This window comes from Actinobacillus vicugnae (assembly GCF_901687125.1).
GTDB classification, from domain to species: domain Bacteria; phylum Pseudomonadota; class Gammaproteobacteria; order Enterobacterales; family Pasteurellaceae; genus Actinobacillus; species Actinobacillus vicugnae.
Window position 1 is genome coordinate 115344 of record NZ_CABFJY010000046.1, and the last position, 57671, is coordinate 173014.

Consider the following 57671-nt stretch of genomic DNA (forward strand, 5'->3'; position numbering starts at 1 on the left):
CCAAGCCGATACCACCGTAACGGCTCCCCGCATAAAGAAATGCTAATAAAAGCAAAAATTCTGCATAAAGCATATAATCTCCAAAAATAATAAATAATCACCGTTTGCCAGTTTACTTGAGCTCGGATGATGATTCCTTGCACTTGATCAAAACTGCATAACACTTTAGTAGTAGTCATACGAAATTTTGCACAAATATAACTACCTTTGACACACTTCAGTGGCTCTGCTGTTTCAGCTACTACAATAACCGATATTTTGTCGAATAAAAACACCCTAAAACATATGAATCTGTTGATAATTTATTCATTTTACAAAATAAATATTACCTATTTTATTTATGGTATTTTCGTCTTACAATAATAAAGAGTATCATACTCATTAATTATCTTTATTTATAACTTTAATACAATAAAATATAAAAGGATGACATATGAAATCTAACATTAAATATATTGCTATTGCAGTATTCACAAGCTTGCTTTCTCTTTCTAGCCAAGCTTCTGGTGAGAAAGAACCTTATACTCAAGCAGGGTTTACCGTACGCCAAGCAGAACAGCAAGCTCCAATCCACTGGGTATCAATCGAGCAAATTAAAAACAGTTTAAAAGATACTCCACCTATGAATGTAAGCTTTGATATTGATGATACTGTTGCTGCAACGAGTGGATGCTTTTATTATGGTCAGCAGAAATACTCTCCCAATGATCATAGCTATCTAAAAAATCAGGATTTCTGGGATGAAATTAATGCAGGGTGTGATAAATATTCAATTCCTAAGCTCTCTGCAAAAGCATTAATTGAAATGCACCAAGCTCGAGGCGATCAAGTTTTCCTCATCACAGGCCGTACAGCGGGTAAAGATGATCAAGTTACGCCAATTCTCGCAAAAGCACTCGGTATTAAAAATATGCAACCTGTTAATTTTACAGGGGGACAAAAATCAGAATATAAACAAGGTAAAACCGCTGCTATAATTAAATACAAAGTACAATTGCACTATGGCGACAGCGATGATGATATTCTTGCAGCCAAAGAAGCAGGTATTCGAGGCATTCGTGTATTACGTGCAGCTAACTCAACTTATATTCCTCATCCACAAGCTGGAGGCTATGGCGAAGAAGTTTTAATTAACTCAAGCTACTAGTAATACGCTACAATAAAAGCTGTTGATATTGTTCAACAGCTTTTTTGTTGGAGCCTCTTATGATCGAAGTTTATCTACTTGTTATTCCATTTTGTTTCTTTATCAGCCTTTGTTCTTCATTTGCTCGCAAAGGTTTTTTAAGAGCAGTTCTACATAGTTTATTACTGGCACTAAGCTGGCCTATTTCACTTCCGTTGCTTGCGCTAAAACGCTTGTTTAAGCGCTCTCACTAATATTTTTGAATTTATAAGCGGTCAGATTTTTGCTTATTTTTGCAAAAAAATCAGCAAAACAGACCGCTTTCCTCTTCTCTTCTTTGTATTATCTATTTCTTTTTCTAAAAAAACACTTGCATACAACTGAATAAAAATGCAAAATAAAAGCATAAATAATCAATTATGTTAATTTGGCATTGGATTAACAACTTGATGGCAAACGTTTGCTTTGTTAGAATTATGTGCCTACTTCTACAAGAAAGGTTAATGGCGACTCTCAAGTACCAACCCCATAAATTTTTAGGAGTAAAAATGTTTAACCCTACCCTTGTTATATCTGCATTTGGTATAACTCATTCGATAGCAAATGCTTTTGCTATTACAGCGCAATTCATTTTAAAGCATTCACGCCTTACCATTTCCAATTTCAATCACTCACGATCCCGAATAAGTTATTTCACTTATACAAGCGGTCAAATTTTTAAAACTTTTTACTTATAGCAGACACAGGAGCAATATCATGGCATTTAATCTTAAAAATAGACATTTACTCAGCCTTGTAAACCATACCGAACGTGAAATTAAATTTTTACTAGATTTAGCTCAAGATCTCAAACGTGCGAAATATGCAGGAACAGAACAACAACAATTAAAAGGCAAAAATATTGCATTAATTTTTGAAAAAACCTCCACCCGTACCCGCTGTGCATTTGAAGTGGCGGCTTACGATCAGGGTGCTCATGTCACTTATATCGATCCAACTTCTTCACAAATTGGTCATAAAGAATCAATGAAAGATACCGCACGTGTGCTGGGTAGAATGTACGATGCGATTCAATATCGTGGCTTTAAACAATCTGTAGTGCAAGAACTTGCTGACTACGCAGGCGTGCCAGTATTCAATGGTTTAACCGATGAATTCCACCCAACCCAAATGTTGGCGGATGTGCTGACTATGATCGAAAATTGCGAAAAACCACTTAGCCAAATTAGCTATGTATATATCGGTGATGCACGTAACAATATGGGTAATTCGCTCTTATTAATTGGTGCAAAATTAGGTATGGACGTGCGCATTTGTGCGCCAAAAGCGTTATTACCAGAAGATAGTTTAGTTGAGATGTGCCAAAAATTTGCTGAGCAAAGTGGGGCAAGAATTACTGTTACAGAAGACATCGACAAAGCAGTAAACGGTGTGGATTTTGTGCATACCGATGTTTGGGTTTCAATGGGCGAACCGCTTGAAACTTGGGGCGAGCGTATCGAGATGTTAATGCCGTATCAAGTAACGCCAGCATTAATGAAACGCACAGGCAATCCTAAAGTGAAATTTATGCACTGCTTACCCGCATTCCATAACAGCGAAACTAAAATTGGTAAACAAATTGCTGAAAAATACCCTGCACTCGCAAACGGTATTGAAGTAACTGAAGACGTATTTGAATCGCCAGCAAACGTAGCATTTGAACAAGCTGAAAACCGTATGCACACCATTAAAGCAGTAATGGTAGCGAGTTTGGCATAGTTTCGAGATTATAGTATTACACAAAGGTAATCCATAGGGCGAATACGGTTCGCCCTTACATTAAAACAGGAATATAAAATGAAAATCGTTGTAGCGCTTGGCGGAAACGCTTTATTAAAACGTGGCGAGCCGATGACCGCCCAAAATCAATCGGCAAATATCAAAATTGCGGCTGAACAATTAGCTAAAATCAAACCGAATAATGAATTAGTGATCTCACATGGTAACGGTCCACAAGTAGGCTTACTTGCCTTACAACACGCAGCATATCACACCCAAAATGCACAAATCGAACCCTATCCACTTGATGTATTAGTATCACAAACCGTCGGTATGATCGGCTATATGTTGCAACAAGAACTGACTAATTTAGTGCCAGATCACCCAACCATTACTGTGCTTACTCAAGTAATCGTTGATCCAAAAGATCCCGCCTTCCAAAAACCAAGCAAACCCATTGGTCAAGTTTATACAAAAGAAGAAGCAGAAGCATTAGCTGCTGAAAAAGGCTGGACAGTGATGCCAGATGGTCAATACTATCGCCGTGCCGTACCAAGCCCATTACCAAAAGGCGTAACAGGGATGGATTCAGTAAAAGCATTATTGGCAAACAATAATATCGTGATCTGTGGTGGTGGTGGCGGTATTCCAAGCTACTATAATGAACAAGGCGATTTACAAGGGGTTGAAGCGGTAGTAGATAAAGATTTATGTACCGCAGTGATTTCACAACAGCTTGATGCCGATTTATTTATTATCGCAACCGATGTCAAAGCCGCTTGCTTAAACTTCAATAAACCAGGCCAACTTCAAATCGCCAAAGCAAATCCTACTGAATTAGAAAAATTAGCAGATGAATTTGCTGCTGGTTCAATGGGACCAAAAGTTAAGGCAGTGATTAACTTTGTAAAAGCAACAGGTAAAGATGCGGTTATTGGCTCACTTTCTGAGATTGAAGAAATCGTAAAGGGCAACGCAGGAACCCGAGTGACCAACAGCATTTCAGGCATTGAGTTCTACAAATAATAAACGGTCAGATTTCATAATACCTAGCACGAGCCGTGCTAGGTTAGCAACTCCGTTGGAGCTGGAAATAAGGTAAGCTACTCAACAGCCTAGTCACCACGCACAGCTCGTGTGTGGTAGGAAAGAGGCAAGCGGTCAGATTTCCTGAAGATTTTGCAATTCTCCCTTCTCTCTCGCAAAGGGCGAGAGTATACAGAAAATCGTGCGTGAGCAATAAAATTTTATCAAAATACGACCGCTTACTGTTTTGCCCAAACGCTATTGCGCAGTTTTTCTGCAAAAAAGTCCATTAACACCTGCACTCGTTTTGGACGAAGTGGATTAGGTGGAGCAAGCAGATAAAGTGAAATAGGCTCAATTTTCCATTCCGCAAGTACAGACTGCAATTGCCCTCGACGAATCTCATCCGACACCATAAATTCAGGAATCACGCTAATTCCTTTGCCTGCCAATAACAAAGGCAAAAATACATCTGCTGTATTCGCTTGCATTTTAGGCTGAATCACTTGAGTAAATTCCCCTTGTGTTGCGTGGCGAAAAGTCCAACTTCGTGCATTTTTAACATTGGTATAAATTAATGCTGTCTGAGAAACAATATCTTTTGGGTGCTGTGGCGTGCCATATTCCGCGAGATAACTAGGTGTCGCAACCAACAACAACGCAACATTACATAAACGCTTAGCCAATAAAGAAGAATCTTCCAGCCGTGAAATACGTAATGCAAAGTCGAAGCGATCATCAATTAAATCCACCGTTTCATCCGCCAGATGCATATCAAGTTCAATATTCGGATATTGCTGACAAAACTCAGGCAGAAGTGGGGCAATTTCACGCAGTCCAAACGATAGTGGCACAGTAAATCGCACTTTTCCTTGAAATTGATCCACTTCATCACGCAATTGCGCTTCCAACGCCTCACCATCTGCTAATAATTGCTGGGCAAAAGCCTGCACTGTTTGCCCGCTTTCCGTTAGCACTAATTTACGAGAAGTACGCTGAAATAATGTCGTTTTCATACGTTCTTCAAGCCGAGAAATTGCTTTAGAAACCGTTGCTTGTGAAAGATTTAATACCTGCGCCGTCGCAGAAAAAGAACCTGTTTCCACCACCTTGGCGAAAATTGCCCAAGCTTCAAAATCAGGAAGTTTAGCCATGATTTGCTCCTATTGCATCATTTTTGGAATATATGTTATTCAATACATTCTATTTTATCAATTAAGAAAGCCCTCTATACTGCACTACATCAGCCAAACGGCTTATTAACCGCATTTTAGATAAGGAAAAAGTATGATAGAACATCGTCCATTTAATCAATTAGGTCACGCAGACTACGGCTGGTTACACGCAAATTATCATTTTTCATTTGCTAACTATTTTGACCGTCACCGTATGCATTGGGGAAATTTACGGGTATGGAATGATGATGTTATCGCCCCGCAAACAGGCTTTGATACACATCCACATAAAGAAATGGAAATTATCACTTATGTACGTAAAGGCGCTATTACCCACCGTGACAGCATGGGCAACCATGGTCGTACCGAAGCTGGCGATGTACAAGTGATGTCAGCAGGTTCAGGCGTATATCACTCAGAACACAATCTAGAAAATGAAGATACCACACTTTTCCAAATTTGGATTTTACCCACCATGGAAAGCGCAAAAGGTGCGCCTTCGTGGGGAACCCGCCAATTCCCGAAAGCCGATAGAAGCGGTCAATTTGTGGTGTTAGCAAGCGGTGTTGAAGGTGATGATGCATTACCAATCCGCACCAATGCCCGTGTGCTAGGCGCAACCATTAAAGCAGGCGAAACCGTGGAATACCACTTTGAGGACACAAACCGTTTTGGTTATTTAGTGCCCGCACAAGGTAAAGTAGCAATCAACGGCGTGCGTCTCGAAACTCGAGACGGTGCAGCAATCCACAATGAAACTGTGATCAAAGTTACCGCATTTTCTGATGCTGAAGTGGTATTGGTGGATACGGAGTAAATCAATACAAGCGGTTAAATTTCAACAAAATTTGACCGCTTATCACATAAAACAAAAATCCCCTAAACCATAAGATTTAGGGGATTTTATGTTATTTGTTGCTAAGATTATTTAGCTTGTGCTTTTTTTACCCATACTGCTGAGATAGAGAAAGCAACGATAAATGAAATTGCCATACCAACGGAGTACATTGCTAAGCTTTCTGGCTTGATTGAAGGCACACCTAAGAAACCTGCTGCACCTAATGCAATTGCTTTTACATTGAAGAATGCGATAAATGCACTCGCTAAACCTGAACCAATCATTGCCGCGATAAACGCTTGACGGTAACGTAAGTTCACACCAAACATTGCTGGCTCTGTGATACCTAATAATGCAGAGATACCAGATGGTACAGCCAAACCACGCACTTTAGCATCTTTCATTGCAAAGGCTACACCTAAACATGCAGCACCTTGCGCAATATTAGACATTGCTGCGATTGGGAAGATAAATGTACCGCCAGTATTCGCAACTTCTGCTAATAATTGTGTTTCTACCGCAATAAAGGTTTGGTGCATACCTGTGATTACAATTGGCGCATAGAAAGTACCAAATACCCCCCCGCCGATGAAACCTAATGTGTCATATAACCAAGTTAAACCTGTTGAAATGGCAGAACCTGCTTCACGACCAAATGGACCAATTACCGTAAATGCTAAGAAACCCGCGATAAATAAAGACATCATCGGCGTGACAAGGTTATCTAAATAAGAAGGCACGAATTTACGGAAGCCTTTCTCAAGCGTTGCTAATACCCAAGCAGAAACAATAGTCGGAATAACAGTACCTTGATAACCAACTTTTTCAATTTCTAAACCAAGTACGTTCCAGTAGGTGATTTTGCCTTCCATTAAGGTTTTTGCATAGTTCCAACCGTCTGCAAGTGCAGGGTGAACTAAAAGCATACCAAGTGCCGCACCTAAGAATGGGTTACCGCCAAATTTACGGGTTGCTGAGAAACCAAGTAATACAGGTAAGAATACAAACGGCGCGTTCGCAATTGTGTTAATAAAATCAACTAAATCTGAATATTCAGGGTATTTACTTACAACAGAATGACCTTCCCAAAAGAAGCCCACAGAAGTCAGCATTGAGTGAATACCCATTAATAAACCGCCCGCTACGATTGCAGGGATAATTGGTACGAAAATATCTGCTAAGCCTTTTACTAAACGTTGTAAAAGCGGTTGATTTGCAGCACCTGCAGCAGCGACTTCTGAAGTACTCATATCGCCGATACCCATTTGTTTTTGCATTTCAGCATGGACTTTATTTACAGTGCCAGAACCAAAAATAATTTGATATTGACCGCTGGTTGAGAACTGACCTTTAACGCCTTCAATGTTCTCAATTGCTTCTTTATCTACTTTAGATTCGTCCGCAAGGGTTAAACGTAAACGTGTTGCACAGTGTGCAAGCGTTGTAATGTTGCTTTTTCCACCGAGTTTCTCGATCGTTTGCTCCGCAATTTTCGGGAAGTTCATAGTTTGCCACCTAGTTTTATATAAAAATTAAACGATTGCATTTTAACTAAAACGGTTTAGCTAAAAAAGCAAATTTTGCTAAAACGTTTTAGTTTTGTCGATTGGATCACATTTTTAGCAAGTTTAGCAAAAAATTACGCTTAATTTTTGCACAAAATATATTTACTAAACACTATTAATTAATTTATCAGAGACTATTCTTCCCTGCTCAACCACTAATACTCGATCAAAAAACGCCTGACTTTCTGCTAATTGATGAGTCACCATTAATAAGGTTAGCCCAGCCTGTTCACAAATCGTGGCAACAAGCTGCTGTAGCTCTTCTCGGCGTTTTGGGTCAAGGGCAGAAAATGGCTCATCTAAAAGCAAAATTGGCTGTTTTCGTAACAAAGTTCTTGCCAATGCTACTCGTTGTTTTTGTCCACCAGAAAGTTGCTCTGCTCGACGCTTTAGTAAATCTGCAATCCCCATTTGCGTTGCGATATGCTGCACCTGCGTACGTTGTTCGCTATTTAAAATTAAACTCGGTACTAATGCCAAACCGATATTTTGTTCCACCGTTAAATGTGGAAAAACATTATTATCTTGAAACAACATAGAAACGGGGCGCTCTGCTACTTGAGTGGCGCTATGATTGCAAGCATTTAGCCAAATTTGACCGCTTGTTGGCATTTCAAACCCTGCGATTAGGTTCAGTAACGTACTTTTCCCCGCCCCACTTTCGCCCACAACCGCCACTTTTTGTCCTTTGGGAACGGCTAAATTAAAATTCATCGGCATTTGTTCATAGTTAAAATGCACATCTAAGCGAATCATTTTCTTTTCTCTTTATGTTCGATAAATAAAAACGGTAATAGGGTAAATAACATAAGCACCAGAGCAGTAACCGCTGCATCTTCCGTACGATAGCTCCCCAACTGTTGATAAAGTAGATAAGGCAGTGAGCTAAAATCAGGACTACCGAAAAAGGCGATGACTGCAAAGCTACCTAAACTGGACGACATCGCCAGCGCAAATGCACTGATAAGCGGTCGAATTAAATACGCTTTTTCAACAATCCACCAACGCTTAAAACCTGTTAAGCCAAGGCTTCGGGCTAATTTATCTTGCGCCGTTAGGGAATGCCACATTGCTGCAAAAATTAACCGATAAATATAAGGCAATAAAATCACACCGTTACACACGCCAACCAGCCACAGCAATTGGGTATGGCTTAATTCAACATCAATCAATAACATAAATAACCCAACGGCTAATAAAAACACGGGTAAAATCAGCGGGTAAGTCACTACGCTATTCAACAAAACATATTGCCATTTTTTATCTAAAAAAGCTAAACGGCGAGTTTCTAATGCAATTAAGTAAGCCAGTAATAACACTACACTAGAAGCGATTAGGCTCAATAAAAAAGAGTACCAAGCCGCTTCCCATAAAGTTTCATTCAACAAGCGTTCACTAACATTAGAAACAGAAATACCAGCCCAGATCACGCTCACAAGCGGTAAAATAATCACAAAAATTTGCAAAAAAAGTACCGCTTGTAAGCCAAATTTACGCCAGCCAATAGGCTTTGGCTTCCATAAATTGATAAGTGATTGAGGTTGTTTCGATACGTTAAACGCTCGTTTTGCGGTGAACTCCATCAGTAATTGCAAACCTAGCCCAATAACGAGTTGCACCATAATTAACTGAGTAGCTTTCGCAAAATCGAACTCGAAAGTGACCGCTTGATAAATAGCAACCTCTAATGTACTGTATTTTGGGCTTCCACCTAACATCAGCACAATCGGGAAACTGGTAAAACAGAGCAGAAATACATTGGTAAACGCATAAGGTAGAATATTTTTGAGTGCTGGTAATTCAATGATACGGAAATAGTTCCAACCATGCAAATAAAGCTGAGATGCTAAACGGTGTTGAAAATTTGGTATAAACTTTAAACCTTCTAAGCTATATTTCATCACTAACGGGATATTTAACATTAAATGTGCGAGTAGAATTCCTTGCAAACCGTAAAGTTGCACCTCCCACTTCCCCCCCAAAAATTGGATAATTTGTGCCATAAAACCCGTTTTTCCCCAAAAACCGATAATCGCAAAAATAATCACAAGAGAAGGTAACGCCCAGACAAAGGAAATGATTTTATACAGCGTGGCTTTACCAATAAAATCTAAATAAAAAAAAGCACGCGCTAATAGTACTCCAAATAATGTTGAAAACGCAGCTGATAAACCTGCTTGTAATAAGCTATATTTTAAAATAGGTAGGGTTTCAGCCAGTTGCCAAACTGTTTCCTCTTGTTGATATCCGACCAATGCAAAGAAGCTAAAAATATAAACGGAGACAATGGTAATATATATTAACCAAGCGGGGACTTTTGATACCGAATGAAACATCATTTCCTCATTAATAAAATTAATTGCGTCATTTTAACATTTTTTTAAACTATTTTTACGCAAACGTTTGGTTATATTTTGTCTTACTAAAATTGATATGAGGCAAACTTGACTCATTTTGATTAATAAATACGCTAATATTCCAATTTTATCGTAAGTTTTTCTGGTTTTGAGCGTGTTTTTAGATCTGATTTGTAGTAAAGTTAGCACAAATAGTAATAGGTTTGATTACCAGAACTGATTTTTTTCACTTTTAAAATTCAAGAGGAATTTTCTATGTACTCAAAAGACGTTGTTATTACTGCACCTAACGGTTTACATACTCGCCCAGCAGCTGAGTTTGTAAAAGCAGCTAAAGGTTTCGCTTCGGATATTACTGTAACTTCTGGCGGTAAAAGCTCAAGTGCAAAAAGTTTATTTAAACTTCAAACTTTAGGCTTAACCCAAGGTACAACAATCACTATTTCTGCGGAAGGTGAAGACGAGCAAAAAGCAGTTGATTTCTTAGTAGATTTAATCCCTACTTTAGAATAATTATTTTTCGCTCCCTATTACAAACAACCCTATCCTACTTAGCTGATTAAAGACGCTGAGTAATAGGGTTGTATTATGCTATATAAGCATCACAGAATCACTTTTAAAACAAGGACAGACTATGATTACAGGTATCGCAGCTTCTCCAGGCGTAGTGTTTGGCAAAGCACTCGTATTAAAAGAAGAGCCAATCGTACTCAATACTCAAAAAATCACCGCTGATCAAATTGAAGCAGAAAAAGCAAAATTCTTTGCTGGTCGTGAAAAAGCTGCTGCGCAATTAACTGCGATTAAAGAGAAAGCTAGACGCACTCTTGGTGAAGAAAAAGAAGCCATCTTTGAAGGTCACTTAATGATCTTAGAAGATGAAGAGCTTGAAGAGGAAATTTTAGGCTATATTGCTGATAACCTCGTAACTGCGGATGTTGCTACAAGTAAAGTGATTGATATGCAAGCTTCTATGCTTGCAGAAATTGACGACGAATACTTAAAAGAGCGTGCAGGTGATATTCGTGATATTGGTAACCGTTTATTACGCAATATTTTAGGTATGCATATCGTTGATTTAGGTGATATTCAAGAAGAAGTAATTTTAGTTGCTTATGATTTAACACCTTCTGAAACTGCACAACTAAACTTAGATAAAGTATTAGGCTTTATCACTGATATTGGCGGTCGCACATCACATACTTCAATTATGGCTCGTTCATTAGAGCTTCCTGCAATCGTTGGTACTAACGATATTACTGCTCGTGTAAAAACTGGCGATACGCTAATTTTAGATGCAGTAAATAACCAAATTCATATTAACCCTTCAGATGCTGAAATTGCTGAGTTTAAAGTAATCCAAGAGCGTGTTGCGACAGAGAAAGCTGAACTTGCAAAATTAAAAGAATTACCAGCAGAAACTTTAGACGGTCACCGTATCGAAGTAGCAGGCAACATCGGTACAATCCGTGATGTTGATGGTGTATTACGCAACGGTGGTGAGTCTGTCGGTTTATATCGTACCGAATTCTTATTTATGGATCGTAGCGAATTACCAGGTGAAGAAGAGCAATTCCAAGCGTATAAAGAAATTGTTGAAGCTATGGGTGGTAAACAAGTTGTTTTACGTACTATGGATATCGGTGGTGATAAAGAATTACCATACCTCAATCTTCCAAAAGAGATGAATCCATTCTTAGGTTGGCGTGCAGTGCGTATCGGTTTAACGCGTCGTGAGATCTTAGATACTCAATTACGTGCGGTATTACGTGCTTCTGCATTTGGTAAATTAGCGGTAATGTTCCCAATGATTATTTCGGTGGAAGAAATCCGTGAATTAAAAGCTATCGTTGCAGAATTAAAAGAGCAACTTCGTGCTGAAGGTAAAGCATTCGATGAAAACCTCCAATTAGGTATCATGGTTGAAACCCCATCAGCAGCAGTGAATGCACGTCACCTTGCGAAAGAAGCTGATTTCTTTAGTATCGGTACTAATGATTTAACGCAATATACTTTGGCGGTAGACCGTGGTAATGAAATCATCGCACATTTATATAACCCATTAAGTCCATCTGTATTGAATTTAATTAAACAAGTAATTGATGCTTCACACGCAGAAGGTAAATGGACTGGTATGTGTGGTGAGTTAGCAGGCGATGTGCGTGCAACAGCATTATTATTAGGTATGGGCTTAGATGAGTTTAGTATGAGTGCGATTTCTGTGCCTCACGTGAAAAAACTCGCGCGTTCAATCAACTATGCAGACGCTAAAGCACTTGCAGACGAAGCATTAGCACAACCGACAGCAGCTGACATTGAAAAACTAGTTAATGATTTTTACGCTAAACTGAACTAATTTTCAATAAATAGCATACAAAAACAGAATTCTCGTATAGAATGTACGGGAATTTTGCTTATTATTTAAATAACGGAGATTTCTATGGGCTTTTTCGACAAATTATTCGGCTCAAAACAAGCAGCGGCAAAAGAGGTTAACGTATATGCGCCTCTTTCAGGTGAAATCGTAAACATTGAAGATGTACCAGATGTCGTTTTCTCTGAAAAAATCGTTGGTGACGGTGTTGCAATTCGTCCAAATGGCGACACAATCGTAGCGCCAGTAAATGGCACTATCGGTAAAATTTTCGAAACAAACCACGCATTCTCAATTGAATCTGATGAAGGTGTTGAATTATTCGTTCACTTCGGTATTGATACAGTTGAATTAAAAGGTGAAGGTTTTACTCGTGTTGCTGAAGAAGGTCAAACAGTAAAAGCTGGTGATCCAATTATTAAATTTGATTTAGAATTACTTGAAAGCAAAGCAAAATCAGTACTAACCCCAGTTGTGATTTCTAATATGGATGAAATCAGCAACTTAGATAAAAAAGTGGGGCAAGTTGTTGCTGGCGAAAGCGTTGTATTAACATTAACTAAATAATTGATTTAGTTGAAGAAATAGGTGCCACGATAGTAAAATATCGTGGCATTTTTATTTGGTCTAATTTTATTTAGTTATAGCGAAAAAATAATCAAACAGGTAAAATGGACACAAGTTTTTGCGTAAAGAGAAATCTCTTTACGCTTTTATTTTCTATTTATTGATAACTTATTATTTTTTGAGAAATTATGGCGAAATTACATATTACAACTTGGGGTTGCCAGATGAATGAATACGATTCATCAAAAATGGCGGATCTACTAAACTCAACCCACGGCTTAGAACTAACGGATAAGCCAGAAGAAGCAGATGTATTATTACTTAACACTTGCTCAATTCGTGAAAAAGCACAAGAAAAAGTATTCTCACAACTTGGTCGCTGGAAAAACTGGAAGAAAGACAAACCAGAACTAATTATCGGTGTAGGTGGCTGTGTTGCTTCGCAAGAAGGCGAACACATTCGTGAACGCGCACCATTTGTAGATATCGTTTTTGGCCCGCAAACATTGCACCGCTTACCAGAGATGATCAACAAAATTCGTGGTGGCGATCGTGCGATTGTAGATATTTCTTTCCCTGAAATTGAAAAATTCGACCGCTTACCAGAGCCTCGTGCGGAAGGCCCGACAGCATTCGTATCAATTATGGAAGGCTGTAATAAATATTGCTCGTTCTGCGTAGTACCTTACACTCGTGGTGAAGAAGTTTCTCGCCCTGTCGATGATGTTTTATTTGAAATCGCGCAATTAGCAGAACAAGGCGTACGTGAAGTAAACTTGCTTGGTCAAAACGTAAATGCCTACCGCGGCGATACATTTGACGGTGGTATTTGTACTTTTGCTGAGCTACTTCGCTTAGTTGCAGCAATTGATGGTATCGACCGAGTACGCTACACCACCAGCCACCCAATTGAATTTACGGATGATATTATTGAAGTATATCGTGATACACCTGAATTAGTAAGTTTCTTACACTTACCAATTCAAAGCGGTGCAGATCGCGTTTTAACCATGATGAAACGTAATCATACCGCGTTAGAATATAAAGCTATTATCCGCAAACTGCGTGAAGTACGCCCAAATATTCAAATTAGTTCTGACTTTATCGTCGGCTTCCCAGGTGAAACAGCAGAAGATTTTGAGCAAACGATGAAAGTGATTGAGCAAGTAAACTTCGATATGAGCTTCAGCTTTATCTACTCTGCTCGCCCAGGTACGCCTGCGGCGGATTTACCTGATGATATTTCTGAAGAAGAGAAAAAAGAACGTTTAGCCCGTTTACAACAACGTATCAATCATCAGGCAATGCAATTCAGTCGGGCTATGCTTGGCACAGAACAACGCGTTTTGGTTGAAGGTCCATCGAAAAAAGACATTATGGAATTAACAGGACGTACTGAAAACAACCGTATTGTGAATTTCCAAGGCACACCAGACATGATTGGTAAATTTGTAGATATTAAGATCACCGATGTTTACACCAACTCATTACGTGGTGACGTTGTTCGTACTGAAGACGAAATGGGCTTACGTGTTGTAGAATCTGCAGCTAGCGTGATTGCACGTACCCGTAAAGAGGACGAACTTGGCGTGGGTAAATACGTGGTAAATCTGTAAAATTTAAGTCTAATTAGACCGCTTGCAAAGCTTGTAAGCGGTCTAATTTCTATCAATTAATGTACATAACCCGCATCAACATCCGCATCTGGATTTACTTTATCGTATATTTGTTCTTTCATTTTACCCATGTAGATTTCTGGGTTTGCTTGCCCTTCTACAATCAATTTCCCCTTTGCGCCTTTATCCGTTCGGAAAATACTATGGTCGATAAAAGTATATTCGCCAGGTACTTTCATTTCCATTTCTACCACTGTCACGCCACCTGCAGGAATCAATGTGGTTTGAACATGATGATTTTTTAAGGAACCACCCTCAACATATATGGTATCAAACGGTTTACCGATTAAATGAAATGATGAAACTTTATTTGGCCCAGCATTGCCGATAAACAAGCGGACTTTTTCCCCCACTTTCGCTTTTAAAGCCTGCTCTCCTAACATTGAACCTACTTTGCCATTAAAGACCACATAATCAGGTAATTCATAGCTTGCCTTGTTCATATCAAAAATTTTAATATCAGGATTGTTACCTTCTTTTACATAAAATTCATTTTGCATCAGATAGAACTCCTTATCGACTTTAGCGAGTCCTTCTTTTGGCTCAACTAGCATTAAACCAAACATTCCCTTGCCTAAATGCACCGAAACAGGATCTGCGCCACAATGATATAAATACAGCCCAGGAGACATTGCACGGAATGCAAACGTCGTTTGTTTACCAATTTCAGTTAAGCTTGCTTTAGCACCGCCATCAGGTGCAGCTGCCGAGTGAAAATCGACTGCATGTGCCATTTTGCCATTAGCAGGGTTTGAAACTTGTACTTCCACCATATCGCCTTCACGCACGCGAATAAAAGGCGCAGGTGTTGAACCATTAAACGTCCAATATTTAAACTGCACCCCTTTTTCAATTTCCATTACTTTTTCCAGCGTTTCTAACTTAACTACCACTCTAGCAGGTGTGTTGCGTTCTAGTGGTTTAGGCACATTTGGTGCGACGGTTAATTCTGCGTCAATCGTTGGTAAATTTGCCATTGGAACCAGCTCAGAGTCCGAACTTTGTGGTTGCTCTGCCATCGTTGGCACACTAAAAATGCAGGCGAAACAAAGCGCAATAAGTGTCTTTTTCATCGGTAATTCCCTCGTGTATGAAACCTTCATTTGAATTATAATGACTAAAGTTTGCAAGCGGTAGGATTTGAAATAATTTTTGCAAAACTAAACCGTTTTAGCTAAGATAAATTAACTATTTTTTATTAGATTAAGAGGCGTGTATGAGCAAGATTTGGGTAACAGGTGATGCTGTAGTTGATTTAATTCCAGATGGTGATAATCACTATTTAAAATGTGCAGGTGGAGCACCAGCAAACGTGGCTGTGGGCGTTTCACGTTTAGGGGTTGAAGCAGGTTTTATTGGACGTGTAGGTTTAGATCCGCTCGGTAAATTTATGCAGCAAACCCTCAATGCAGAAAATGTTTCAACCGAACATATGATTCTCGATCCAAAACAACGCACTTCAACGGTGATTGTTGGGCTAGATAACGGTGAGCGTAGCTTTACCTTTATGGTGAATCCAAGCGCTGACCAATTCCTTGAAGTGGGTGATTTACCAACCTTCCAAAAAGGTGATTTTTTACATTGCTGTTCTATTGCTTTAATTAATGATCCTTCTCGCTCAACTACCATTGAAGCAATTCGTCGTGTGAAAGAAGTGGGCGGTTTTTTCTCATTCGATCCAAACTTACGCGAATCACTCTGGACAAGTCTTGATGAAATGAAACAAGTGGTAAATAGTGTAGTCGCAATGGCGGATGTACTGAAATTCTCTGAAGAAGAATTAACGCTATTAACCAACACTACAACCCTTGAACAAGCGACTCAAGCGATTACCGCACAATATCCTGAAAAGCTGATTATCATCACCCTTGGTAAAGACGGTGCAATTTATCACTTAAACGGCAATAGCAAAGTGGTGGCAGGCAAAGCGTTAAAACCTGTTGATACTACAGGTGCTGGCGATGCGTTTGTAAGCGGTTTACTTGCTGGTTTATCACAAGTTGCAGATTGGAAAGACGAAAATGCATTAGTTGAAGTCATTCGCAAAGCAAATGCTTCTGGTGCATTAGCAACAACCGCAAAAGGTGCGATGTCGGCTTTACCAAACAAAGCTGAACTCGAGGCATTCCTAGCCAGCTAATACGCGTAAAACACTGAAAACCATCAACGTTTTCAGTGTTTTGTTTTATTCCCAACCAAACTTACGCCACAAATAGGATTTCTTATGCATATTTTCAATAATGGCAAATATAAAAGCCTTCACGCACAAGCAGAAGGCGAAATTTTATCAATCCGCCAACAAGTTTTACAAGATACCGATTTTTATCCAACCTATCACCTTGCGCCAACAACAGGTTTATTCAACGATCCAAATGGCTTAATTTTTGACGGTGAAAAATATCATATTTTTGCGCAATGGTTCCCGTACGATGCCATACATGGCATGAAGCACTGGGAGCATTTTATTACTCGAGATTTCCAAACGTTTGAAAAATCTGACCGCTTGATCCCTGATGAAATGTTTGAATCACATGGCTGTTATTCAGGTGGTGCGATTTTGTGGCAAGATAAAATTGTTGCGTTTTATACAGGTAACACTCGTCGTGCAAGCGATAATCAACGAGTTCCTCACCAAAATATTGCGATTTTTGATAAATCAGGCAAATTACTCGAAAAACGTTGCATTATTGATCAAGCACCTGCTGGCTATACTGAACATGTGCGAGATCCAAAACCCTTTATTACCACTGAAGGAAAAATTCGTTTTGTACTTGGTGCTCAACGCGAAAACCTCACAGGTGCTTGCTTAGTATATGAAATGGATGATCTCGACAGCACGCCTCGTCTAATTTCAGAATTAGCCGTAAAAGATTTTGATAACAGCAACGTGTTTATGTGGGAATGCCCAGACTTATTCCAACTTGGCGGTAAAGACGTGTTTGTTTGGTCACCACAAGGAAAATTACGTGAAGCACATCAATTTCAAAATAATTACCACGCCACTTATGCATTAGGGAAATTGGAAGCAAATACCTTAAATACAGAGCACATTGAAGAGCTAGACTACGGTTTTGATTTCTATGCACCACAATCCGTACAAAATACATATCGGATCGTTTTTGGCTGGATCGGTTTACCTGATTTAACTTATCCAACCGATAAATTTAAATGGCATTCAACCCTGAGTTTGCCACGCCAAATGAGCGTAGAAAATGGCAAAATTCGCCAAACACCAATCGTTAAATTAACTGAAAAGCAAGCACTCAAAATTGACCAAAAAATTACAATCGATAACCTTGATACCACTTATTTGCAAATTTCAGTGGAAAATCAACCGCTTGCACTTAACTTCTTCAGTAATGAACAAGGTCAAACATTGCGTTTGTGCTATGAAAATGGCTTACTGAGCTTAGATCGCGGTGCAACCGAGCAAACTGAACTAATGCAACAATTTGATAGCGTTCGCCACTGTGAGCTAGATAGACTCGAAAGTTTAGAAATTTTCTTCGATCGTTCAATTGTAGAAATTTTCATCAATAGCGGAGAAAAAGTAATGACATCACGATTCTTTATTGCAAATCGTGTCAATCTATTAGAAACTTCTCGTCCTATCACTGTGCAATTTGCTCCAGTACAAGCAATTCAGATCCGAGACTAAAATAACAACAGGCGCAGGTAATCACTTGCGCCGTTTTACTTCACTTGAGAAGTCAGCTTTGAGGAAAAACCGTGGAATCAAAACCTAAAAAACGCCTAACATTAAATGACATTGCTGCATTAAGTGGCGTATCAAAAACCACTGCGAGTATGATTCTAAATGGTAAAAGCGATGATTTTCGCATCAAACCTGAAACTCGCCAAAAAGTCCAAGCAATTGCTGAACAATATGGCTATCGTGCCAATATGTACGCCAAAGCGTTGCAAGCACAACGTTCAAACGTAATCGGCTTAGTCATTCCAGATCTTACGAACTATGGCTTTGCTTCAACCGCTCGCAATCTCGAAAAACTTTGCCGAGAAAATGGCTTACAGTTGGTGATTGCCTGCTCTGATGATAATCCTCAACAAGAAAAGTTAGTAATTGAGCGTTTATTAGATCGCCAAGTTGATCTTATTATTACTGCTCCAACTCACCAAGATCCAAACTACTACACAAACATCGTACGCCACACTCCAGTTTTACATATCGACCGCCATATCCCAAATTTGGCACTCAATTATATTATCAGTAACGATACACAGAGTGTGGCTGAATTAGTTGAAAATATCGTAAGAGCTTATCAACCCAAAGAATTTTTTTATTTAGGCGGGCAGCTTTCACTTTCTCCGAGTGCTTCTCGCTTGGAAGGATTTTATGAAGGCTTAGAACAATCACATCTAAACGTACAAAGCGGTTGGATTTTGCATAAAGATTACCAACCTGAATCAGGCTACCAAATGTTTGCTGAAATTGTGCAACGTTTAGGACGCCTACCCGAAGCAGTGTTTACCGCTTCTTATACTATTTTAGAAGGGGTTCTGCGTTATCTCACCGAACATAAACAAATAGCAAAATTAATGAATCAAGAGCTACATTTAGCCACATTTGATAATCATCATTTGCTTGATGCACTGCCGTTTCATATACATTCAATTGCGCAGAATCACGAACAGATTGCCCAAAAAACATTCCAAATGGTATGCGAAAAACTACAGCGCAAAGTAATTAACAATACCAAAGTAGATTGTGAAATTATCTGGCGACACTAATACTCAATTTAATCAAAGGACAAGATATGGCACATTTTTATGAATATTTAGAATTCAATAGCGATGAAGATCGTGAAAACCAACTTGAAGTTTACGTAGATGTAAAACTTGAACCCGAAACAGAAGAAAAAATTAAAGCGCTCAATGTGCAAGGCGAATGGCTTGTGATGGCAGAGCCTTACTGCCCTGATTGCGTTGAAGTGGTGGCTTATTGGCAACGTATTACCAAGCTCAATCCCAATATCAAAGTGAAATATGTCTCACGCAAAGATAACAAAGAACGCAAACATTTTGATAGTGATGAACAGCAACAAGCGGTTATTTCTGCTCAAAAAATCCCAAGTATTTTCGATATTCGTGATGGTAAAACCACATTAGTGCTATGCGAATTTCCGCAATTTCTTAAACAGCAAATGGAAGCTGAACCTGAGAAATTCGATGAATTAAAAGCAGATTTCCGAATGGGGAAATTTGGCAAACAAGTTGAAGCAGAATTGTTAACTATACTAACCGCACATTAATCCTCACGATGGCCCGTCTTTGTATTGCATAGATGGGCTTTTTTATGCCTAACAGTACCTAGCCTGAAAGGTTATTCAGAGAATACTAAACAGTAAGAAAAGAAAACAGTGGGTAAATTTTAGAAATAAAAAAAGCACCTCATGGTGCTATCGTATTTTGATATGATTAAATGGAGCGGGAAACGAGGCTCGAACTCGCGACCCCGACCTTGGCAAGGTCGTGCTCTACCAACTGAGCTATTCCCGCATATATTTAATTTACTTGGCATATTTACTATCGAATGGTGCCCGAGGCCAGACTTGAACTGGCACGCCCCGAAAGGCGAGGGATTTTAAATCCCTTGCGTCTACCGATTCCGCCACTCGGGCATCGATAATAAAATTTATTCTAAGCTTTAAAATGGTGCCCGAGGCCAGACTTGAACTGGCACGCCCCGAAAGGCGAGGGATTTTAAATCCCTTGCGTCTACCGATTCCGCCACTCGGGCACAACCGTTTTTAAATCTTAAAATGGAGCGGGAAACGAGGCTCGAACTCGCGACCCCGACCTTGGCAAGGTCGTGCTCTACCAACTGAGCTATTCCCGCATAATTTAAATTTTGTCATTCTAAAATGGTGCCCGAGGCCAGACTTGAACTGGCACGCCCCGAAAGGCGAGGGATTTTAAATCCCTTGCGTCTACCGATTCCGCCACTCGGGCTCATCTTAAAATGGAGCGGGAAACGAGGCTCGAACTCGCGACCCCGACCTTGGCAAGGTCGTGCTCTACCAACTGAGCTATTCCCGCAATAAAAACGCTACGTAATTGCGTAGCGATTTATGTGCCGTATTTTAGGGATTTTTGAAAAGTTGTCAAACACAAATTTCAAAAAAACTTTCGTTAGGCGAAAATTCAATCCAATTGACGAAAATTTGCTAAAATTTCACAAAATTAGACCGCCTGCATGCCGCCATTAAACCAGCTTCCTGATCAATTCTTCCACAAACTCAAGTCTTGCTTTGTTGTCTGCAAGCGGTAAATTAAAGCGGAATTTTTGTGCCCCTTCAAATTTATAAACATTTTTGTCAGATTGAATCAATTGCAAGAACTTCATCGGATCAGGTTGTGCCGTAGGTTTAAATTCCAAATAACCGCCATTGATGCCCGCCTCTATCTTCTTCAAACCAAGTGGACTGGCAAGGTGGCGAAGTTGGGTAATTTGGAACAGATTTTGGGTTGCCTCAGGCAATAAGCCGAAACGGTCGATCAATTCCACTTTGAGATCTTTCAATGCTTCTGCACTCTCACTACTTGCAATACGTTTATAGAATGATAAACGCATATTCACATCGGGTACATAATCATCTGGCAACAAGGCTGGCACACGTAATTCAACTTCAAGCTGACTTTGAGTAATTTCATCAAGTGTTGGCTCACGCCCTTCTTGCAACGCTTGCACTGCATTTTCAAGCAAGTCCATATAAAGTGAGAAACCGATGCTTTCGATTTGCCCGCTTTGCTCCGAACCGAGTAGTTCACCCGCACCTCGAATTTCTAAATCATGGGTCGCAAGCACAAAACCAGCGCCGAGATTCTCAATTGAACTTAGTGCTTCCAAGCGTTGCTGTGCATCTTTAGTGAGCATTTTCGGATGCGGAGTCAGCAAATAGGCATACGCTTGATAGTGTGAACGTCCCACTCGCCCACGCAATTGGTGTAACTGTGCTAAACCAAATTTGTCGGCACGGTCGATAATAATCGTGTTTGCACTCGGGACATCAATCCCTGTTTCGATAATGGTCGAACAAACTAATAAATTAAAGCGTTGATGATAAAAATCGCTCATTACACGCTCTAGCTCACGCATTTGCCCATGTCCAATCACAATTCGCGCTTCTGGTACTAGTTCGGCTAATTTTGCTGCACAGTTTTCAATAGTCGCCACATCGTTATGCAAATAGTAAACCTGTCCACCACGCAAAATTTCACGCAAAATTGCCTCTCGCACCACTAAATCATCGTACTGACGAACAAAGGTTTTAATGGTCAAACGACGCGCTGGAGGACTTGCAATAATTGATAGATCACGCATTCCGTTTAACGCCATATTAAGCGTTCTCGGAATTGGTGTGGCTGTTAGGGTAAGAATATCGACATTAGCACGCAACTGTTTGATTTTCTCTTTTTGACGCACGCCAAAACGATGCTCTTCATCAATTACCAGCAAGCCAAGATCACGGAATTGCACATCCTCTTGCAGAAGTTTGTGTGTACCGACCAAAATATCCACTTTACCCTCTGCAACTTTCGCTAAAATCGCTTTTTGCTCTTTGGCGGTTTTGAAACGAGAAAGCACTTCCACGTTAATCGGATAATTAGCAAAACGATCTTTGAAATTTTCAAAGTGCTGTTGCGCTAACAAGGTGGTTGGCACCAGTACCGCAACTTGTTTATGATTTTCCACCGCCAAGAAAATGGCTCGCATTGCTACTTCAGTTTTACCAAAGCCAACATCTCCGCATACTAAGCGATCCATTGCTTTTGGTAAGCACATATCGCTGATAACTGCATTAATTGCCATTTTCTGATCTTCGGTTTCTTCAAATGGGAAAGTGCTGGCAAATTGCATAAAACTTTCTCGATCGTAGACGAATGCAAAGCCTTTTTGCGATTCTCGTTTGGCATACACATCAAGCAATTCCGCCGCCACATCACGGATTTTCTCCGCGGCTTTTTGGCGGGTTTTCGCCCACGCTTCCGAACCGAGTTTATGCAGTGGAGCGGTTTCATCCGCCCCGCCAATATAGCGAGAAATCAAGTGCAACGAGGCAACAGGCACATACAGCTTCGCTTCATTCGCATAATGTAATACAAGGTATTCAGCCTTAATGCCACCAGCGTCGAGTACTGTTAGCCCCGCATAACGCCCTACACCATTTTCTAAATGCACCACCGCTTGCCCAATTTTCAGCTCAGCAAGATTGCGAATTAGCGTATCAGGATTAACGGTTTTACGATTTTTCTCGGTGCGTTTGGTCTGGACTTTTTCGCCTAACAGATCCGTTTCGCAAATAATGGCTATCTCATCAGGGCAAATGCTATTCGACTCTACAATAAAACCTTGATCAAGCGGTGAAATAATTAAAGAAATTTGCGACTCAATCTCCGCCAAATTTTTTATCTGTTTTGGTTTAATTTTTAACGGTGAAAGCAATTCGAGTAAAGTTTCGCGTCGTCCTTCACTTTCTACTGAAAATACAATGTTTCCACTGAATGTTTGTTGAAATTGCAACAATTGCGCAAACGGTTCTTTTTGCCCAGATTGCAATGCTACCGCAGGTAATGCCTTGATATTCGCATTTTGCTTAGCGGTCGATTTTCGCACTTTGTCTGCACTAATCGTCAAACGTGGATAGCCTTTCAAGCTTCGATTAACTTCGTCCGTGAAAAACCATAGTTTTTCAGGCGGAAGTAACGGCCGCATTGGATCCACTCGTCGGCTTTCATAACGTTGTACAGTATCTTTATGGAATTGCTCAGCTTTTTCAGCAATACCATCAAAGGTGATAAACAGCGTGTTTTCAGGCAAATAGTCGAACAAGCTCGCCATTTCATCAAAGAAAAGTGGCTGCCAATATTCAATCCCAGCGTTTAAAATCCCTTTACTCACTTGCTGATAAATATGTTCTGGCTCACGGCGGATTTCACCGAATTGTTCACGAAATTTACTACGAAAATGCTCGATCCCGTGGCTATCGGTTGGGAATTCATGCGCAGGTAATAAATTAATTTCCGTGATTTCCGCAATCGTGCGTTGGCTATCCACATCAAATGTGCGGATTGAATCAATTTCATCATCAAAAAAATCCAAGCGGAATGGGCTGTCTGCTCCCATTGGGTAAAGATCAAGTAATGCCCCACGCACCGCATATTCGCCATATTCCAGCACCTGTTCCACCGCACGATAGCCTGCATTTTCAAGCTGTAAACGTAACGATTGAATCGAAAAGCGGTCGCCTTTTTTGATCAAAAGTACATTGTTCGCAAGGTAACTCGGCGGGCAAACTTTTTGTAAAAGCGTGCTAATTGGCAATAGAAAAATCTGTTTATTGCCCTGTTGCAAATGGAATAACGCCGAAAGACGTGCGGAAATAATATCTTGATGAGGCGAAAAATTATCGTAAGGAAGCGTTTCCCAATCGGGGAATAGTGAAACGGGTAAATTACTAAACTGTTTTAGTGCTTTTTCAAGGCGCAAAGCAGTTCGGGTATCAGGTGTGACAACAACGGTTAAACCTTTAAATTGTGCAGCTGCTTCGGCAATAACGAGTGTGTCGGAATGCCCGATTAAATTACCGAGCGTTTGATGATCTTGGAATTTTCCACCTTGTTGCTGAGCAATAAGCGGTAAATTGAATTGAATAAGTGACATAAGCGGTCGATTTTGTGAAAAAATTTGCAAATATTGTAGCCCAAAGCCCTATTTTTACAAAATCGATAATCATAAAAGGAGGGAGCTCCCCCCCTTTATTCATGATTGTATATCAAATTAAGCGTAGAAAGTTACTTGCTCTTGTTGTAATGAGGTATATGAAACACAAATATCGCAAGAACCATTAGCGTTATAAACCACATCAACAGTTGCACTACCATCTTTGAAATCAAATTGTTCAATTGAATTCGCACTGTCATTGAGGTAGTTCACCACTTCAATAAAGTTACCTTCATTTGTAGTATCTGTAATCAATAAATTGCTGCCTTTAAGGCTGAATGTTACTTCATCTGTATTTAAATCAGTGAATCTGATTACATCGAAATCGCTTGCAGCACCTTTATCTGCAACAACATCGTGACCATAATTACCACTGAAGATATAAGTATCGTTACCTACACCGCCAGATAAGTAATCGCCATCGCCTAACCCACCCACTAATATGTCATTACCTTCGCCACCAAATAAGTTATCGTGACCACCAAAGCCGTATAACGTGTCGTTACCTGCACCACCGTCGATCATATCTTTTTCTTCTGTACCACAAAGTACGTTGTCACATTCATCACCATAAATTACGTGATCTGCCTCCCATGGTGGAGTTGGAGCATCATCTTCTGGACAACCACAGTTTGGTTCTTGTGGATCAATCGGTTGTTGCGGTTCAATTGGTTGTTGTGGCTCAATTGGTTGTTGTGGCTCAATTGGTTGTTGTGGCTCAATTGGTTGTTGTGGCTCAATTGGTTTTTGTGGCTCAATTGGTTTTTGTGTTTCGAAATCAGGTTTAACTGGTTTCTGATAATATATTAAACCAAATTTATTTTGGTAACTAATAGTCGGCTTGTAAATCACTTTACCATAAATATTAAAAAGTGAACTTACGAAACTTTTAAGATTTACTATATGTGAAATGCGTGCGATATACATATTCTTTCTCCTAATATAAATTAACTCATGCAAATTTAATTAAATTTGCATCAGGAATTATATACTAGACTTTATCGTGTATTTTTTACCCTAGGTAAATTTATATAAAAATAAGTTTACAAAATAAATAAAATAATTCAAATTAAAATCAATATGAATAAAATTTGAAATAAATTGTTACATATTTCATATGAAATAATTTCACTTAAATTACATTAATATTAACTTGATATTTAAATGAATTATTGTAATCAACCGAAATTGAAGCATAATCGTCACTAAAATTAAATTGTACAATTCTATTTGCAAGATTAATCACATAATCTACGATTTCCATATAATTTCCTGCTTTTGTACTGTCTGTGATCAGTAAATTATTTCTATTCAAGCTGAATAGTTACAGCGTCAAATCGTAAGTCTTTAAACATCCATATGTCTTTATCCTACATTTCCAAAATTAGCAATAATATTGTAGCCAAATACTCCTTCAAAGATATAAATATCATTTCCTAACCCCCTTCCAAAGCATTATGCTGGTGCTGAATTTAGGACAGCATTTAGCATAGTGTTATAAATATAAAAAGTGCCATTAATATGAGTGATGATTTTATTATACTAAAAATAAGGATTTGGCTTACTAATGACCTCATGCCAATGCTAATTTTTGATGTTTATCGAGTGGATTAAAATAGACATTAATGCTAACCAAATCAGCACCATTTAGCGTTCCATTATTTTCAGAACCTAAAATATTAGATTGTTTGGCTGAGACAATTTTATTGCTATCTATTTTTTGTTTTTGGCTGGTTGAAGAAAGAATGGTGTAATCAGCAAAATCAAGAATTTCGCCTTGAGTGTTTGTATCTGGGGGGCTAATTGTAAATAGAAACAATATTTTTGATAACCCACTTTAAATGTTCAGTCTAATCAAGTCCTCACCATTCGACTAACAAAAATATAAGTTCATGGATACAAAACAAGCGGTCAGATTTTTTGGAAAATTTGCAAGCTTTTAGTAGAATGTAGCGACATCTCTCGGCGAGTACTATCCTGCCACATTAATTAAGGACAACATTATGCAACCTAAAGCAAAATATAGAAAAGATTATCGCGCACCCGATTTTACGATTACAGACATTTCTCTTGATTTCCAACTCGATCCCGATAGAACCTTTGTTAGCTCCAATTTAACTGTAGAACGTAAAACTACAGGTGCAACACACTTGCGTTTAGATGGGCATAGCTTTGATTTCCTTTCGCTAAAACTGAATGGCGAGGCTTATCCGCATTTTGAGAAAGATGATGAATCGCTCACAATTGATGTTAGTCATATTGCTGATGACAAATTTGAATTGCAAATCGAAACAGGTTTAAACCCAGCACAAAATACTTCGCTACAAGGCTTATACCAATCGGGTGATGGCATTTGTACTCAGTGTGAAGCCGAAGGCTTCCGCCAAATTACGTATATGCTAGACCGCCCTGATGTGCTTGCAAAATATCGTACAAAAATCACCGCTTCTAAAGCGAAATACCCGTTCTTACTTTCAAATGGTAACCGTATCGCACAAGGCGATTTGCCTGATGGTCGTCATTGGGTGGAATGGGAAGATCCATTCTTAAAACCAAGTTATCTGTTTGCTTTAGTGGCTGGCGATTTTGATTTGCTACAAGATAAATTCACTACGAAGAGTGGTCGTGTAGTAGCCTTAGAGATCTATGTGGATCGTGGCAATTTAGATCGTGCTAGCTGGGCAATGGAAAGCTTAAAACGCTCAATGAAATGGGATGAAGATCGCTTTGGACTGGAATATGATTTAGATATTTATATGATTGTAGCGGTCGATTTCTTTAATATGGGAGCAATGGAAAACAAAGGTTTAAATGTGTTCAATTCTAAATTTGTATTGGCAAAACCTGAAACGGCAACCGATACCGACTACTTAGATATTGAAAGCGTGATTGCCCACGAATATTTCCATAACTGGACAGGCAACCGTATTACTTGTCGGGATTGGTTCCAATTAAGTTTAAAAGAAGGTCTAACTGTTTTTCGTGATCAAGAATTCACCTCAGATTTATGGTCACGTCCTGCTAAACGTATTGAAGATGTGCGTTTATTACGAGCGGTACAATTTGCTGAAGATGCCAGCCCAATGGCACACCCGATTCGCCCAGAAAAAGTAATTGAAATGAATAACTTCTATACAGTTACCGTATATGAAAAAGGGGCTGAAGTGATTCGTATGATTCACACCTTATTAGGCGAAGAAAAATTCCAACAAGGTATGCAATTGTATGTTGCTGAAAATGATGGTTCAGCCGCGACTTGCGAAGATTTTGTTTCAGCCATGGAGCGAGCATCGGGCATTGATTTAACCCAATTCCGCCGTTGGTATAGCCAATCTGGTACACCAGAACTAAGTGTGAATGATGAATATGATACAGAACAGCACATTTACCGTTTACACGTTGCACAACATACCCCTGCAACTGCGGATCAGTTAGAAAAAGTAAACTTACATATTCCGCTTAAACTTGAGTTATATGCTGAACAAACTGGTGAACCAATTGAATTACAATTTGAAGGGGCAACCCAACACAACGTATTAAACGTATTGCAAGAACAGCAAACTTTCGAGTTTCATAACGTTATGCAGCAACCAGTGCCTGCGCTACTCTGCGATTTCTCTGCGCCTGTACGTCTAGATTATAACTATAGCAATGAACAGCTGATTACGTTACTTAAATTTGCTAAAAATGATTTCGTGCGTTGGGATGCAGCACAAACCTTATTTAATAATGAGCTACGTCATAATTTATCGCGCTATCAATCAGGTGAAGCGCTGGCATTTTCAGCAGAACTAACCGAAGCGCTTACTTATTTATTAGATAATGCAAATCATAATGCAGAATTGACCGCTTTAATGCTGACCTTGCCAAAAGAAACGGAATTTGCTGAACTGTTTAAGGTTATCGATCCAAACGGTATCGCTATCGTACGTGAATTTATGCTAAGAGCAATTGCAGAAACACTACGTGATCGCCTACATGAAATTTATATTCACAATAAATGTGGTACTTACCAAGTTGTGGCTGAAGATATGGCAAAACGTGCGTTACGCAATGTATGTTTATCTTATTTAGCGTTTACCGATTTAGGCAATTCACTTACATTCAGTCATTACCGCCAAGCAGATAATATGACAGATACGTTAGCCGCACTTTCGGCTGCGACCAAAGCACAGTTACCTTGTCGTGATCAATTACTGGCTGATTTTGAAGAAAAATGGCATCACGATGGGTTAGTGATGGATAAATGGTTTATGCTCCAAGCAACACGCCCTGATGATAATGTGCTTGAAATCGTACAAGGTTTGTTAAATCACCGTAGTTTTAACTTTAACAACCCAAATAGATTGCGTTCATTGGTCGGAGCATTTTGTGGTCAGACTCCTAAAGCATTCCACGCAATTGATGGTTCTGGTTACCGTTTCCTTGTAGATGTTTTAATTAAACTCAACGAAACAAATCCACAGGTTGCGGCGCGTTTAATTGAGCCATTAATTAAATTATCTCGTTATGATAATCAGCGTCAAACCCTGATGAGACGTGGCTTAGAACGATTAAGAGGCTTAGATAACCTTGCTCGAGACCTTTTTGAAAAAATAGAGAAAGCCTTACATTAATATTATTGACCATAATCTATATCATTGGATTAAATTTATAATAGCTCACCTGACTTTTTTATTATTTACTAAAAAGAAAGGCTATATTTGCAATAGGGGTATTTTCAAATTATTTTTTTGGGCTATAATGGCTGAGCTTTGAAAAAATGAACGGATGTTCATAAACGTTCAACACTTGATTTAACTGATGCAGGAGGTTGAGGTTAAACCAAGTTCTTTAAAGCAATCTTACATACATACAATACTTCTAATAAAAGCTTAATTCACTACAGGATTAAGCTTTTTCATTGGTTTGAAGTCATGTAAATAAAGGACAAATAAAAACGGTCGTTTTTCTGATTTGCCAAAAGTCACTCAAAAAACGACCGCTTGTAAATAAATTTACTTACCTAACTTCAACTTATCCCATATTCTTTCTTCTTGTCCCCGCCACAGGCGCTGAATATTATCGTGATGACGGTAAACGAGTAAACAACATACTAACGCTACAGGGAAGGTAAATTCAGGTCTAAACCACCAGACATAAAACGGCATCACTAACCCTGTAACTACCGCACTTAGCGATGAGTAGCCACAAAGTAGAAATACAATTAGCCAGCTACATAAACCTGCTCCCGCCACTAACGAGCTAATCGGTAACAATGCACCAAATGCCGTTGCCACGCCCTTTCCACCACGAAATTGAAAGAAAATGGGGAAAATATGCCCTAAGCAAGCAGCTAAAGCAATAAAACCGATTTCAGAGGGCACTAAACCAAGCTGAAAGGCGATTAATACAGGCACAGCTCCTTTTAAAATATCAAACAATAATACACCCAATGCAGAGATCCTGCCGCCGATGCGTAGCACATTGGTCGCTCCAGGATTATGTGAACCATTTTCTCTTGGATCAGGTAAACCTGCTAAACGACAAAAAATAATGGCGCTGGAAATCGAACCGAATAAATAGGCAACGAGAATGAGTAAATAAGCGCTGAGATTCATAAATATTCCTCGGATGGCTAGGGGCTAATTCGCTTGTATGCTATATTTCCGTGAATGTTATCACAAATAAGGAAAACTAAAATGGCAGACAAGGTTTTTATTCAGGAGCTGACCGCTTTCGCTTCAATTGGCGCTTACGATTGGGAACATACAATTAAGCAACGCTTAGTATTTAATATCGAAATGGAATGGGATTTCAGCTTAGCTGCGGCAACAGATGATGTGCAATATTGTTTAAACTATGCAGAAGTTTCCGAAAGCATTCTAAAATTTGTCGAATCCAAGCCATTTAAACTCGTAGAAACAGTTGCGCATCAAGTTGCGGATTTATTGCAAAAAACCTACGGTATTAAAACGCTTAAAATTGAATTACATAAGCCTAAAGCGGTTGCACAAGCAACTAGTGTAGGTGTAATTGTTGAGCGCCGTTAACGCTATTCACAATTTCCAAAGTAGCCTTGCTGTATTATTCAACAGTTTGCTGTTAAATAGAGCAATCTGTGCATTTCTTCGTATTAGTGCGATCTTGATCACATCAACTCTGCTGATTTACAAGTATAATAACGCCCCGTCAAACAAAGGAGAATAGCATGGCTACTTTATTTGCACTCCAAGCACGACTAGAAAAAACCGTCTTGGAACAAAACAATCCAATCATCACAACAATTTCCAATCAGCTCAAAGCTCAAAATTATCGAGCAAAATTTTCTGGTACACAGATCCAAACATGGAGTGAACAATTTGAGCTTTCTCCCGTTGAATTAGCACTCCACTGTTTACCGCTTGCTGCTTGTTATGCACTTGTTCCTGTATCCAATTTTTATGTAGGTGCGGTGGCAATTGGTGTATCAGGTAATTTTTATTTTGGCGCAAACCAAGAATTTTCAGCAACTGCGATGCAACAAACCATACACGCAGAGCAAAGTGCAATTATGCATGCTTGGTTAGCTGGTGAACAGTCTATTCAAGATATGATCGTAAACCATACCCCTTGTGGTCACTGTCGCCAATTTATGAATGAATTAAACACTGCGAAAACGCTAAAAATTCATTTACCACATAGCCAAAATAACCTGCTACACAACTATCTGCCTGATTCTTTTGGTCCAACAGATTTAAATATCACTCAAGTGCTTTTTGATGCGCAACACCATACTTTTGAGCCATCAACTGATCCTCTTACACAAGCTGCAATTGTCGCAGCACAGCAATCTTACGCACCATATAGCCAAGCAATGAGCGGTATTGCATTACAAGTGGGTGAACAAGTTATCACAGGGCGTTATGCCGAAAATGCCGCATTCAACCCAAGCTTTTTGCCATTGCAAAGTGCCTTAAATTATCGTCGTTTAAGCGGTTTATTAGACGAAAAAATCACCCGAATTGTAATGGCTGAAAAGCAAGCTGTGTTAAGTCATCGAGGTATAACTGAAGAGCTGTCGCAAACGCTACTACATTTAGACATAGAATATATAGCAGTATAATTTGAAATTAAAAAAGTGATGAAATAGTGAGTTTCATCACTTTTTTTATTTGAAAGAACACAAATACAGATAGCTATTTTTCTAATTTTTTTGCAAAAAATTTATCGCCAACAGCAGCTAACATGGCACCAAGTACCACGATAAATGCACCAATATAACTGATAAAATTCATATCTGGATTTGCAAACGTATTTGGGAAAAAATGATGCCCTATCAAAGCAAATAACATAGTGAAAATTGGAATCATAGTGGTTACTACACTTACTTTGGAAGTATCCCAATGATTTAACGCCTCGCTATAAGCCCCATAGCCAATCAACGTATTACAACAACAATAAATAAAGCAAATCAATGGAAAGCCACTAAGGCTCACTAATTGGCTCGGCGTAGAAAGTGGTGCAAGCAAAAAGCTACAGCCGATATAAATCACCATTAACACTTGCTGAGAATTTAATTTTTTCAGTAATAATTTTTGAGCAATGCCGTACATTACCCAAATGGTACTTGCTCCCGCACCAAGCAAAATGCCCCATGCATAGGTATCAAATTGTAAAATTTGATCAAAATGATCATTAAAAAATGCGATCAAACCAATAATTAATAGAGCAAAGCCTATTTTCTGGAAAAATTTCAATTCTTCTTTAAAAAATAAAACACCGCATAAAATCATCGAAAATGGCGCTAACTGCCATAAAACTTGGTTTGTCGTGGGTGAAATATAGTTAAGTGCATCCGCAAATAATACAAAATTAATAGAAAGCCCAATCACTCCCAAGACACACCAGCCCCAATCTTTTAAGCTAAGCTCAGTAAGTTTTGGTAAACGACGCGTAATAAACAAGACGAAAACTATTACCACAGCAGCCACAACAAAGCGACTCCAAACTAATGTCTGTGCGTCCATATATTTGAGAACTTGTTGTGCCATCATTGGTAATGAGCCCCAAGTGGCGGTTGCTAATAAAGCAAGCGAAAATCCAAGTAAAGGTCTTTGTGTCATCTTATTTCCTACAGTTTTGAACGTAATTGATTACGATAGAAAAGCTTATGCCCAATGGCAGAAAGCATCGCACCAGAAACCACGGTAACTGCGCCAATATAGCTTAATCCGTTTAGATCAGGCGCTTCAAATAATTCAGGTGAAAGCCAATGGCTTAATGCAGTTAGCATAATGGTTAAAATCGGGATTTGCGTCATCATTAAACTCACTTTTGAGACCTCCCAGCGATTAAGTGCTTCCGCATAACAGCCATAAGCAATTACGGTATTTATGCCACAAAAAGCGAGCCAGCCCCAGGCTACTAAATTTAAGCGAGCTAATTCACTGATATGTGCAAAAGGAGTAAATACTAAGGTACAGCCCAAATAAATCAGCAATAAAATTTGTTGAGAACTAAAATTTGCCAACATTATTTTCTGCGATAAGCTGTAACCAATCCAAATCAAGCTTGCGCAAATACCTAGTAACACGCCATAAGCATAACTATTCATTGCGACTAAATCTGCAAAGCGATTATTAAAGAACATCATCAGCCCTGTTACCACCAATACAAAACCAATTTTTTGATGAATACCAATCTGCTCTTTGAATAGCACTACCCCGAGTAAAATCATAACAAAAGAAGAAAGTGGGCTAAGCACTTGACTGGTTGCAGCAGGAATATAATTTAGTGCAAGATTAAATAAAAAGAAGTTACAAGATAGTCCAATAACACCAATCAGCCATAACCAGCGATATTGGCCGAAGAAAGCGGTCAAATTTGGTAATTTTTTTGCAATAGCTAGCATGGCAAACACACCAATCGTAGCGACTAAAAACCTAAACCAAACAATGGTTTGCGAATCGAGAGATTTTAAAACTTGTTTAATGGCAAGAGGTAACATTCCCCACATAAGAATAGCAATTAAAGAGAATAGAAAACCGAGCAAAGGTTGTTTTTTCATAAATATTGTGAGGTTGGAAAAAGATAAGAAAAAACCCCACATTTGTGGGGTTTTATTTTAAATTTGATTGAAATGAATTACTCAGCAACGATGCTTACGTATTTACGGTTTTTCTCACCTTTCACTTCAAATTTAACTTTACCGTCAGCAGTTGCGAATAAAGTGTGGTCTTTACCCATACCAACATTGCTACCAGCGTGGAATTTAGTACCACGTTGACGAACGATGATGCTACCTGCTAATACAGACTCGCCACCAAAACGTTTAACACCAAGGCGTTTAGCTTCAGAATCACGACCGTTACGAGTTGAACCACCAGCTTTTTTAGTTGCCATCTACTTGATCTCCTCTGAAATTATGCTTGAATCCCAGTGATTTTCACTTCTGTGAACCACTGACGATGACCTTGTTGTTTACGGCTGTGTTTACGACGACGGAACTTAACGATTTTCACTTTATCGCCACGACCTTGCGCTACAACTTCAGCCACTACTTTTGCACCAGCAACTACTGGTGCACCAATTTTAACATCTTCACCATTAACGACCATTAACACTGAGTCGAATTCAACTTTCTCACCAGTTGCAATTTCAAGTTTTTCTAAACGAACTACTTGACCTTCGCTTACTCGGTGTTGTTTGCCGCCACTTTGGAAAACTGCGTACATATTTACTCCGCTAATTTGTGCCAATCGCTTCTGCTTAGGCACTCTTAAATTCATATAAAATAGGTGGTCAATTCTACGCAAAAACTATGCAAAGAGCAAGAACGATTTGCAGAAAAAGTGAAAAAATTCTGCGTTATTTTTCTTTATACTAGATTTTCAGCCTTAAAGACGGAAATAAGCATTGTTTTTACTAGTATTTACTCGGATTTATCCAAAAAGCCTGTCCGTTTTTTCGTTTAATTTATTTAGGTTACGATAAACGTAGACTTCACCCTCTCAATTTTTAGTTGTGGTTATTATAACAAAAAAGCACCAACAAAAAAGCAGTCAATTTTACAATTTTTTTGTAAAATTCGACCGCTTCTCTGTTTTTATGTACTAAAAGCCTTATTAGTTCGCTTTTGTACGTTTATTGTCTAACGCAAATGCACCTGCTCCAACAAATACTAATAAGAAGAATACTACTGAGTAGAGCAAGGCTAATTCGCCTTTATTTACAATAGGTAACGCAATATCTGCTGCGCTTGCGTGCATAAAGAAATACGCATACGCCATCATACCTGAAAGTAAAAATGCGACTGGGCGAGTAAATAGACCTAAGATTAATAAAATACCGCCAGCGATTTCTAAGATACCACCAATACCGTACATTGACATAAGCGGTACCGAACCGTTACCACCAGTCATTGATACTGGGAATTCAAAGAATTTTGCTGTGCCGTGTAATAAGAACATATAAGCGGCAACAATACGTAATAATGCTAATGCATATGGCGTGAATTTTTCTAAGTTTGAGTTCATTTTGCTTTCCTTTAAACCAAAATAATAATACTAAATAAAAGAGGTGCGCATTGTATAGGTCGTTAACTTGAAGATAAATAGCGTTTTTATTAATAAACTATTTCTAATTTGTGAATAATAGTTAACAAAAAAGCGGTTGAATTCTTGCAAAATTTTGCAAAAAACAAACCGCTTATACTTCAAATTTATTGATAATGGTTAATCAATAATAGGATTAGAATTTAGCCACGAAATCAGCGTAGCTTTCGATAAAGCCTTTTAATGTACCTAATACTGCTTCTGAAACGATTTCACCGTTTTCATTGAATACGCCATTAAAAATACCGCCTACATTTGCTGCAAATGGCGCAACTGGCATATTGATAAATGCGCCTGATGCTACGATACGTAATTGATCTGCTGCACGTACACCACCAGACATACCTGCTGCCACAGAAACGATACCCGCTGGTTTACCTAACCACTTACTTTGCCCCATTGGACGTGAACCCACATCAATCGCATTTTTAATCATTGCAGACATACCGCCATTATGCTCTGGTGTGATTAACAATACACCGTCTGCTTGTTCAATTGCTGAACGTAAACGCGTATATGATTCTGGGCTATTTTCATCTAAATCACGATCGTAGAGCGGAAGATCAGCGATATTTACCAAATTTAATTGAATGCTTGCAGGTGCAATAGTTTTAAGATGATTTGCCACGATTTGGCTAATTGAGGTTTTGCTACCACTACCGACAAGAACTGCAATTTGCTTTGCCATAAATGAATTATCCTTTATATAGAATGAAATAAAATTTTCGCTCGTTATTCTACTGATAGTTACTAAGAATAACTAGTCACAAAATAATGAATAAACTATTTACTATTAAGAAATAATAATAGTAAAAATGAATGAATTAACTCTGTTTTAGTGATTGCATATCAATTACAAAACGGTATTTCACATCAGATTTCAACATACGTTCATACGCTTGATTAATATTTTGAATATTAATCATTTCAACATCAGAGGTAATGCCATGTTCACCACAGAAATCCAACATTTCTTGCGTTTCTTTGATACCACCAATCAGTGAACCTGCTACCGAACGACGCCCCATAATAAGCGGAACGGTGCTGATACTTGGTTCTAAATCTCCCACTAAACCAACCAGTACAATAGTACCGTTTAAGGTTAATGTGTTGATATAAGGTTTAAGATCATGCTGATAAGGCACAGTATCAATAATCACATCAAAGCTATTTGCCACTTGCGCCATTTGTGTTTCATCGGTTGAAATCACGACTTTATGTGCACCTAAACGGAAAGCATCTGCCTCTTTACCTGCACTACGACTAAATAACGTAACGTCCGCCCCCAACGCATTAGCTAATTTTAATGCCATATGGCCTAAGCCGCCCAAGCCAACTACAGCCACTTTGGTACCTTTTCCTACATTCCAATGACGTAACGGTGACCAAGTGGTAATCCCCGCACAAAGTAGTGGTGCAACCGCTTTGGTATCTAAACTTTCTGGCACTTTTAAGACGAATTTTTCAGTTACGACAATTTTTTCACTATAACCACCAAAAGTTGGCATACCGTCTTTTGGATCAACCGAAGCATAAGTATCAATACGACCATTCTCGCAATACTGCTCCAAACCGTGCTGGCAAGGCGTACAATGCTGACAAGAGTCCACCATACAGCCAACACCAACTAAATCACCCGCTTTAAATTTAGTCACATCTTTACCAACTTTAGCTACTCGCCCAACAATTTCGTGTCCAGGTACAATTGGATAGCTAGAAAAGCCCCAGTCATTTTTTGCCATATGCAAATCTGAGTGGCAAACACCACAGTACAGAATGTCAATTTCCACATCATCTTGACGAAGCTCACGGCGCTCAATGATATGTTTTGCCAAAGGCGAATTTGGATCTAATGCAGCGAAACTTTTCACTTTAAATGTCATGTTAGCCTTCCTTAATATATCGATTAAAATTTATATCATTATAGGAAACTTTCCGCTGCTCATTATTAACAAATCTGAAATTAATAATTTCGAAAACCTGAACAAAATGAGAATTGCAAAAAATGGGCAAAATTCAACCGCTTATTTTCGATTCTTTTTTGAAGCTAGCCAGATTTAAGGTAGAATTGTCGCCAAATTTTCACATTTAAGAATGAGAACGCAATGACAACGCTATTAACACTTGAGCAAATTCAGGCGCTTGCAAGCCAAGATATGAAAGCTGTAGATGCTGAAATTCTTGCTCAGCTAAACTCTGAGGTCGTTTTAATCAACCAATTAGGTCACTATATTATCGCAGGTGGCGGTAAACGTATTCGTCCGCTAATTGCCGTGCTAGCAGCCAATGCTTTGGGCTATACAGGCAACAAACACATTACTTGTGCGGCGTTTATTGAATTTGTTCACACCGCAACCTTATTACACGATGATGTGGTTGATGAATCAGATATGCGCCGAGGTCGTGCAACAGCAAATGCAACATTTGGCAATGCGGCAAGCGTATTAGTCGGCGATTTTATTTACACGCGTTCATTCCAAATGATGACCAGTGTTGATTCACTTGAAGTGTTAAAAGTGATGTCGGCTGCCACGAATGCCCTCGCAGAAGGCGAAGTGCAGCAACTGATGAATGTGAATGATCCAAATACCACCGAACAAAATTATATGCGGGTCATTTACAACAAAACTGCTCGCTTATTTGAAGCTGCAACACAGTGTGTAGCGATTGTAGCTAATGTGGAACAAGCGGTCGAAATTGCCCTCAAAAATTACGGGTGCTACCTCGGTACCGCATTCCAATTAATTGACGATATTTTAGATTATTCAGCAAAAGCAGAAAGCTTCGGTAAAAATGTCGGTGATGACTTTGTTGAAGGCAAACCAACCTTACCATTACTGCACGCAATGCACGCTGCACAAGCAAAAGGCAACCAAGCGCAAGCGGATATGATTCGCAGTGCAATTGAAAATGGCGGAGAACGAGAGCAAATTCCAGCCGTGTTAGAGATTATGGCTGAACACCAATCTCTTGAATATGCAATGACTCGTGCTAAGCAAGAAGCGCAAAAAGCTGTTGATGCCCTCGCATTGCTCCCAGATAGCGAATACAAACAAGCATTAATTTCTCTGGCTTATTTATCGGTAGATCGCCGTTATTAAGTAAACAAGCGGTTATTTTTTTATTAGAACTTTTGCCATGACAGAAAACCAACAACCCTTAGAACATAAACAAGCTTTACAACAGAAGAAAAAACTCACCCGTAAAGGCAAAGATCCAAATGCGCCGTTTGTGCGTGAAAAATTAACTTTACCAAATGGACATAACAAATTGTTATTGCACTCTTGCTGTGCGCCTTGTTCTGGTGAAGTAATGGAAGCGATTCACGCTTCTGGTATTGAATTTACCATTTATTTCTATAATCCCAATATTCATCCAATGAAGGAATACCTGATTCGCAAAGAAGAAAATATTCGCTTTGCTGAAAAATGGGGGATTCCATTTATTGATTTCGATGATGATTATGAAAATGACCGCCGTGAATGGTTTAAAAAAGCAGAAGGGATGGAATGGGAGCCTGAGCGTGGTATTCGTTGCACGATGTGCTTTGATATGCGCTTTGAGAAAGCGGCAGAATATGCGCATAACAATGGCTTTCCTGTTTACACTAGCTGCTTAGGTATCTCTCGTTGGAAAGATATGAATCAGATCAATGATTGCGGACACCGTGCAGCAGCTAAATTTGATGATGTAGTTTATTGGGATTACAACTGGCGCAAAAATGGTGGCTCACAGCGTATGATTGAAATCAGTAAACGTGAGCGCTTCTACCAACAAGAATATTGTGGCTGTGTTTATTCTCTGCGTGATTCAAACAAATGGCGCTTAAAAACAGGTCGCCAACGTATTGAAATCGGTAAATTGTATTATTCTCCAGACTAAGTTTTTTATGTTACTTTTCTTTGCTTCACCAAAAAAATAACAAATAAAATGCTCAATATAGATTTAAACAAAAATACTAAAAAGAGGACTACGTAATGTCAAAATTCGCAATGGTATTCCCTGGTCAAGGGTCACAAGCGGTCGGAATGTTAGCAGATCTTGCAAGCGCATTCCCTATCGTGGAAGAAACCTTTAGCCAAGCTTCAGAAGTTTTAGGCTACGATCTTTGGGATCTTGTACAAAATGGTACTGCAGAAGATTTAGGTCAAACACAACGTACGCAACCAGCGCTGTTAGCATCATCAGTTGCAATCTATCGTGTATGGCAACAAAAATACCCAGAACTAAAACCGTCTGTAATGGCGGGTCATAGCTTAGGTGAATACTCAGCATTAGTTTGTGCGGGCGTATTAGATTTCCAATATGCGATCAAATTAGTGGAATTACGTGGTAATGCAATGCAACAAGCGGTTCCTGCAGGTACAGGTGCAATGTATGCAATTATCGGTTTAGATAATGAATCAATTATCAAAGCCTGTGAACAAGCGCAAGTAGAATTGGGCGAAATCGTTTCAGCGGTAAACTTTAATAGCCCAGGACAAGTGGTTATTGCAGGTACAAAAGCAGCTGCTGAAAAAGCAGGTGAATTATGTAAAGCAGCGGGTGCTAAGCGTGCATTACCATTAGCAGTAAGCGTGCCTTCACATTGTGCATTAATGAAGCCCGCTGCAGATAAATTAGCCGAAGCGTTGCAAAATATCACGTTAAACACACCGGTTGTACCAGTGATCAACAATGTTGATGTTACTGTAGAAACTGAGGCCGAAGCAATTCGTAATGCATTAGTTCGCCAACTTTATAGCCCTGTTCGCTGGACAGAAACGGTAGAAAAAATGGCAAACGAAGGTGTAACCACCCTTTACGAAATCGGTCCAAACAAGGTATTAACAGGCTTGGCTAGTCGTATCGTGAAAGAATTGACCGCTAAAGCAGTAAATGATGTTGCATCATTAGACGCTGTTGAAGCCTAATAAAATCGTAGGGCACGATACTTCGTGCTCTTTGCTAAAAGATGGATGCCAACAAGGTGTCCCTACAAAAGGAAATTCACAATGCAAGGTAAAATCGCATTAGTAACGGGTGCAACTCGTGGTATTGGTAAAGCTATCGCAGAAGAATTGGTAGCAAAAGGAGCAACAGTAATCGGTACAGCAACTTCAGAAAAAGGGGCTGAAAGTATTTCTGCTTATTTAGGTACAAATGGTAAAGGCTTAGTATTAAACGTTGCCGATGCTGAATCTATTGAAGCTGTGCTTGCACAAATTAAAGCAGAGTTCGGTGATATTGATATTTTAGTAAACAATGCAGGAATTACACGCGATGGTTTATTAATGCGCATGAAAGAAGAAGATTGGTTCGATATTATTCAAACTAACTTAACTTCGGTTTATCGTTTATCTAAAGCGGTATTACGTCCAATGATGAAAAAAGGCGGTCGTATTGTAACCATCGGTTCTGTCGTTGGTTCAATGGGTAATCCAGGTCAAACAAACTACTGTGCAGCAAAAGCGGGCTTAGTTGGTTTTTCTAAATCATTGGCAAAAGAAGTTGCTTCGCGTGGCGTAACGGTGAATGTGGTTGCGCCAGGCTTTATCGCAACAGATATGACAGATGAGTTAAACGAAGATCAAAAACAAGCGATCTTAAGCCAAATTCCAGCAGGTCAATTAGGCTCTGCGCAAGATATTGCGAAAGCAGTCGCATTCTTAGCAAGTGATGATGCAAAATATATCACTGGCGAAACTATCCATGTAAATGGTGGTTTATATATGAACTAACCGCCACAAGCGGTCTATTTTCAACCGAACTTTACATTTGTGGAGTTCGGTTTGCTATTTCTATTTTTCGGGTTTCCATTTTATTTTTTGTGTTTGTAATTTGCCATTAAAGCAAATGAAATGTGTGGTATGTATATGACTAAAAATACATTTGTGGTCGGCTTTATGCTGTTCGCCATTTTCTTCGGGGCAGGAAATTTAATCTTTCCGCCAAAGCTAGGTTATGAAAGCGGTAGTGAATTTATACCTGCTATTATCGGTTTCGTATTAACAGGCGTTGGTTTGCCACTATTAGGTATTATTGTCAGTGCTTTTTATAACGGTGGTTATAAATCAGCATTAGATAAAATTCACCCTTGGTTTTCTGCAATCTTTTTAATTGCAATTTACCTTTCAATCGGGCCTTTCTTTGCAGGCCCACGTACGGCTGCAACCGCTTATGAAATGGCAATGATGCCTTTTATTGGTGAAGCAAGCCAAATTTCGTTGCTGATCTTCACACTTATCTATTTTGCGTTAGTATTGTGGCTCGCCTTAAATCCAACTAAAGTAGTGGATCGTATCGGAGCAATCTTAACCCCAGTGTTACTGATTGCGATTATTGCATTGGTGGTTAAGGCCGTATTCTTACTAAACAATGATGGCATAATTAACTCAATGCCAAGTACAGAGCAACCGTACTTCTTTAAAGGTGTTATCGACGGCTATCTAACGATGGATGCGCTGGCTTCATTAGCATACTCAGTAATTGTACTACATGCTATTCGAGGCAAAAGCGTGAGCCATGCGTCTTTACAACGTCAAACGATCTCAGCAGCTTTAGTGGCAGCAACAGCGCTTGCAGTAATTTATATCTCACTCGGTTGGATTGGGAATAATATGCCAATCAGTGCCGAAACCAGCGCAATGCTTGTTGAGAAAAACTTAGATTTAGGGACTTATATTTTAAATACGATTACCACTGAAGCATTTGGTGAATTAGGACGTGCAATTCTAGGTATTATTGTATCGTTAGCTTGCTTAACCACCGCCGTTGGTTTAGCTGTATCTGTAAGCGAATATTTTCACGATATTTTCCCTCGTATTTCTTATACAGTGTATGCGTTACTCTTTACTATCATCAGTTTTGTCATTGCAAACCAAGGCTTAAAAGAAGTAATTAGTAAATCAATTCCTGTGTTATTAGTGCTTTACCCAATCGCAATGACGATTATCCTAATGCTATTGGTAAATCTAGTTATCAAATTACCATTAACTGCACAACGCTTTGCACTATTTTTGGTTAGCATCATTGCAATTGCATCGGTTGCAGGCTTCACATTCACCGAAAACTTACCGCTGAAAGCCTATTCAATGGAATGGCTACCTTTTACGGTAATTGGCTGTGTCATTGGTGCCTGTCTACACCCGCTAATAAATAAAAAATAACGTACAATATTGAGGCAGTGAATTCACTGCCTCTGTTTTAGGAGCAATAAAATGCCTGAATTACCAGAAGTCGAAACCAGCTTACGAGGCGTAGAACCTCATCTGCAAGGTAAAACCATTAAGCAAATTATCACACGCACTCCTAAATTGCGTTGGACTATTTCAGCAGAATTACAACAGATGCAAGGCGCTGAAATTGTACGTTTATCTCGGCGAGCTAAATATCTGATTTTACACACCACAAAAGGCGATATTTTAATTCATTTAGGTATGTCAGGCTCGCTGGGGATTCTGGAAGAAAACCAACAAACTGCAGGGAAACACGATCATGTTGATCTGATTACGCAAGATGGCACTGTGCTGCGTTATAACGATCCACGTAAATTTGGTTGTTGGCTATGGGCTGCAAATGCAGAGCAACATGAATTAATCTCTCGTTTAGGCCCAGAACCATTATCAGAGGCTTTTACTGTAGTTTATTTATTTGAGAAGAGTCGCAATAAAACCGTTGCTGTTAAAAACTTTATTATGAACAACGATATTGTGGTCGGCGTTGGCAATATCTACGCTTGTGAATCATTATTTATGGCAGGTATTCACCCTGAACTTGCTACACAAAATTTAACGCAAAAGCAGTGTGAACGATTGGTGAAAGTCATTAAAGAAGTGCTAACCAAAGCGATTATCCAAGGTGGAACAACGCTTAAGGACTTTATTCAACCTGATGGCAAACCTGGCTATTTTGCACAAGTGTTGCAGGTTTACGGACGTAAAGGCGAAGCCTGTAATGATTGTGGTAGCACAATAGAAGCAAAAGTGATTGGGCAACGTAATAGTTATTTCTGCCCGCATTGCCAAAAGCTTCCTCACTAACAAAACAAGCGGTCAAGTTTGCTAAAAACTTTGCAAATCTGACTGCTTGTTCATCATTACATAAACCAGCCTGTTGGGGTCACAGATTTGTTATCAAATAATTTAACTGCACCGTAAATCACACGGAATGTGTACCAAATGCCGATAGCCCAAATCACCACAATTCCGATACCAATGATGGCAAGTAAAATCCCTAATGCAAAGCCAGCAATTGTTCCCCAGAAGGTTCGAATCAAAAAACACATATGATCGTAATACGCTGTACCTTTCATATCCTCACGTTTGATATAGGCTAAGATCACCCCCGCAATCGCAGGTAAACCACCAAAGATAATGCCTAACCCAAACAAACCATAAGTGATATACATCATTGTACGTAGTGAATCATTTGAAGGTTGCAGAGAAAATTGTTCATTCATGTTTCGCTCCTAAAAAAGTAACGGTTAGACTGGCACTTTTACAAAAAATTCCTGAAATCTAACCGCTTGTTGTTATGCATGGTTTGCTTCGTACAACCACTTCGCAACAGTTTTTGCAAAATAAGTTAAAATGCCATCTGCGCCTGCTCGTTTAAAGCAAAGTAAACCTTCCATAATACATTCACGTTCTTTCAACCAGCCATTTTGAATCGCTGCCATATGCATCGCATATTCGCCCGAAACTTGGTAAGCAAAAGTTGGCACGCCAAAAGTTTCTTTTACACGCCACACCATATCCAAATAAGGCATACCAGGTTTAACCATTACCATATCCGCCCCTTCTTGAATATCCATCGCCACTTCGTGTAAACCTTCGTTTGCATTAGCAGGATCAACTTGATAGGTAAATTTATTCCCACCTTTTAGATTGCCCGCCGATCCCACTGCATCACGGAATGGTCCATAATAATTTGAAGCGTATTTAGCAGAGTACGCCATAATTTGGGTATTAATTAACCCTTTCGCTTCAAGCGCTTCGCGAATTTTGCCGATACGTCCATCCATCATATCGCTTGGCGCAACAATATCAGCGCCAGCTTCAGCGTGTGAAAGCGCTTGTTTTACCAATACTTCGGTGGTGATGTCATTCAACACATAACCTTCTTGATCAATAATGCCGTCTTGCCCATGTGTGGTAAATGGATCCAATGCTACATCAGTCATCACACCTAATTCTGGATAAGCCATTTTTAACGCTCGTACTGCACGTTGTGCTAAACCATCAGGATTATAAGCTTCTTCTGCCATCAGTGATTTCTTCGCTTCGCCCACTACAGGGAATAAGGCAATTAGTGGTACGCCATACTTAACCAATTCGCCTGCTTCAATCAATAACTGATCAATCGTTAAACGTTCTACACCAGGCATTGAAGGTACACTCACTCGTTGGTTTTCACCTTCAATCACGAAAACAGGATAAATTAAATCATTGGCAGAAAGTTGATTCTCTGCTACTAAACGACGGCTAAAATCGTGTTTACGCAAACGGCGCATACGGCGGGTCGGAAAAGTGGTGTTAAGATATTGCGTCATAGTCATTCCTTATTTTACAAATTTTGATAAAAAATAACCCGCTTACGAGCGGGTTTAGATTAATTAGCGATAGTATTTTCTTGCTCATCTCTTGGTATATAAAACTTCGAGAAGAACAACCCGACTTCGAATAGCAAACACATTGGAATAGCTAAAAGTGTCTGAGAAAAAATATCAGGTGGTGTTAATAACATACCGATAACAAATGCTGTCACAATAATATAAGGGCGTTTTTCGCGTAAATCGCTAGCATTCGTTACACCAGACCAGCAAAGTAAAATAATTGCTACGGGCACCTCAAAGCAAATACCGAATGCTAAGAAAATCGTGAGTACAAAATCTAAATAGCTACTAATATCGGTTGCCATCGTTACCCCTTCTGGTGCAGTGCTAGTTAAAAAACCGAATACTAACGGGAAAACCACATAGTATGCAAATGCGACACCTAAATAGAACAATAAGGTACTTGAGACCAATAGCGGATAAATTAATCGTTTTTCGTGCTTATAAAGCGCTGGCGCGACAAACGCCCAAATTTGGTAGAGAATAAAAGGAACTGATAAAAATACTGCTACCACACCCGTTAATTTAATCGGCGTAAAAAACGGTGTTGCAACATTGGTTGCAATCATCGTTGCGCCTGCTGGCAAATTCTCAGTAAGCGGCGTTGCGAGCAATGTATAAATATCATTCGCCCAGTAAACCAAAACACAAAAAACCACAAGTACACAAATAAAACAGCGGAGTAAGCGGTTTCTTAATTCAACAAGGTGGCTAATCAGCGGTTGAGATTGTTCAACTGACATTCTGTTTATCCTGTTGTTGTGATACGGATGCACCTGGCGATGCAAGTTCATCGTCTGGCGGGTAATAAGCACTAAATTGCGACTCATCCAATTCAGCTTGTTCTGCGATTTCAGCAGGCGATAATTTTGCTTTATCACTTACGACATCATCAACAAGCGGTTGATTTTCTTCGCTTTTTGGCAAATCTGTTGCAACAATTTGTTGCTCTTCTTGCTCAATCTTAGCTTGAATTTCTGCGACTTGTTCATCAGTTAATTTAGTAACTTCACCTTGCGTTGAAGCTAAATTAGCCTGCATTTGTTGTGCCGATTGTTTTAAATCTTCCACCGTTTTACTTAACTCAGGCGAAAGTGAACTTAAATTTAAAGCTTCCGCTTTTTTGATACTTTCTTGAAGCTCCTGTAATTTGAGTTCTTGTGCTAATTCATTCTGCACATTAGCGGCTAATCCTCGAATTGTACGAACCCACCCCATTACGGTACGAATCGCAATTGGTAAGCGTTGCGGGCCTAGCACCACCAGCCCCACAACAAAAATGAGTACTAATTCAGAAAAACCTATATCAAACACAATCTATGCCTGCTCTTTTTCTTTTGCTTTTTGTTCTGTAGTTGCGCTGTCTTTCGCTTCTACCTTTTCAAACGTTGCATCTTGTGGTTTTTCATCTGCCATTGCTTTTTTAAAGCCTTTTACAGATTCGCCTAAATCCGTACCTAAAGTACGTAATTTTTTAGTTCCGAATAATAAAACGATAATTGCAACGATAATAAGTAATTGCCAAATACTGATGCCACCCATAAAGGCTCCTTTTTTGTTAAAGTTGGTTAAGTTTCAGAAAAAATCGTGCGTATTATATGTTACTTTTATTTGTCTGACCAATATAAACGAAACATTTCCTTATTTTCTTTGGAACAGTAACGCCAATAAGAGCAAACTCACACTTAGCCATAGTGGTAAATGATCAAATCGCCATAACACGCCCAACACTATTACAGCACTCATTAAACTTTGCATATTACGTGTTTTTTGTTGCCCTTGTGATTGCAAGGTTTTATTCAATTCATCTAAACGGAAATTAATCTGCTTCTGCTGTTGTAACGCATTAAATACCGCTTCAGGAAACTCAGCAAAATGCTCTCGAAATTGTGGTGCTCGCTGTTTTAAATCACGCAGAATTGCTTTCACGCCCACTTGTTCATTCAACCAGTTTTGCAAAAATGGCTTAGCGGTTTGCCATAAATCTAACTGCGGATAAACCTGTCTGCCTAAGCCTTCAATATAGAGTAATGTTTTTTGCAATAACACTAATTGTGGCTGCACTTCCATATTAAATTCACGAGCCACATTAAAGAGATTTAGCAATACATGTCCAAAAGAAATTTCAGATAACGGTTTGGCAAAAATAGGCTCACATACTTCACGGAAAGCCTGTTCAAATGCATCAATATTAGTATCCGCTGGTGTCCAGCCTGATTCAACATGCATTAATGCCACACGGCGATAATCTCGGTTAAAAAAGGCGACAAAACTTTCCGCCAAATAACGTTTATCATTTTGGTTTAACGTACCAACGATGCCGCAGTCAATCCCAATATATTGCGGATTTTCAGGATGATTCGGATTAACAAAAATATTACCTGCGTGCATATCTGCATGGAAAAAGCTATCTCGAAACACTTGGGTAAAAAACACTTGTACCCCACGTTCTGCTAAGAGCTTCATATCTGTACCGTTTACTTTCAGTGTATCAACATCCGAAACAGGAATGCCATAAATACGCTCCATCACAATCACATTTTTATGACAAAATTCCTGATACATTTCAGGCACATACAACATTTCGCTATTTTCAAAATTATTGCGCAGTCGAATCGCATTCGCCATTTCTCGAGTTAAATCTAACTCATCTAGCAACGTTTTTTCGTATTCTCGCACCACTTCGCTGGCACGCAAGCGCTTGGCATCATTCGATAAACGAGGAATCCAGCTCGCCAAACGATACATCAGCGCAATATCCGCTTTAATAATCGGCTCAATGTCTGGGCGAATCACTTTAATCACCACATCTTTACCTGCAAGCGGTTGATTTTGATTAAATTTTGCAGTGTGAACTTGTGCAATTGAAGCAGAAGCTAACGCTTGTTCATCAAACTCATCAAACCAAGTTTCAAGATTCGCGCCCAACGCTTGCTCAATAATTTTACGAGCCATTTTGCCATCAAAAGGCTCCACGGAATCCTGTAATAACGCAAGCTGATCTGCCAGTTCTGGCTCAAATAAATCTCGACGAGTTGAAAGCATTTGCCCAAGTTTTATCCAGACAGGGCCTAACTCTTGCAAGGCTAAACGTAAACGCACACCAAACGGTTGATCTTTATGTTGATTTTGCACCCAAAACAACGCTTTGCGAGCTAAACGAGCATGGCGTGTCAGCGGAATATCAGGAATGATTTCATCAATGCCATAATGTAAAAAAGTGCGAATAATTTGATAAAAACGGTGAGTATTGTTAAAAGTCATGATTTATTCTCAAGTTTTGCAAATTTTCGTTCAAATTCAACCGTTTTTTGCTCAAGTTCTGCAACTTCATCATAAAAATTAACCGCTTGTAGGCGATGTACTAACACAGGGTACTCATTCATCAGATTATCTGTTATATGTTGATGATTTCGTTCGAATTGCCCTTTAATTTTACCAAATAATTTTTTTGCTAAATCGGTTGAGGTCTGAGCCACTACATCGCCAACAAAAGGTGAAAGCAGTTCAGCAGGATCTTTTTCTAACTCATCAAGTAGCGCCGTAAAGTGTTGTAACACTTGAATATCACCGTTTAATATCAACGATTTATTATTAATTAATTCGGTTAATTTCGCTTTATCGGCAAGTTTCGGTAGTGTCTCAAACGACAGCTGAACATGACAATCTGCTTCCCCCTCATAAATCGAAAGCCATTCGGCACGTGTCTCACTAAAAATAAGGTAAAAATTGAATGCTGGAGAGGTTAATTCAATATGTAAGCATTTGCCCGTTAGCTTACGCAAGGCTGGCAAGACTTGAGGAGAACGCTGAATCAGTGCATTAAAAGCAGTTTCAAGCGCACCGAAAGCAAGTTGTGGCAACATGAACTGTTGCTTGAGTTGAGATAACATAGCGTACTCCTTAAATTACCGCTCAAAAATAGATTAAAACTTATAGCCTCGATGCAATGCCACAATACCTGCACTCAGATTGTAATAATTCACGCTTTCAAAACCTGCATTTTCCATCATCGCTTTTAATTCATCTTGTTTTGGGTGCATACGAATCGATTCCGCAAGATAGCGATAACTCTCCGCATCATTTACCACTACTTCACCCACTTTCGGCAGAATATTAAACGAATAGAAATTATATAATTGGCTAATTGGGTCAATGATTGGCTTAGAAAATTCCAATACCAATAAACGTCCACCTGGTTTCAACACTCGAAACATTGAGCGCAACGCTTTATCTTTATCCGTGACGTTACGTAAGCCAAAACTAATCACAACACAGTCAAAAGTATTATCTGCAAAAGGCAAACATTCCGCATTCGCTTGCACGTAATTTACGTTGCCAACCACACCTAAATTGCGTAGTTTTTCACGTCCAACTTCTAGCATTGAGCTATTAATATCGGCTAATATGACTTCACCCGTTTCACCGACGATACGTGAAAATTTAGCACTAAAATCGCCCGTTCCACCTGCTAAATCCAATACTTTTTGCCCTTTACGCACACCACTGCAATCAATCGTAAAGCGTTTCCATACTCGGTGAATCCCAAATGAAAGTAAATCGTTCATTAGATCATATTTACCTGCCACACTATGGAAAACATTAGCAACAAGCTGCTGTTTTTCTTCTTTGGCAACGGTTTTAAAACCGAAATGAGTGGTTTCGTTTGGATTGTTTTCGCTGGAGTGTTGTAAATCAGTCATTGTTAAATTCTCATCGCTTTTTACGGAGTGCTAACAATAGCAAAAAAGCAGTCTTTTTTCCTTAAAATTTTGCAAAATCAATCCAGTAAATAACCGCTTGCTTGACTAGAAAGTTGTTAATCTGTACCATTCGCACACTATTTTTATTTGAGGATTACAATTTTGGACAGTCACAGTCGATACTTATCAGATTTCTAACCCACTTGTCCAAACCTCAGGTTACCGACAAGTCGGTAACTCTCGCCTAGTATCTTTTTGTTCCTTTTTGTTCATTGCCTCCTAACCATTGGAGAATAAAATGATCCGTGCCTTTGCATTAGATAACGCACGTCTTATTAGTGTGGATGAAACCGCAACCGATTTAAATGACGCAATTTGGATTGATTTGATCGATCCGAGTGATGACGAACGTAGCGTGTTACAGCGTGGCTTAGACCAAACACTTGCAGAAGAACACGAATTAGAAGACTTAGAAGCTTCTGCTCGCTTCTTTGAAGATGAAGACGGTTTACACCTTCACTCATTTTTCTATTGTTTAGATGATGACGATTACGCCGATATTGCTACTGTGGCATTTACCATTCGTGACGGGCGTTTATTTACCCTACGTGAACGCGATTTACCCGCATTTCGCTTATACCGAATGCGCTCTCGCCGTGAAAAATTAATGGATAGTAATGCCTATGAATTATTACTCGACTTATTCGAAACTAAAATCGAGCAGCTTGCTGATGTAATCGAAACGATTTATGCGGATTTAGAAACATTAAGTCGAGTGATTTTAAACGGTAAGCAAGAAAGTGATAATTTTGATGATGCGCTTTCGGATTTAACCGAATTGGAAGATGCGAGCTCAAAAGTGCGTTTGTGCCTAATGGATACGCAACGTGCACTCAGTTTCTTATTGCGTAAAACACGCTTACCCAACAATCAGCTAGAACAAGCGCGTGATATTATGCGAGATATTGAATCACTCCAACCGCATAACGAATCGCTGTTCCAAAAAGTAAACTTCTTAATGCAAGCGGCAATGGGTTATATCAATATTGAGCAGAATAAAATTATGAAATTCTTCTCAGTGGTATCGGTGATGTTCCTACCTGCTACATTGGTAGCTTCTACTTACGGAATGAACTTTGAGTTTATGCCAGAACTGCATTTCAAATACGGCTATCCAATGGCAATCGGCTTAATGATTTGCGCCGCCGCCACACCTTATATCTACTTTAAACGGAAGGGCTGGTTATAAAAAATAATGTAGGGGCGAACGCAGTTCTCCCCTATAAAGAAGCGCTAATACAGCAATAGCAATACCATTTGCAAATTTTAAGCAAGAAAAAACCGCTTGTAATTTACATTACAAGCGGTTCTAAAATATGGCGGAGGAAGTGAGATTCGAACTCACGGAGGGCGTAAACCCTCGCCGGTTTTCAAGACCGGTGCCTTCAACCACTCGACCATTCCTCCAGATTGAAAACATATTTTAAATTGTATTCTCTATTAGAGAAAGACTTGCTGATTTATCTAATAAACAAGCCAAAAAATTTGATGGCGGAGGAAGTGAGATTCGAACTCACGGAGGGCGTAAACCCTCGCCGGTTTTCAAGACCGGTGCCTTCAACCACTCGACCATTCCTCCGTTGAAAACGAGCGAGATAATATAAGTTTTAATGCAGTCGGTCAAGCGAAAAATCTATAAAAATCATCAAATGATTTATTTTTCAGCATAACTGACTATTTATGTTTATTTCCTAATCATCCACACACCACTTTCAATATGATGTGTATAAGGAAACTGATCAAACAGTGCTGCTCGTTCAATACGATGCGTTTTACTTAATTGTTGTAAATTGTCCGCTAATGTATGTGGATTGCATGAAATATACAAAATACGTTCGTAAGCTTGCACCATATTGAGCGTATCTTGATCTAAACCTGCACGTGGCGGATCAACAAAAATCGTATTGCAATCGTACGCTTTTAAATCAATACCTTTTAAACGGTTAAATTCACGCACACCATTCATCGCTTGGGTAAATTCTTCCGCCGACATTCGAATAATTTGCAGGTTATCAATCATATTTTGCTCAATATTATATTGCGCTGATTGTACTGATGATTTTGAAATCTCAGTCGCCAATACTTTGCGGAAGTTTTCGGCTAATGCAATGGAGAAATTTCCATTTCCACAATAAAGCTCCAGCAAGTCACCCGAGCTATTTTTTGTACAACTTCGCGCCCATTCCAACATTTTAATATTCATTTTGGCGTTTGGTTGGGTAAAGCTATTTTCCACTTGGCGATAAATTAAATTACGTCCATCAACAGGCAATACTTCTTCAACATAATCACAATCCAACACAATTTTTTGCTTAGTGGCACGTCCAATTAATTGCACATTAAAACCTTGATTTTCTAAACGCATTTTTAACGCTTGCGCCTCTGCTTGCCATTCTTCTGTGAGTTTTTTGTGGTATAACATTGATACCGCAATCTCACCGCTTAGCGTACTGAGGTAATCCACCTGGAATAATTTACGAGTGAGTAATTCATTCCCTTTAATTTCCGCCAACAACGTGCTCATCATTCGGTTGATTAGCTGATTGGCAATCGGAAACTGATCGACGCGATAACGCTGTTTAGTCTCCTGATTGAACATAATGTGATACAACTCATTTTCACCCACCGCATTGGTATCGTGCCACACTCTGAATTCAGCACGCATACGGAAATGGCTCGTTTCAGAGGCAAAAACTTCAAGCGAAGGAGGATTAAAAGGCGCAAGTAAAGCGATCAAATTGTCCATTTTTTTTGCAAGAAGATCAGAATATTGTTCAATCGGAAGGTTCATCATTTATCACTGCTCATTGTGCCTACTGGATACAGCAAGCGAAAAAGTAAAATAATAGAAAAAAGAAACCACAAAATACGCTTCTAACACTCGTGTGTTTTCAGTGTATTTCGTGGTAGCTCAAAGATAGAATACTCAGAAACGAATTATTCAGCAGCGCTGAAATCGTCGCCTGCATCGTTACCTGCATTACCTGAAAGTGTATAAATACGTTTGGTTTTGCTGGTTAAAGAACGGTATTTTAACCATGATTTTTCAATGATGCTTTCAGCAATCTCATCACCTTTCATTACAGCCACAAAGCGTTCTTCTTCTGCCGTTACTGGCGCACGTTCGCCCGTTTCTAATGCTAAACACGCTTGTCCAAATTGCTCTAAAGTTTGCGACTCACGAATGGTGTAATCGCCGTGACGAGCAAAACCGCGTGGATAATTTTTATCATCAAAGTAACGACGTGTTACGCTAAAACTCTCTGCCATAATATGCCTCTTAATAATTTACTGCTGAATTTGAAAAGAAAAAATCGACCTACCATTAAAGCAACTATTCAAAATAAGTCAAGCAGAAAATGGATTAAATGGTTCCTATTTATAGAGATTGACTAAAATAAATTCTGTTCTAAAATTTATCACATCTTTTGAGCATTCATTTGATATATCGCAAGTCTTGTGTATAGGAAATGAACAAATCTAATTGGTATCAATTCTATTTTTCATCATATACCTTCGCTTGTCATTTTTAACTTCTCTTAAGGATTTAAGGACTTATGTTAGAAATTTGGCAACAATTTAAACAAACCTATCTTATCAAGTTTTGGAACCCTGTTCCTGCTGTAATTGCCGCTGGTATCCTTTCTGCTTACTACTTTGGTTTAACAGGCACTTATTGGGCTGTTACAGGCGAATTTACCCGTTGGGGTGGCGAAATCTTACAATCATTCGGTGTAGATGTATCAGATTGGGGATACTTCAACCTAATTAGCCTAGATGGCACCGTTTTCACTCGTATTGATGGTTTAATGATCCTCGGAATATTTGCAGGCTGTATTGCAGCGGCACTTTGGGCAAATAATATGAAAATTCGAATGCCACAAAATAAAATTCGAATTATTCAAGCCATTCTCGGCGGTGCTTTAGCGGGTTTTGGTGCACGTCTTGCAATGGGCTGTAACCTCGCTTCACTCTTTACGGGCATTCCGCAATTTTCTATGCACGCTTGGTATTTCACCATTGCCACTGCTATCGGGACTTATGCAGGGGTAAAATTTACTTTACTACCGATATTCCGCCCGCCTCTCAAACTGAAAAAAGGCTCAGGAAAAGTTGAAGCAAGTAATCCCAAACAAGCGCAATATCGTTTCTGGATTGGTGTAGTCGTCTTCATCGCTTGGGCAAGCGCTTCAGTATATATGTTGCAATATTCAATGAAACTCGGTTTTGCAATGTTATTTGGGCTTGCATTCGGTTTATTAATTGAGCGTGCGCAAATTTGCTTTACCTCTGCTTTCCGTGATCTGTGGGTTTCTGGACGTTCGCATATGGGAAAAGCGATTATCTACGGCATGTTGATCGGCACTCTCTGTGTTTTCAGCTATATTCAATTAGGTATGAACCCTAAAATTATGTGGGCAGGACCAAATGCGATTATCGGAGGTTTATTATTCGGTTTTGGTATTGTGTTAGCGGGAGGCTGTGAAACAGGTTGGATGTACCGTGCAATGGAAGGACAAGTACACTTTATGTGGGTGGGCGTAGGCAATATTGCTGGCTCGACCCTATTGGCTTATTTGTGGGACGACCTTGCCCCCGTACTTGCCTTAGATTACGAAAAAATGAATTTATTAAAATCATTTGGACCAATTAGCGGTTTATTGATTAATTATGCCTTAATGATTGCTTGCTTAATTTTCATTATATGGTGGGAAAAACGCTTTATCCGCAAAGCCAAAGCAAGAGTTGTAACAACCAATACTTATACCATTAACTAATAGAAGGAAACACAATATGGCTTTTATCATCATTGAACAAAAAGACAAACACCCAAATGAAATCACGCCTGATTATACTTTAGATATGTTAGGTGAACCTTGTCCGTATCCAGCAATCGCAACACTTGAAACACTGCCAACTATGCAAGATGGTGAAATTCTAGAAGTGTTAAGTGACTGCGCACAATCAATCAATAACATTCCTATTGATATAAAAAATCACGGTTATACGTTATTAAGCGTTGAGCAAGACGGCGCAACTTTACGTTACTTAATTCAAAAATAATTGCAAAAAATAGTAAAAAAATGACCGCTTGTAAGCCGATACAAGCGGTCATTTTTCATAAGAGTTTTACCAATTAGGCAATCGGTGGAACATAAGTACCATTTACAATCGAATCTTTAATACGATCCGCTTCTGCAAGCACTTGAGCTAACAATGCTTGAACATTTTCAAGGGTTACAATTGGACTTAATGTCGTCATTTTAAGGGATTGCTTATCGCCCACTTTAGTTACACCAATATTTGCTTCACCTCGTGCGAATAATTCATCCGCGACGTTTTGGTTGAGCGAATCCACAAATTCCGCAGGATAGCCTTTTGGATTTACACGGAATAACACCGATGCAAACTGTGCTGGAACAAGCATTTCAAGGCTTTCTGTAGCATTGATATAACTTTCCACTTCTTTAGAAAGGTAAACACCGTGATCAATCATTGAAGCATATAGATCTTCACCCAATGCTTCTACGGTAAACCATAATTTCAATGCATCAAAACGACGGGTGGTTTGTAGTGATTTTGACACTAAATTCGGTACACCATGTTCTTCATCGTATTCTGAATTGAGGTAATCCGCTTTATAGTCAATAAAACGATAGTTTGCTTCATCTTTTAATAAGAATGCACCACAAGAAATACTTTGGAAGAAATGTTTATGGAAATCTAGTGTAATCGAATCCGTTTCCTCAATTCCATCCAAAAAGTGACGAAAATCTTTAGAAAGCAATAACGCACCACCCCATGCAGCATCCACGTGTAACCACGCATCGAATTTATTCGTAATAGCGCGGATTTCTTTTAGTGGATCGATTGCACCTGCGTCAGTTGTACCTGCAGTTGCCACCACACAAGCAACAATTTTGCCTTGAGCAGTTAAATCTGCGAGCGTTTTCTCAAGCGCAACTACATCCATTTGAGCATTTTCATTACATGGCACAGTCACCACCGACTGGAAGCCCATCCCCATCATTGCCATATTTTTTTGTACAGAGAAGTGCGCATTTTCCGAGCAAACCACTTTCACATTTTTCATCGCATCGGCTGGAATACCATCACGCTGCACTGACCATTCTGAGCCATCTTCGTTTTTCCAGTTTTTGGCAATCGCCCAGTCACGTGCAAGTAATACACCCATAAGATTTGATTGCGTACCACCTGAAGTAAATACGCCCGAAGTACCATTGCCATAGCCCACTTTTTGACGTAACCAGTCAATTAAGTGTTCTTCCATAATCGAACCTGCTGGGCTTTGATCCCATGAGTCCATGGATTGGTTGGTTGCATTAATTAACACTTCCGCAATTTGGCTTGTCACCATAGTTGGGCAGTGTAAATGCGCAAGTGAGTGCGGATGATGCACTTTAAGGCTTGGTTTTAAGAAAATTTCTACTAAGTTTTCAAGTGATTGCTGTACGCCAACACCTTCTTTTGAAGGCTTAAAACCGTTGATCAATGCACGCATTTGCTTGATTGAGCCACCTGTGTACATTTTATCGTTTTTAAGCCAGCTACTTACCGCTTGCACTGCATTTGCCATCACGCTTTCATAGTCTGCAATTGATTGCGGATCGCTACAAAAAAGCGATTGTCTGTGTTTTGAAATATCTGTCATTTTTGTTTCTCATACCTAGCACGAGCCGCGCTAGATTAATTAGACTCAGCCCCATTAGGACTAGCGATCTGATATGAAAAGAGCCACCAAGTGGCTCAGATAAAGTAACCCTACACGACTCGTGTAGGGGCAGTTATGATTAACCACGCACTGCTTTAATTGCATCTGCCACAGATTGTCTAAAGCGTTTGATAAACGCTTCACATTCTGCTTGGTTGATATTCACTGCGCAAAGTACACGAACTACATTACCGCCACGCCCACCACGCTCTAATAACAATTTGTTGTTAAAACACGCTTTTTGAATTGCAACCGCTAATTCGCTGTCTTGTGGGTAAGCACCTGTTGCATCTTGTGGTTTACGCTCATCCACGATATCGATACCCATCATTAAGCCACGGCCACGCACATTACCGATACATGGGAATTCTTTACTTAATTCACGTAATGCATTAGTTAAATATTCACCACGTTCTTGTGCGTTTTGTGCTAAGTTTTCTTCACGCATGATTTTTAATGAAGCATACCCTGTCGCCATTGCTAATTGGTTTCCACGGAAAGTACCTGTGTGACCAGCGGGTTGCCATGCGTCAAATTCTTTACGAATCGCTAATACTGCTAATGGTAATGAGCCACCTACAGCTTTTGACATTACCACGATATCAGGCTCAATGCCTGCGTGTTCAAAAGCAAACATTTTACCACTGCGGCAGAAACCTGCTTGCACTTCATCTACGATCATTAAAATGCCGTGTTTTTTAGTTACTTCACGTACTTTTTGTAAGAAGCTGATTGGTGCTGGTACAACACCGCCTTCACCTTGAATCGCTTCTAAAATTACCGCTGCTGGTTTAACTACACCACTTTCCACATCTTCAATAAAGTTTTCGAAATAATGTTCAACTGCTTTTGCACCTACTTCACCGCCAATACCAAACGGGCAGCGATATTCATGCGGATATGGCATAAACTGCACGCCAGCCATTAAGTTTTGTACCGCATTTTTGGCGCTTAAATTACCTGTTAATGATAATGCGCCGTGCGTCATACCGTGGAAACCACCAGAGAATGCGATCACATTGCCACGACCTGTGTAAGTTTTCGCTAATTTAATTGCCGCTTCATTCGCATCTGCGCCTGATGGGCCTGTAAATTGTAAGATGTATTGATCTTTCGGGAAGAATGAAAGTAATTCCTCAGTGAAAGCATCTTTTAACGGGGTGGTTAAGTCAAGTGTATGTAACGGTAAGCCGCTCTCTAATACGTCTTTGATTGATTGCATTAATACAGGGTGATTATGACCTAATGCAAGTGTTCCTGCGCCCGCTAAGAAGTCGAGGTATTCATTACCTTCAACGTCTGTTACCCAGCAACCTTGTGCTTTTGCATAAGCAAAAGGTAATTTACGTGGATAACTACGAACATTTGATTCCATCTGATCTTGGCGATCTAAGAAATGTTTGTTTGATGCGAGAACTGCTTTTACAGGAGTGGTAATTGTCATTTGAAATGAGTTTCCTATTGATAGGTGAAAAAAATAAGTCGGGTGCCTTGCGGGAAGCCTAAGCTTTCTGTTTCTTAAAAAACAGATGCCATGGGGCATTTGACTCGCTACTTATTAAAAAAAGCGTTTCAGCTTTTTTGTTTTTACCCTGCCTCTAGATTTAACAAAAGAAAGCGACGCAGGTTGGAAACAGGCTTAAATGCGCCTAGCATTTAAGGACGCACAATAGTACATTTTTTTGACGAAAAATAAAGTGATTTTTAGCGTCAGTCTGGGCGGACCTATGACGAATGCCTAAAATGCAAACGGTTGCCAAATGAGCTAGAAAAAAGCCCCGCTTGAAAAGCGGGGCTCT

At 39.4% G+C, this 57671-nt stretch carries 54 protein-coding genes and 8 tRNA genes (1 of these 62 only partly in view); 25 read left to right on the top strand and 37 right to left on the bottom strand.

What is annotated here, in order from left to right:
• A protein-coding gene (locus F8M47_RS09635) for an anaerobic C4-dicarboxylate transporter (protein WP_150539870.1) crosses the window boundary here: on the bottom strand, positions 1-73 show its 5' portion. Its footprint begins 1262 nt before the window's first position; the window shows 73 of its 1335 coding nt (coding positions 1-73); the start codon lies at positions 71-73; its stop codon lies beyond the left edge, outside the window.
• Between the two features lie 360 nt (positions 74-433).
• On the opposite strand from F8M47_RS09635, the gene aphA reads away from it, so the two are divergent.
• The 4 genes from aphA (at position 434) to arcC (ending at position 3913) form a co-directional block, all read left to right on the top strand.
• On the top strand, positions 434-1147 hold the full coding sequence (gene aphA, locus F8M47_RS09640) for an acid phosphatase AphA (RefSeq protein WP_150539871.1): 714 nt from the start codon (positions 434-436) through the stop codon (positions 1145-1147).
• 59 nt (positions 1148-1206) lie between these two features.
• Entirely contained in the window at positions 1207-1380 is a 174-nt protein-coding gene (locus tag F8M47_RS12110) for a hypothetical protein (RefSeq protein WP_167509616.1), read from the top strand.
• A gap of 502 nt (positions 1381-1882) precedes the next feature.
• Positions 1883-2887 carry an ornithine carbamoyltransferase gene (locus F8M47_RS09645; RefSeq protein ID WP_150539872.1) on the top strand — a complete coding sequence of 335 codons (1005 nt, stop codon included), beginning with the start codon at positions 1883-1885 and terminating at the stop codon, positions 2885-2887.
• A 78-nt stretch (positions 2888-2965) separates the two neighbouring features.
• Positions 2966-3913, top strand: coding sequence for a carbamate kinase (gene arcC, locus F8M47_RS09650; protein WP_150539873.1), 948 nt, complete (start codon positions 2966-2968; stop codon positions 3911-3913).
• A gap of 239 nt (positions 3914-4152) precedes the next feature.
• On the opposite strand, the gene F8M47_RS09655 is transcribed toward arcC, so the two are convergent.
• Positions 4153-5067 carry a LysR family transcriptional regulator gene (locus tag F8M47_RS09655; protein ID WP_150539874.1) on the bottom strand — a complete coding sequence of 305 codons (915 nt, stop codon included), beginning with the start codon at positions 5065-5067 and terminating at the stop codon, positions 4153-4155.
• Between the two features lie 133 nt (positions 5068-5200).
• On the opposite strand from F8M47_RS09655, the gene F8M47_RS09660 reads away from it, so the two are divergent.
• On the top strand, positions 5201-5905 hold the full coding sequence (locus F8M47_RS09660) for a pirin family protein (RefSeq protein ID WP_150539875.1): 705 nt from the start codon (positions 5201-5203) through the stop codon (positions 5903-5905).
• Between the two features lie 107 nt (positions 5906-6012).
• Here F8M47_RS09660 and F8M47_RS09665 read toward each other — a convergent pair whose 3' ends face one another.
• The 3 genes from F8M47_RS09665 to thiP all read right to left on the bottom strand — a co-directional run bounded on the left by F8M47_RS09665 (position 6013) and on the right by thiP (position 9827).
• Positions 6013-7431, bottom strand: a complete 1419-nt coding sequence (locus F8M47_RS09665) for a sucrose-specific PTS transporter subunit IIBC (protein ID WP_150539876.1) — start codon at positions 7429-7431, stop codon at positions 6013-6015.
• 165 nt (positions 7432-7596) lie between these two features.
• A complete protein-coding gene (thiQ, locus tag F8M47_RS09670; protein WP_150539877.1) occupies positions 7597-8247 on the bottom strand; it encodes a thiamine ABC transporter ATP-binding protein in 651 nt (216 codons plus the stop codon).
• Entirely contained in the window at positions 8244-9827 is a 1584-nt protein-coding gene (gene thiP / locus F8M47_RS09675) for a thiamine/thiamine pyrophosphate ABC transporter permease ThiP (protein WP_150539927.1), read from the bottom strand. Before thiP ends, thiQ begins: the two co-directional genes overlap by 4 nt.
• A gap of 276 nt (positions 9828-10103) precedes the next feature.
• Here thiP and ptsH point away from each other — a divergent pair, with 276 nt between their 5' ends.
• From ptsH to miaB, 4 genes are all read left to right on the top strand, one after another.
• Complete coding sequence (gene ptsH, locus F8M47_RS09680; RefSeq protein WP_005598406.1) at positions 10104-10361, top strand: phosphocarrier protein Hpr; 258 nt, start codon at positions 10104-10106, stop codon at positions 10359-10361.
• 121 nt (positions 10362-10482) lie between these two features.
• Positions 10483-12204 carry a phosphoenolpyruvate-protein phosphotransferase PtsI gene (gene ptsI, locus F8M47_RS09685; RefSeq protein ID WP_150539878.1) on the top strand — a complete coding sequence of 574 codons (1722 nt, stop codon included), beginning with the start codon at positions 10483-10485 and terminating at the stop codon, positions 12202-12204.
• 84 nt (positions 12205-12288) lie between these two features.
• On the top strand, positions 12289-12789 hold the full coding sequence (gene crr / locus F8M47_RS09690; RefSeq protein ID WP_150539879.1) for a PTS glucose transporter subunit IIA: 501 nt from the start codon (positions 12289-12291) through the stop codon (positions 12787-12789).
• 188 nt (positions 12790-12977) lie between these two features.
• Positions 12978-14405 carry a tRNA (N6-isopentenyl adenosine(37)-C2)-methylthiotransferase MiaB gene (gene miaB / locus F8M47_RS09695; RefSeq protein ID WP_150539880.1) on the top strand — a complete coding sequence of 476 codons (1428 nt, stop codon included), beginning with the start codon at positions 12978-12980 and terminating at the stop codon, positions 14403-14405.
• Positions 14406-14461: 56 nt separating this feature from the next.
• Here the strand turns inward: miaB and nirK are convergent, their stop codons facing one another.
• Positions 14462-15538: a copper-containing nitrite reductase gene (nirK, locus tag F8M47_RS09700; RefSeq protein WP_208790047.1), complete on the bottom strand. Its 1077-nt coding sequence runs from the start codon at positions 15536-15538 to the stop codon at positions 14462-14464.
• Positions 15539-15681: 143 nt separating this feature from the next.
• Between nirK and F8M47_RS09705 the strand changes: the two genes are divergently transcribed.
• From F8M47_RS09705 to F8M47_RS09720, 4 genes are all read left to right on the top strand, one after another.
• The gene (locus F8M47_RS09705; RefSeq protein WP_150539881.1) at positions 15682-16605 is read left to right on the top strand and encodes an aminoimidazole riboside kinase; all 924 of its coding nucleotides are present in this window, start codon (positions 15682-15684) and stop codon (positions 16603-16605) included.
• A gap of 84 nt (positions 16606-16689) precedes the next feature.
• Positions 16690-18123 (top strand): glycoside hydrolase family 32 protein, encoded by a 1434-nt coding sequence (locus tag F8M47_RS09710; protein ID WP_150539882.1) that lies wholly within the window; start codon positions 16690-16692, stop codon positions 18121-18123.
• A 71-nt stretch (positions 18124-18194) separates the two neighbouring features.
• Positions 18195-19214, top strand: a complete 1020-nt coding sequence (locus F8M47_RS09715; protein WP_150539883.1) for a LacI family DNA-binding transcriptional regulator — start codon at positions 18195-18197, stop codon at positions 19212-19214.
• Positions 19215-19240: 26 nt separating this feature from the next.
• On the top strand, positions 19241-19735 hold the full coding sequence (locus F8M47_RS09720) for a thioredoxin family protein (RefSeq protein WP_150539884.1): 495 nt from the start codon (positions 19241-19243) through the stop codon (positions 19733-19735).
• A gap of 171 nt (positions 19736-19906) precedes the next feature.
• On the opposite strand, the gene F8M47_RS09725 is transcribed toward F8M47_RS09720, so the two are convergent.
• From F8M47_RS09725 to F8M47_RS09765, 9 genes are all read right to left on the bottom strand, one after another.
• Positions 19907-19982, bottom strand: a tRNA-Gly gene (locus F8M47_RS09725).
• Positions 19983-20017: 35 nt separating this feature from the next.
• Positions 20018-20104, bottom strand: a tRNA-Leu gene (locus tag F8M47_RS09730).
• A 32-nt stretch (positions 20105-20136) separates the two neighbouring features.
• Positions 20137-20223: transfer RNA gene (locus F8M47_RS09735), tRNA-Leu, on the bottom strand.
• Positions 20224-20246: 23 nt separating this feature from the next.
• Positions 20247-20322, bottom strand: a tRNA-Gly gene (locus F8M47_RS09740).
• A 26-nt stretch (positions 20323-20348) separates the two neighbouring features.
• Positions 20349-20435: transfer RNA gene (locus tag F8M47_RS09745), tRNA-Leu, on the bottom strand.
• A gap of 11 nt (positions 20436-20446) precedes the next feature.
• A tRNA-Gly gene (locus tag F8M47_RS09750) sits at positions 20447-20522 on the bottom strand.
• Positions 20523-20688: 166 nt separating this feature from the next.
• Positions 20689-24147, bottom strand: a complete 3459-nt coding sequence (mfd, locus tag F8M47_RS09755; RefSeq protein ID WP_150539885.1) for a transcription-repair coupling factor — start codon at positions 24145-24147, stop codon at positions 20689-20691.
• 117 nt (positions 24148-24264) lie between these two features.
• Complete coding sequence (locus tag F8M47_RS09760; protein WP_150539886.1) at positions 24265-25134, bottom strand: calcium-binding protein; 870 nt, start codon at positions 25132-25134, stop codon at positions 24265-24267.
• Positions 25135-25780: 646 nt separating this feature from the next.
• Complete coding sequence (locus F8M47_RS09765; RefSeq protein ID WP_150539887.1) at positions 25781-26026, bottom strand: hypothetical protein; 246 nt, start codon at positions 26024-26026, stop codon at positions 25781-25783.
• 184 nt (positions 26027-26210) lie between these two features.
• Between F8M47_RS09765 and pepN the strand changes: the two genes are divergently transcribed.
• Positions 26211-28823: an aminopeptidase N gene (gene pepN / locus F8M47_RS09770; RefSeq protein ID WP_150539888.1), complete on the top strand. Its 2613-nt coding sequence runs from the start codon at positions 26211-26213 to the stop codon at positions 28821-28823.
• A gap of 381 nt (positions 28824-29204) precedes the next feature.
• Here the strand turns inward: pepN and plsY are convergent, their stop codons facing one another.
• The gene (gene plsY, locus F8M47_RS09775) at positions 29205-29807 is read right to left on the bottom strand and encodes a glycerol-3-phosphate 1-O-acyltransferase PlsY (RefSeq protein ID WP_150539889.1); all 603 of its coding nucleotides are present in this window, start codon (positions 29805-29807) and stop codon (positions 29205-29207) included.
• 81 nt (positions 29808-29888) lie between these two features.
• Between plsY and folB the strand changes: the two genes are divergently transcribed.
• A complete protein-coding gene (gene folB, locus F8M47_RS09780; protein ID WP_150539890.1) occupies positions 29889-30239 on the top strand; it encodes a dihydroneopterin aldolase in 351 nt (116 codons plus the stop codon).
• A 158-nt stretch (positions 30240-30397) separates the two neighbouring features.
• Positions 30398-31291, top strand: a complete 894-nt coding sequence (cdd, locus tag F8M47_RS09785) for a cytidine deaminase (RefSeq protein WP_150539891.1) — start codon at positions 30398-30400, stop codon at positions 31289-31291.
• A gap of 73 nt (positions 31292-31364) precedes the next feature.
• Here the strand turns inward: cdd and F8M47_RS09790 are convergent, their stop codons facing one another.
• The 7 genes from F8M47_RS09790 to F8M47_RS09820 all read right to left on the bottom strand — a co-directional run bounded on the left by F8M47_RS09790 (position 31365) and on the right by F8M47_RS09820 (position 36664).
• Positions 31365-32291, bottom strand: a complete 927-nt coding sequence (locus F8M47_RS09790; RefSeq protein WP_150539892.1) for a DMT family transporter — start codon at positions 32289-32291, stop codon at positions 31365-31367.
• 8 nt (positions 32292-32299) lie between these two features.
• Positions 32300-33277: a DMT family transporter gene (locus tag F8M47_RS09795; RefSeq protein ID WP_425292575.1), complete on the bottom strand. Its 978-nt coding sequence runs from the start codon at positions 33275-33277 to the stop codon at positions 32300-32302.
• A gap of 35 nt (positions 33278-33312) precedes the next feature.
• Complete coding sequence (rpmA, locus tag F8M47_RS09800; protein ID WP_005621788.1) at positions 33313-33570, bottom strand: 50S ribosomal protein L27; 258 nt, start codon at positions 33568-33570, stop codon at positions 33313-33315.
• A gap of 20 nt (positions 33571-33590) precedes the next feature.
• A complete protein-coding gene (rplU, locus tag F8M47_RS09805; protein ID WP_005618624.1) occupies positions 33591-33902 on the bottom strand; it encodes a 50S ribosomal protein L21 in 312 nt (103 codons plus the stop codon).
• Positions 33903-34292: 390 nt separating this feature from the next.
• Positions 34293-34703, bottom strand: a complete 411-nt coding sequence (locus tag F8M47_RS09810; RefSeq protein WP_150539894.1) for a DoxX family protein — start codon at positions 34701-34703, stop codon at positions 34293-34295.
• Between the two features lie 214 nt (positions 34704-34917).
• Positions 34918-35469, bottom strand: a complete 552-nt coding sequence (locus F8M47_RS09815) for an NADPH-dependent FMN reductase (protein ID WP_150539895.1) — start codon at positions 35467-35469, stop codon at positions 34918-34920.
• A gap of 136 nt (positions 35470-35605) precedes the next feature.
• Positions 35606-36664, bottom strand: a complete 1059-nt coding sequence (locus F8M47_RS09820) for an NAD(P)-dependent alcohol dehydrogenase (RefSeq protein WP_150539896.1) — start codon at positions 36662-36664, stop codon at positions 35606-35608.
• A 222-nt stretch (positions 36665-36886) separates the two neighbouring features.
• On the opposite strand from F8M47_RS09820, the gene ispB reads away from it, so the two are divergent.
• The 6 genes from ispB to mutM all read left to right on the top strand — a co-directional run bounded on the left by ispB (position 36887) and on the right by mutM (position 42802).
• Positions 36887-37882, top strand: a complete 996-nt coding sequence (ispB, locus tag F8M47_RS09825) for an octaprenyl diphosphate synthase (RefSeq protein WP_150539897.1) — start codon at positions 36887-36889, stop codon at positions 37880-37882.
• Between the two features lie 37 nt (positions 37883-37919).
• Complete coding sequence (locus tag F8M47_RS09830; RefSeq protein WP_150539898.1) at positions 37920-38663, top strand: epoxyqueuosine reductase QueH; 744 nt, start codon at positions 37920-37922, stop codon at positions 38661-38663.
• 95 nt (positions 38664-38758) lie between these two features.
• Positions 38759-39694 carry an ACP S-malonyltransferase gene (gene fabD, locus F8M47_RS09835; protein WP_150539899.1) on the top strand — a complete coding sequence of 312 codons (936 nt, stop codon included), beginning with the start codon at positions 38759-38761 and terminating at the stop codon, positions 39692-39694.
• 81 nt (positions 39695-39775) lie between these two features.
• The gene (fabG, locus tag F8M47_RS09840; protein WP_150539900.1) at positions 39776-40501 is read left to right on the top strand and encodes a 3-oxoacyl-ACP reductase FabG; all 726 of its coding nucleotides are present in this window, start codon (positions 39776-39778) and stop codon (positions 40499-40501) included.
• A 135-nt stretch (positions 40502-40636) separates the two neighbouring features.
• Positions 40637-41929, top strand: coding sequence for a branched-chain amino acid transport system II carrier protein (gene brnQ / locus F8M47_RS09845; RefSeq protein WP_150539901.1), 1293 nt, complete (start codon positions 40637-40639; stop codon positions 41927-41929).
• A gap of 51 nt (positions 41930-41980) precedes the next feature.
• Positions 41981-42802: a bifunctional DNA-formamidopyrimidine glycosylase/DNA-(apurinic or apyrimidinic site) lyase gene (gene mutM, locus F8M47_RS09850; RefSeq protein WP_150539902.1), complete on the top strand. Its 822-nt coding sequence runs from the start codon at positions 41981-41983 to the stop codon at positions 42800-42802.
• A gap of 56 nt (positions 42803-42858) precedes the next feature.
• Here mutM and F8M47_RS09855 read toward each other — a convergent pair whose 3' ends face one another.
• The 8 genes from F8M47_RS09855 to ubiE form a co-directional block, all read right to left on the bottom strand.
• Complete coding sequence (locus tag F8M47_RS09855; RefSeq protein ID WP_150539903.1) at positions 42859-43221, bottom strand: DUF4870 family protein; 363 nt, start codon at positions 43219-43221, stop codon at positions 42859-42861.
• Positions 43222-43293: 72 nt separating this feature from the next.
• Positions 43294-44313: a porphobilinogen synthase gene (gene hemB / locus F8M47_RS09860; RefSeq protein ID WP_150539904.1), complete on the bottom strand. Its 1020-nt coding sequence runs from the start codon at positions 44311-44313 to the stop codon at positions 43294-43296.
• Positions 44314-44372: 59 nt separating this feature from the next.
• Complete coding sequence (tatC, locus tag F8M47_RS09865; RefSeq protein WP_150539905.1) at positions 44373-45119, bottom strand: twin-arginine translocase subunit TatC; 747 nt, start codon at positions 45117-45119, stop codon at positions 44373-44375.
• Positions 45109-45690, bottom strand: a complete 582-nt coding sequence (gene tatB, locus F8M47_RS09870; RefSeq protein WP_150539906.1) for a Sec-independent protein translocase protein TatB — start codon at positions 45688-45690, stop codon at positions 45109-45111. The genes tatC and tatB overlap by 11 nt, the downstream gene beginning before the upstream one ends.
• Before the next feature lie 3 nt (positions 45691-45693).
• Positions 45694-45918: a Sec-independent protein translocase subunit TatA gene (gene tatA / locus F8M47_RS09875; protein WP_150539907.1), complete on the bottom strand. Its 225-nt coding sequence runs from the start codon at positions 45916-45918 to the stop codon at positions 45694-45696.
• Positions 45919-46017: 99 nt separating this feature from the next.
• Complete coding sequence (gene ubiB, locus F8M47_RS09880; protein ID WP_150539908.1) at positions 46018-47640, bottom strand: ubiquinone biosynthesis regulatory protein kinase UbiB; 1623 nt, start codon at positions 47638-47640, stop codon at positions 46018-46020.
• Positions 47637-48269 carry a ubiquinone biosynthesis accessory factor UbiJ gene (locus F8M47_RS09885; RefSeq protein WP_150539909.1) on the bottom strand — a complete coding sequence of 211 codons (633 nt, stop codon included), beginning with the start codon at positions 48267-48269 and terminating at the stop codon, positions 47637-47639. The genes ubiB and F8M47_RS09885 overlap by 4 nt, the downstream gene beginning before the upstream one ends.
• A 33-nt stretch (positions 48270-48302) precedes the next feature.
• The gene (gene ubiE, locus F8M47_RS09890) at positions 48303-49079 is read right to left on the bottom strand and encodes a bifunctional demethylmenaquinone methyltransferase/2-methoxy-6-polyprenyl-1,4-benzoquinol methylase UbiE (RefSeq protein WP_150539910.1); all 777 of its coding nucleotides are present in this window, start codon (positions 49077-49079) and stop codon (positions 48303-48305) included.
• Between the two features lie 298 nt (positions 49080-49377).
• On the opposite strand from ubiE, the gene corA reads away from it, so the two are divergent.
• Positions 49378-50328: a magnesium/cobalt transporter CorA gene (gene corA, locus F8M47_RS09895; RefSeq protein WP_150539911.1), complete on the top strand. Its 951-nt coding sequence runs from the start codon at positions 49378-49380 to the stop codon at positions 50326-50328.
• A 128-nt stretch (positions 50329-50456) separates the two neighbouring features.
• Here the strand turns inward: corA and F8M47_RS09900 are convergent.
• From F8M47_RS09900 to F8M47_RS09915, 4 genes are all read right to left on the bottom strand, one after another.
• Positions 50457-50546, bottom strand: a tRNA-Ser gene (locus tag F8M47_RS09900).
• An 82-nt stretch (positions 50547-50628) separates the two neighbouring features.
• Positions 50629-50718 (bottom strand) — tRNA-Ser (locus F8M47_RS09905).
• A gap of 105 nt (positions 50719-50823) precedes the next feature.
• The gene (trmA, locus tag F8M47_RS09910; RefSeq protein WP_150539929.1) at positions 50824-51930 is read right to left on the bottom strand and encodes a tRNA (uridine(54)-C5)-methyltransferase TrmA; all 1107 of its coding nucleotides are present in this window, start codon (positions 51928-51930) and stop codon (positions 50824-50826) included.
• 146 nt (positions 51931-52076) lie between these two features.
• The gene (locus F8M47_RS09915) at positions 52077-52409 is read right to left on the bottom strand and encodes a MaoP family protein (protein WP_150539912.1); all 333 of its coding nucleotides are present in this window, start codon (positions 52407-52409) and stop codon (positions 52077-52079) included.
• A gap of 287 nt (positions 52410-52696) precedes the next feature.
• Between F8M47_RS09915 and yedE the strand changes: the two genes are divergently transcribed.
• Together yedE and yedF are read left to right on the top strand one after the other, a co-directional pair.
• On the top strand, positions 52697-53917 hold the full coding sequence (yedE, locus tag F8M47_RS09920) for a selenium metabolism membrane protein YedE/FdhT (RefSeq protein WP_150539913.1): 1221 nt from the start codon (positions 52697-52699) through the stop codon (positions 53915-53917).
• A 16-nt stretch (positions 53918-53933) separates the two neighbouring features.
• Entirely contained in the window at positions 53934-54203 is a 270-nt protein-coding gene (gene yedF, locus F8M47_RS09925; RefSeq protein WP_150539914.1) for a sulfurtransferase-like selenium metabolism protein YedF, read from the top strand.
• A gap of 73 nt (positions 54204-54276) precedes the next feature.
• On the opposite strand, the gene ddc is transcribed toward yedF, so the two are convergent.
• Both ddc and F8M47_RS09935 read right to left on the bottom strand, forming a co-directional pair.
• A complete protein-coding gene (gene ddc / locus F8M47_RS09930; protein WP_150539915.1) occupies positions 54277-55812 on the bottom strand; it encodes an L-2,4-diaminobutyrate decarboxylase in 1536 nt (511 codons plus the stop codon).
• 139 nt (positions 55813-55951) lie between these two features.
• Positions 55952-57316 carry a diaminobutyrate--2-oxoglutarate transaminase gene (locus F8M47_RS09935; RefSeq protein ID WP_150539916.1) on the bottom strand — a complete coding sequence of 455 codons (1365 nt, stop codon included), beginning with the start codon at positions 57314-57316 and terminating at the stop codon, positions 55952-55954.
• Positions 57317-57671: the final 355 nt, after the last annotated feature.

Excerpts from the sequence above, each read along its gene's own strand:
- aphA (WP_150539871.1), top strand. The coding sequence starts at position 434 with ATGAAATCTAACATTAAATATATTGCTATTGCAGTATTCACAAGCTTG.
- F8M47_RS12110 (WP_167509616.1), top strand. The coding sequence starts at position 1,207 with ATGATCGAAGTTTATCTACTTGTTATTCCATTTTGTTTCTTTATCAGC.
- F8M47_RS09645 (WP_150539872.1), top strand. The coding sequence starts at position 1,883 with ATGGCATTTAATCTTAAAAATAGACATTTACTCAGCCTTGTAAACCAT.
- arcC (WP_150539873.1), top strand. The coding sequence starts at position 2,966 with ATGAAAATCGTTGTAGCGCTTGGCGGAAACGCTTTATTAAAACGTGGC.
- F8M47_RS09655 (WP_150539874.1), bottom strand. The coding sequence starts at position 5,067 with ATGGCTAAACTTCCTGATTTTGAAGCTTGGGCAATTTTCGCCAAGGTG.
- F8M47_RS09660 (WP_150539875.1), top strand. The coding sequence starts at position 5,201 with ATGATAGAACATCGTCCATTTAATCAATTAGGTCACGCAGACTACGGC.
- F8M47_RS09665 (WP_150539876.1), bottom strand. The coding sequence starts at position 7,431 with ATGAACTTCCCGAAAATTGCGGAGCAAACGATCGAGAAACTCGGTGGA.
- thiQ (WP_150539877.1), bottom strand. The coding sequence starts at position 8,247 with ATGATTCGCTTAGATGTGCATTTTAACTATGAACAAATGCCGATGAAT.
- thiP (WP_150539927.1), bottom strand. The coding sequence starts at position 9,827 with ATGTTTCATTCGGTATCAAAAGTCCCCGCTTGGTTAATATATATTACC.
- ptsH (WP_005598406.1), top strand. The coding sequence starts at position 10,104 with ATGTACTCAAAAGACGTTGTTATTACTGCACCTAACGGTTTACATACT.
- ptsI (WP_150539878.1), top strand. The coding sequence starts at position 10,483 with ATGATTACAGGTATCGCAGCTTCTCCAGGCGTAGTGTTTGGCAAAGCA.
- crr (WP_150539879.1), top strand. The coding sequence starts at position 12,289 with ATGGGCTTTTTCGACAAATTATTCGGCTCAAAACAAGCAGCGGCAAAA.
- miaB (WP_150539880.1), top strand. The coding sequence starts at position 12,978 with ATGGCGAAATTACATATTACAACTTGGGGTTGCCAGATGAATGAATAC.
- nirK (WP_208790047.1), bottom strand. The coding sequence starts at position 15,538 with ATGAAAAAGACACTTATTGCGCTTTGTTTCGCCTGCATTTTTAGTGTG.
- F8M47_RS09705 (WP_150539881.1), top strand. The coding sequence starts at position 15,682 with ATGAGCAAGATTTGGGTAACAGGTGATGCTGTAGTTGATTTAATTCCA.
- F8M47_RS09710 (WP_150539882.1), top strand. The coding sequence starts at position 16,690 with ATGCATATTTTCAATAATGGCAAATATAAAAGCCTTCACGCACAAGCA.
- F8M47_RS09720 (WP_150539884.1), top strand. The coding sequence starts at position 19,241 with ATGGCACATTTTTATGAATATTTAGAATTCAATAGCGATGAAGATCGT.
- mfd (WP_150539885.1), bottom strand. The coding sequence starts at position 24,147 with ATGTCACTTATTCAATTCAATTTACCGCTTATTGCTCAGCAACAAGGT.
- F8M47_RS09760 (WP_150539886.1), bottom strand. The coding sequence starts at position 25,134 with ATGTATATCGCACGCATTTCACATATAGTAAATCTTAAAAGTTTCGTA.
- pepN (WP_150539888.1), top strand. The coding sequence starts at position 26,211 with ATGCAACCTAAAGCAAAATATAGAAAAGATTATCGCGCACCCGATTTT.
- plsY (WP_150539889.1), bottom strand. The coding sequence starts at position 29,807 with ATGAATCTCAGCGCTTATTTACTCATTCTCGTTGCCTATTTATTCGGT.
- folB (WP_150539890.1), top strand. The coding sequence starts at position 29,889 with ATGGCAGACAAGGTTTTTATTCAGGAGCTGACCGCTTTCGCTTCAATT.
- cdd (WP_150539891.1), top strand. The coding sequence starts at position 30,398 with ATGGCTACTTTATTTGCACTCCAAGCACGACTAGAAAAAACCGTCTTG.
- F8M47_RS09790 (WP_150539892.1), bottom strand. The coding sequence starts at position 32,291 with ATGACACAAAGACCTTTACTTGGATTTTCGCTTGCTTTATTAGCAACC.
- F8M47_RS09795 (WP_425292575.1), bottom strand. The coding sequence starts at position 33,277 with ATGTGGGGTTTTTTCTTATCTTTTTCCAACCTCACAATATTTATGAAA.
- rpmA (WP_005621788.1), bottom strand. The coding sequence starts at position 33,570 with ATGGCAACTAAAAAAGCTGGTGGTTCAACTCGTAACGGTCGTGATTCT.
- rplU (WP_005618624.1), bottom strand. The coding sequence starts at position 33,902 with ATGTACGCAGTTTTCCAAAGTGGCGGCAAACAACACCGAGTAAGCGAA.
- F8M47_RS09810 (WP_150539894.1), bottom strand. The coding sequence starts at position 34,703 with ATGAACTCAAACTTAGAAAAATTCACGCCATATGCATTAGCATTATTA.
- F8M47_RS09815 (WP_150539895.1), bottom strand. The coding sequence starts at position 35,469 with ATGGCAAAGCAAATTGCAGTTCTTGTCGGTAGTGGTAGCAAAACCTCA.
- F8M47_RS09820 (WP_150539896.1), bottom strand. The coding sequence starts at position 36,664 with ATGACATTTAAAGTGAAAAGTTTCGCTGCATTAGATCCAAATTCGCCT.
- ispB (WP_150539897.1), top strand. The coding sequence starts at position 36,887 with ATGACAACGCTATTAACACTTGAGCAAATTCAGGCGCTTGCAAGCCAA.
- F8M47_RS09830 (WP_150539898.1), top strand. The coding sequence starts at position 37,920 with ATGACAGAAAACCAACAACCCTTAGAACATAAACAAGCTTTACAACAG.
- fabD (WP_150539899.1), top strand. The coding sequence starts at position 38,759 with ATGTCAAAATTCGCAATGGTATTCCCTGGTCAAGGGTCACAAGCGGTC.
- fabG (WP_150539900.1), top strand. The coding sequence starts at position 39,776 with ATGCAAGGTAAAATCGCATTAGTAACGGGTGCAACTCGTGGTATTGGT.
- brnQ (WP_150539901.1), top strand. The coding sequence starts at position 40,637 with ATGACTAAAAATACATTTGTGGTCGGCTTTATGCTGTTCGCCATTTTC.
- mutM (WP_150539902.1), top strand. The coding sequence starts at position 41,981 with ATGCCTGAATTACCAGAAGTCGAAACCAGCTTACGAGGCGTAGAACCT.
- F8M47_RS09855 (WP_150539903.1), bottom strand. The coding sequence starts at position 43,221 with ATGAATGAACAATTTTCTCTGCAACCTTCAAATGATTCACTACGTACA.
- hemB (WP_150539904.1), bottom strand. The coding sequence starts at position 44,313 with ATGACGCAATATCTTAACACCACTTTTCCGACCCGCCGTATGCGCCGT.
- tatC (WP_150539905.1), bottom strand. The coding sequence starts at position 45,119 with ATGTCAGTTGAACAATCTCAACCGCTGATTAGCCACCTTGTTGAATTA.
- tatA (WP_150539907.1), bottom strand. The coding sequence starts at position 45,918 with ATGGGTGGCATCAGTATTTGGCAATTACTTATTATCGTTGCAATTATC.
- ubiB (WP_150539908.1), bottom strand. The coding sequence starts at position 47,640 with ATGACTTTTAACAATACTCACCGTTTTTATCAAATTATTCGCACTTTT.
- F8M47_RS09885 (WP_150539909.1), bottom strand. The coding sequence starts at position 48,269 with ATGTTATCTCAACTCAAGCAACAGTTCATGTTGCCACAACTTGCTTTC.
- ubiE (WP_150539910.1), bottom strand. The coding sequence starts at position 49,079 with ATGACTGATTTACAACACTCCAGCGAAAACAATCCAAACGAAACCACT.
- corA (WP_150539911.1), top strand. The coding sequence starts at position 49,378 with ATGATCCGTGCCTTTGCATTAGATAACGCACGTCTTATTAGTGTGGAT.
- trmA (WP_150539929.1), bottom strand. The coding sequence starts at position 51,930 with ATGAACCTTCCGATTGAACAATATTCTGATCTTCTTGCAAAAAAAATG.
- F8M47_RS09915 (WP_150539912.1), bottom strand. The coding sequence starts at position 52,409 with ATGGCAGAGAGTTTTAGCGTAACACGTCGTTACTTTGATGATAAAAAT.
- yedE (WP_150539913.1), top strand. The coding sequence starts at position 52,697 with ATGTTAGAAATTTGGCAACAATTTAAACAAACCTATCTTATCAAGTTT.
- yedF (WP_150539914.1), top strand. The coding sequence starts at position 53,934 with ATGGCTTTTATCATCATTGAACAAAAAGACAAACACCCAAATGAAATC.
- ddc (WP_150539915.1), bottom strand. The coding sequence starts at position 55,812 with ATGACAGATATTTCAAAACACAGACAATCGCTTTTTTGTAGCGATCCG.
- F8M47_RS09935 (WP_150539916.1), bottom strand. The coding sequence starts at position 57,316 with ATGACAATTACCACTCCTGTAAAAGCAGTTCTCGCATCAAACAAACAT.